Origin of the sequence: Streptomyces sp. NPDC002889, from assembly GCF_042888425.1 — a bacterium.
Taxonomy (GTDB): Bacteria; Actinomycetota; Actinomycetes; order Streptomycetales; family Streptomycetaceae; genus Streptomyces.
The window spans coordinates 168,115-223,555 of record NZ_JBIAPT010000010.1; the positions used below are offsets into that span (position 1 = coordinate 168,115).

The window sequence follows — 55,441 nt, forward strand, 5'->3', positions numbered from 1 at the left end:
CCTGGTCATGGGCCTGCTGGAGTCCGGTGGGCGGATCCATCTGGTCGCCGAAGGGCCCGAGGGTTCCTTCGTGCCGGGCACCCGCTACACGAGGGTCGACGAGCAGTACCCGATGAGCGAGGTGGTGCGTACCCTGACGCCGCGTTTCATCGAGTCCAAACGCGACTTCGCCGAGTCGTACCCGGTCCTGTGGCCGCACATCCGCGGACTCGGCATCTCCGCGGCGGCCTATCTGCCGCTGATCGCACAGGCCCGGCCCATCGGGGCGCTCGGCCTGCTCTACCGGGACAAGACCGGCTTCACCTCCGAGGAGCGCAATGTTCTGGTGGCGCTCGGCAGCAGCATCGCGCAGAGCCTGCAGCGAGCCGTGCTGTACGAGCAGGAGCACGATCTCGCCGAGGGCCTGCAGCAGGCGATGCTGCCCCGGCGTATCCCCGACGTGCCCGGCGCCCAGATCGCGGTGCGCTACCGCTCGGCCAGGCTGGGACGCGACATCGGCGGCGACTGGTACGACATCATCGCGTTGCCCGGCGGCCGGGTCGGCGCTGTCATCGGGGACGTGCAGGGCCACGACACGCATGCGGCCGCGGTGATGGGGCAGCTGCGCATCGTCCTGCGGGCGTACGCGGCCGAAGGCCACACGCCGGCGACGGTGATGGCCCGCGCGTCCGTCTTCCTCCATGAGCTCGACACCGAGCGATTCGCCACCTGCACCTATGCGGAGGCGGATCTGTCGACGGGCGTGGTGCAGGTGGTGCGGGCCGGCCATGTGGACCCGCTGATCAGGGACCAGGACGGCAGCTGCCGACGGCTGCCGGTGCCGGGCGGGCTGCCACTGGGCCTCTCCGCGGAGTTCGGCCGGCTCGAATACCCGGTCAGCACCCACGAACTGGACCCCGGCCAGACGCTGCTCCTGTACACGGACGGCCTGGTCGAAGAGCCGGGCGCCGACCTCGACGACGGCCTGAAGGTGCTCGCCGAGATGGTGCACCAGGGGCCGCGCGATCTGCAGCTGCTGGCCGACCGGCTGTGCGAGGTGGTGGACGAGCGGGGCGGGGACGACGATGTGGCGCTGCTGTTCCTGCGCCGCAAGGGCGCGTTCGCACCGCAGGCCGGGGGCCGGCTGCAGCAGCATGTGGCGCAGAACGACCCCGAGGCGCTGCGCTCGGCCCGGCACATGGTGCGTGCCGCGGTGCGGGCGTGGGGGGCGCGGGAGCGTGCGGACGAGATCGAGCTGGTCGCCGACGAGGTGATCACCAATGCGCTGATGCACACCGACGGCGGGGCTATCGTCACCGCCCGGGTGCTGTCCGGCGCGGAACGGCGGCTGCGGGTCGAGGTCGAGGACCGCTCCAGCGCGCTGCCGCGGCGGCGTGAGGCGGGGGAGTCGGGGGTCTCCGGCCGTGGGCTGCTGCTGGTGGACCGGCTGACCGAGGCCTGGGGTGTGGAGTCGCGCGGCAGTGGCAAGTGCGTCTGGTGCGAGTTCATCATCCCGGAAAGGTCCGCGGTCGGATGATCATGCGCTGTTAACTGTCCGTAAACTGATCGTACTTGACCGTAACCGATCGAAGGCGCTTGACTGCGCATCCCGGCTCCTAGGACATGAGGATCTCTTGAGCAGTGAGCTTCTCGCCCCCCTCGACCTGGCGTTCTGGCATCTCGAATCCAGCGGCCACCCGATGCATCTCGGCGCGCTCGCCTTCTTCGCTCCCGCCCCCCGTGCCGGGGACGATCAGGAGGCCGATGTCGAGCGCATCCTCCCGCTGCTGGCCTCCCGTGCGGCGGCGATCCCCCGGCTGCGGATGAGGGTGCGGGACGTCCTGCTGCCCGTGGGCGGTGCGGCATGGGCCGCCGACGCCGGCTTCGACGTACGGCGGCATGTGCGCCGGCTCCGCCTCCCGGACGGCGACTTCGCGACCGAGGCCGCCCATGCGGCCGGCGAGCTGATGGAACGGCCGCTCGAACGAGGCCTGCCGCCCTGGGAGATGTACCTCCTGTCCAGTGAGCGCCAGGCCGGCTTCGCCGTACTGGTCAAGCTCCATCACGCACTCGCCGACGGAATGCGCGCGGTGGCCATCGGGGCCGGCATCTTCGACGAGATCGCCGACGCCCGCAGGTCCGCCGCGCGCCGCACACGTACCGCGCCGCCCCGCACTTGGCTCGCCGGCCCGCACCGGATCGCGAGCTTCGCCCGGGGGCGTATCGAGGAGCTGGGCCAGGCCCTTGGCGTCGGGGCCTCCGTCGTACGGGCCAGCCGGCTCGACCCGCGCGGACTGCCCGCGCTCACGGCCGATGCCAGCGGGAAGCGCCGCATCGGTACCGCCGTGCTCGACGCGGAGGACGTGCACCGCGTCCGCAGGGTGGCGGGCGGGACGGCCAACGATGTGATGCTGGCCGTGGTGGCGGGGGCACTGCGGCGCTGGATGGGGGAGCGCGGTGAGCGGCTGCCGGCGGCCGGCCCACGGGCTCTCGTTCCGGTCTCCCGGCGCAGGCCCGGCGGTCTGCCCGGATCCGGCAACAGGCTCTCCGCGTATCTGGTGCAGCTGCCCGTCGCCGACCCCGACCCGTGCTCGCGACTGTCCGCTGTCCGTGTCGCGATGGACCGGAACAAGGCCGCGGGGCCGCTGCGCGGTGCCGGAGCCGTGGCCGTACTGGCCGACCAACTTCCACCGCTGGCACATCGGTTCGGTGCCCCGCTGGCCGGTGGTGCGGCCCGGCTGCTCTTCGACGTCCTGGTCACCAACGTGCCGCTGCCCCGCACGGCGCTCTCCCTCGGAGGGTGCCCGCTGCGCGAGCTCTACCCCCTGGCGCCGCTTGCCCGCGGGCAGTCCATGGCGATCGCCATGTCGACGTACGGCGGGCAGGTCCATGTCGGCCTGGTCGCCGACGGCGAGGCGCTGCCCGACCTCGACCGGCTGGCTCTCGCGGTGCGTGAGGAGATGGATGAACTGCTCGTCGCCTTCCGATAGATCTGACAGGTCAGGCCTGATGCAACGATTCGCCCGTTCGCGGGTGTTGACGGTTCTCAAGTGAACCGATGCCTCACCGACGGCATCCCCGTGGGAGCGGCCGACGGTGTTCGCCGCCCTCGCGGCGCACGTGCACGGCTGGTGATCGTTCTGCGGTGCCGACCCGTTCGGAGGGTGGGCGCCGACCTGTCCCGGGGGGCGATCGGCGCCCCCGTACGGCAGGGTGGAGGCATGCCCGAACTGCCCGAGGTCGAAGCGCTGCGAGAGTTTCTCGACGCCCACCTGGTGGGCCGGCGGATCGCGCGCGTGCTGCCCGTGGCCATCAGCGTGCTCAAGACCTACGACCCGCCGCTCACCGCCGTCGAGGGCGAGACGGTCACCGCCGTGGACCGGCACGGCAAATGGCTCGACATCACCGTGGGCGGCCTGCACCTGGTCACCCATCTCTCCCGCGCCGGCTGGCTCCAGTGGAAGGACGAGTTCCCGGCCGCGCCCCCCGGCCCGGCAAGGGCCCCCTCGCGCTGCGCACCGTGCTGGCCGAAGGCGGCGGCTTCGATCTGACCGAGGCGGGCACCACCAAGCGCCTCGCGGTGCATCTCGTACGCGACCCGGCCGAGGTGCCGGGAGTCGCACGGCTCGGCCCCGATCCGCTCGCGGACGGATTCGACCGGGCCGCGTTCGCCTCGCTCCTGGCCGGTGAACGGCGGCAGATCAAGGGCGCGCTGCGCGACCAGAGCCTGATCGCCGGCATCGGGAACGCGTACAGCGACGAGATCCTGCACGCCGCGAAGATGTCGCCGTTCAAGCCCGTACAGAATCTCGACGAGGCTGAGCTCGATGCCCTGTACGAGGCGCTGCGCAGCACCCTGGGCGAGGCCCTGGAGCGGTCGCGGGGCATCGCGGCCGGGCGGCTCAAGTCGGAGAAGAAGAGCGGGCTGCGGGTCCACGGCCGCACCGGCGAGGCATGTCCCGTCTGCGGGGACACCGTCCGCGAGGTGTCCTTCAGCGACTCGTCGCTGCAGTACTGCCCCACCTGCCAGACGGGCGGCAAGCCGCTCGCGGACAGACGGCTCTCCCGGCTGCTGAAGTAACCCGCCGCACGAGCACCGCTGCTCCCCGGCAAGCGCCGATACCGGCACACCGGACATGACGAGCCTGCCGCCCGGAGCGCCTCGCCCCTGCGTGGGCCGGCCACCGGCCGGTGCAGTGAGAGCGGGGGTGAAGTCAGGCGCCGTAGTGCCGCAGCATCTGCCCCATCGCGGCCGGCACGGAGGGCTCGACCCGGTAGTACACCCAGGTGCCCCGCCGCTCGGAGGTGAGCAGGCCGGCCTCCTTCAGCTTCTTCAGATGATGGGAGACGGTGGGCTGGGAGACGCCGACGTCGGAGATGTCGCAGACACAGGCTTCGCCGCCCTCGTGTGCGGCGACGAGGGAGAACAGGCGCAGCCGGACCGGATCGCCGAGCGCTCTGAACATCGCGGCCGTGCGCACGGCTTCTTCCGCCGTCAGCGCGCGTTCGGTCAGCGGCGGGCAGCAGGGCGCCACAGTCTCCGGCTCGAGCAGCGGCAGCTCCGTATTCGACATGTGTCTATGTTGACACATGTCGAACCAGGTGCCCAAGGGGTGCCGTACTGCCTATGGCCGGGCGAGATGTGCCGCCGACGGACGTATGCGACGTGGCGTCGCTGCCGGGACCCCGCAGGGAGGCGGAGGATGTCGAGCGCGCCGAGGCCGGAGAGGAAGCTCCAGCGGTCTTGTTTTGATGAATGTCTATGTTGACGTCCATCGAAGCAGGTGCCATGCTGGCAACAGAAGACATCGACAGATGTCGAAACAGAAGGGGGAGTCATCGTGACCGCGCCGACTGCGGAGGTACCCGCCACCGCCCTGCCCACCGTGGTGATCGGAGCCGGCCCGATCGGCCTGGCCGCCGCCTCCCACCTCGCCGAGCGTGGCCTTGAGCCCTTGGTCCTGGAGGCCGGAGGCAGTGCGGGCAGTGCCGTTCGGCAGTGGAGCCACGTACGCCTCTTCTCGACCTGGGCCGAGCTCGTCGACCCGGCGGCGGAGAAGCTGCTCGCCCCCACCGGCTGGGTGAAGCCCGACGGCGACACCTGCCCCACCGGCGGCGACTGGGCCGAGCAGTACCTCCAGCCACTGGCCGACGTGCTGGGTGACACGGTCCGCTTCGGTGCCCGCGTCACCGGCGTCTCCCGCCTCGGCCGTGACCGCGTCGTGGACGCCGACCGCGAGCGGCAGCCCCTCACCGTGCACCTCGTGAACGCCGACGGGACCGAGGAGCGGATCACCGCCCGTGCGGTCATCGATGCCTCCGGCACCTGGTCCACGCCCGGCCCCATCGGCGGCGACGGACTGCCCGCGCTCGGTGAGCGCGCCGCGTCCGACCGCATCTCCTACCGCGTCCCCGACCTCAAGGACCCGTCCGTCAGGGCGCGTTACGAGGGCAGGCGCACCGCCGTCATCGGATCCGGCGCCTCCGCCTTCACCGCCCTCGCCTACCTGGCCGACCTCGCCGAGGATGCCCCCGGCACCCGCGCGGTGTGGATCCTTCGGCGCGGCATCGGTGGCTCCACCTTCGGCGGCGGCGAAGCCGACCAGCTGCCCGCTCGCGGCGCACTCGGCCTCGCGGCCAAGGCAGCTGTCGACAACGGATATGCGGACGCCGTCACCGGCTTCCGCACGACCGCGGTCGACCAAAGCGGCGCGCAGCTGGTGCTGGTGGCCGAGGACGGCCGCCGTCTGGACCCGATCGACGAAGTCATCGTGCTCACCGGGTTCCGGCCCGACCTCTCGTTCCTCGAAGAGCTGCGCCTGGGCCTGGACGAGCGTCTGCAGGCACCGACCGAACTGGCCCCGCTGATCGACCCCAACGTCCATTCCTGCGGTACCGTCCACCCGCACGGCGCGAGGGAGCTCTCGCACCCCGAGAAGGACGTCTACCTCGTCGGCATGAAGTCCTACGGCCGCGCCCCCACGTTCCTCGCCATGACCGGGTACGAGCAGGTCCGCTCCGTCGCCGCCGCCCTCGCCGGCGACCAGGAGGCGGCCGAGCGCGTCGAACTCACCCTCCCGGAGACCGGTGTGTGCGGCGGCGCGGGCCTGTTCGACGAGTCCGACACCGGCAACGCGGACAGCAACGGCGGCGGATGCTGTGCCACTCCCACCGCCCTCCGGATCGGCGCCGGCGCCCCGGCCGCGTCCGGCGGCTGCTGACACCCCACCCACCCCTGCAGGAGGCTCGTCATGTCCCGCGTACAGCTCGCCCTTCGCGTCCCCGACCTCGACGCATCCATCGCTTTCTACACCAAGCTCTTCGGCACCGAGCCCGCCAAGCTCCGCGACGGCTACGCCAACTTCGCCGTCGCAGAGCCCCCGCTCAAGCTCGTCCTCATCGAAGGGGAACCGGGTGAGGACACCCGCATGGACCATCTCGGCGTCGAAGTCGACACCACCGACGCCGTCCATGCCGCGACCACCCGCCTCGGCGACGCGGGCCTGGCCACCGCCGAGGAGAACAACACCACGTGTTGCTACGCCCTCCAGGACAAGGTCTGGGTCCACGGCCCCGGACGGGAACCATGGGAGGTGTACGTGGTCAAGGCCGATGCCGACATCCTCACCCGACAACAGGACAGCACCTGCTGCGCCGGCCCGGACACCGCCGAGGCGGCCGAGCCCGTCGCCGCAGGCGGCTGCTGCTGATCCAACGATGACCGGCCTTCACACCCGCGAGGCCGCGACCGGAATCCGCGACCGGTCGCGGCCTCCTGCCGCCCTGTCCGCGCCGCTTCCGGGGCCGGATCATCAGCCGATCGACAGCAGCCGTTCGCCGCTGTCCGCGCGGACCTCCCACCGGCCGATTTCCGCAGTGTGCAGGCCCGTGCTCCCCGCGATGTCCAGAGGCCCCTCATGGCCCTCGCCCCCACCCATCCCGAAGCCGCCGGGCGGCACGGTCCAGCTGAGCACGGGATGCTCCACGCCGTCCTTGCCGATCGCAATCAGCCGACAGGTGCTCGGTCCGGCCAGACCGGCGAGCCGCATGGCGACCGATGTGCCCGAGCCCCCGTCCACGAGCGCCACCGAGGCGCTGACCCCGGTCGCCGGATCGCTCGCCGTGACCCGCTGCTCGGGCGGTGCCTCCGGGCCCGCACCGCCCGCGTCCGCCGTCAGAGCCACCGCACCGACGGGCAGCGTGACGATCAGGGCGGCCGCCGCCGCGACCAGCCGCATCCGCCGCCGCCGCTCGCGGCGGCGCTCCCACGCGATCGCGTCGGTCAGCCGCTCCAGCAACCGGGGTGTGGGGCGTACGTCGATCCGGCCGGGGCTCCCGAGCCGGGACAGGGCCGCCGCGAGCGAGGTGAAGTCGGACAGCTGCACCGCGCACATGACGCACGCGGAAAGATGCTCCTCAAACAGGTATGCGTCGGCGGGTTCCAGGATGCCCAGCGCATAGGCGGCGACGTCCTGGTGCCGCTGCTGCCGGTCCATGGGCGGTCCTCGATTCATCACGTTCGGACGGTCGCCCTGGAATACGGAACAGGTCCGCTTTGCACTCAACGCAGTGCGCTGCGAACGCAACGCAATACCAGGAGGTGGGAGCCGCGGACATGGCCGCGGCGCCGAGGCCCCGCCTACACTCCGCAGCATGCTGCGCGTACTGGCTGTCGACGACGAGAAACCGGCGCTCGAAGAACTGCTCTATCTCCTGCGCTCCGATGCACGTATCCGCAGCGCAGAGGGGGCGACGGACGCCACCGAGGCCCTTCGCCGCATCGGCCGTGCGCTGGACGCCGGCCCCGACGGCGAGGACGCCATCGACGTCGTCTTCCTCGACATACACATGGCCGGCCTCACCGGCCTCGACGTGGCCAGGCTGCTCGCCGGGTTCGCCCGCCCGCCGCTGATCGTCTTCGTCACCGCGCACGAGGGCTTCGCCGTGCAGGCCTTCGACCTGAAGGCCGTCGACTATGTGCTCAAGCCGGTGCGCAGGGAGCGGCTGGCGGAAGCGGTCCGCAGGGTCCGCGACCTGGCCCTCGTCGCGCGCGAGCCGCACCGGGCCGACTCTGCGGCAGCCGCGCCCGCTGCGGCGCCCGCCGGCTCAGGCACGGCTGGAGGCGCCGAGCAGATACCCGTCGAACTGGGCGGTGTCACCCGCTTCGTACCGATCGACGACATCACCTATGTAGAGGCCCAGGGCGACTACGCGAGGCTCCACACCGCGGACGGCAGCCATCTGGTGAGGATTCCGCTCTCCACACTGGAGGAACGCTGGGGGTCCCGCGGCTTCGTACGGATTCACCGCAGCCACCTGGTCGCCCTCGGCCGCATCGACGAACTGCGCCTGGACGCCGGGGCGACGACCGTCCGGGTCGGCGCGGCCGAACTCGCCGTCAGCCGCCGCCACGCCCGCCAACTCCGCGACCTGCTGATGCGCCACGCCCGCGGCTGACCCCAGGCGGGGCCCGACCCCTGCTCAGCAGTCGGCCTGTCCGGGCCGGCCCCGCACCGCGTCGGGCCGAGGTGGGCCGACCCCTCTTCATGGCCGAGGAGTCCTACGTCGAGCTGGAGATCGCCCTGAGCGACTGCGCCCAGCGCACCGGTGTGACCGCTCGACGGGCCCCGCGCGGCGCGCCGTGCGTCCGTGAGCGCACCGACGCAGCGCTCACGGCCGGTCTCTACCATCGGTAATCCCCCCTGCGTAGACTCCACAACTCCCGAGGTCGCCGACAGACGCTGGAGCGGACGCCGATGTCTGCAGAGCAACCCCCACGCCGCGTGGTGGTCACCGGAGTGCCGCGCGGCGCCCGGCGGCCCCCCGGACATGCGCCGGCCCGCTCGGAGATCAGTGAGCAGACCACACTCGGCGCCACCTATGTGCGCTCGCTGATGCGCAGTCAGCTGCGCGCCGCGCTGTACGCCCTCGGGTCGCTCGCTCTCGTCGTCGGTTCGCTGCCCCTGCTCTTCGCCCTTCCGGCCGCCCTCGGCGGCAGCCTCGCCTCGCCGGAGCCGTTCATCTGGGCCGCGCTCGGTGTCGGGGTCTACCCCGTGATGTGGCTGATCGCACGCTGGTACGTACGCCGGGCCGAGCGCAACGAACGCGACTTCACCAGGCTCCTCGAAGGACGCTGACCCGTGCCGCCGGGGGAGCCCACGTGAACCAGACCTACGCGGTGGCCGCCGTCACCGTCGTGGTGCTCGCCACTGTGCTCATAGGCGCCCTCGGCCTGCGTATATCGCGCACCACCTCCGACTTCTACGTGGCATCCCGCACGGTCAAGCCCGGCCTCAACGCCGCCGCGATCAGCGGTGAGTACCTGTCCGCCGCCTCCTTCCTGGGCATCGCCGGACTGGTGCTGCTCCAAGGTCCCGACCTGCTCTGGTACCCGGTCGGCTACACCGCCGGCCACCTCGTCCTGCTGGTGCTGGTCGCCGCCCCGTTGCGCCGCTCCGGGGCGTACACCCTCTCCGACTTCGCCGAGGCACGGCTGGAATCCGTGCCGGTGCGCAGGCTGGCGAGTCTGTTCGTGGTCGGCATCGGCTGGCTGTATCTGCTGCCGCAGCTGCAGGGCGCCGGTCTGACCCTGGAGATCCTCACCGGCGCACCGAACTGGCTCGGCTCTCTCGTCGTCGCCCTGGTCGTCACCGGCGCCGTCGCGGCGGGCGGCATGCGCAGCATCACCTTCGTCCAGGCATTCCAGTACTGGCTCAAGCTCACCGCCCTGTTGGTGCCCGCGCTCTTCCTCGTGGCGGCCTGGGCCGGCGACGACGCGCCGCGCGCCCGCTTCGACGCCCCCGCGGTCTTCCGCGAGCACACCGTCGTCCGTATCGGCGACACCGTCCGTGTGGAGATCGACGAGCCGCTGACGCTGACCGTCACGGGCAAGGTCGACGGGACCCGCCACCACGAGCACCGGCTCACCCTCGACAAGGGCATGCACCGTATCGACGCCGGCACCTCGCTCGCCTTCCCGCGGGGCGCCCGGGTGCCCGAGCGGGCCGCGTCGGGCACGAACACCTTCACCTGGTCCCAGCCGCTGTCCGACGGCCGGGACGGCTATCAGCTCTATGCGACGTACGGACTGATCCTCGCCACCTTCCTCGGCACGATGGGGCTGCCGCATGTGGCCGTCCGCTTCTACACCAGCCCCAACGGGCGCGCCGCACGCCGCACCACACTTGTCGTTCTGGGGCTGATCGGCACCTTCTATCTGCTGCCGCCCGTCTACGGCGCACTCGGCCGGATCTACGCACCCGACCTCGCGCTCACCGGGGCCACCGACGCCGCCGTCCTGGTGCTGCCCGAGCGGATCGTCGGCGGGCTCGCGGGCGAGCTGCTCGGGGCCCTGCTGGCCGGTGGCGCCTTCGCCGCCTTCCTGTCCACGGCGTCCGGACTGACCATGTCCGTGGCGGGGGTCCTCACCCAGGACGTGCTGCCCTCGCGCGGCGTTCGGCACTTCCGTCTGGCGACCCTGCTCGCCGTGGCCGTCCCGTTCGCGCTGAGCATTGTGGCGACCAAGGTGCCGGTGGCCGACGCGGTGGGACTCGCGTTCGCCGTCTCGGCGTCGTCGTTCTGCCCGCTGCTGGTCCTCGGCATCTGGTGGCGCGGACTCACCCCGCCCGGCGCGGCGGCGGGTCTGGTGGTGGGCGGCGGGGCGGCGCTGACCGCCGTGATGGCCACCCGCGCGGGGCTCGCTCCCGAGGGCTGGCCGCACACGCTGATGGCCTGGCCCGCCCTGTGGTCGGTACCGCTCGGCTTTCTGACCATGGTGGCCGTGTCCCTGGCCACCCCCCGGCACATACCTCCGGGCGCGGCAGCCATCCTCGCCCGGCTGCATCTGCCGGAAGACCTCGTCGGCAGGCCCCAGCAGGAAGGAGTACCGCGATGACCGGGACGGGAGTGGCCGCGCTCGCCGCGGCGGGGGCGGTACTGCTCGCGATCGGCATCGCCATCGGGCTCGTGGCCGGCCGCGTCACGGCGCGCCGTGACGCCGGAGGCGACCTCGGCACGCCCGTCGAACGGGCGACGTTCCACACCCTGCACACCGCCTCCCTCGCCGCGCCCCCGCTGCGGGCAGGGCTCACCGAGGACACGGCTCGCAAGGCCGCCCGGCGGCTGCGCTCGCTGCTGGGCACCGAGGCGCTCTGCCTCACCGACCGGGAATCCGTGCTCGCCTGGGACGGCCCGGGTGCCGACCATCACCGGCAGCAGGTGATGGTGCGTGTCGCCGAAATGCTGGAATCCGGGCGCAGCCAGAGCGTGCACTGCGAGTGCGCGGACCTCGAGTGCCCGCTGCGCTGGGTGGTCATCGCCCCGCTCACCGGCGAGGAAGGGGTGCTCGGCGCCCTCGTCGCCTACGGCTCCCGGGAGTCGGCCGTGCTGGTGCGGGCGGCGACCGAGGTGGCCCGGTGGGTCTCCGTACAGCTCGAGCTCGCCGAGCTCGACCGTTCCCGCACCCGGCTGATCGAGGCCGAGATCCGTGCGCTGCGCGCTCAGATCTCCCCGCACTTCATCTTCAACTCGCTCGCCGCCATCGCCTCGTTCGTCCGCACCGATCCCGAGCGTGCCCGTGAACTGCTTCTGGAATTCGCCGACTTCACGCGCTACTCGTTCCGGAGGCACGGCGAGTTCACGCATCTCGCCGACGAGCTGCGCTCCATCGAGCAGTATCTGGCCCTTGCGGGGGCCCGCTTCGGCGACCGGCTGAAGGTGACACTCCAGGTCGCGCCGGAAGTGCTGCCGGTGACCCTGCCGTTCCTGTGTCTGCAGCCGCTCGTGGAGAACGCGGTCAAGCACGGTCTCGAGGACTCCAGGAACGTCTGCCGCGTCACGATCATGGCGCAGGACGCGGGCGCGGAGGCGGTGGTGACCATCGAGGACGACGGCGTGGGCATGGACCCGGACGTACTGCGGGGAATCCTGGCGGGGGAGCGGACCCGGTCGTCGGGCATCGGCCTGTGCAATGTCGACGAACGGCTGCGCCAGGTCTACGGGGACGAGCACGGCCTGGTCATCGAGACGGCCGTCGGCGCCGGCATGAAGATCACGGTCCGGATACCCAAGTACCGCGCGGGGGTGCACTCGTCGGCGGTCCCGCGTTCGGGCCCCTGACACACGGGGCCCTTGACACACGGGGCCCCTGACACCCCACGGCTCAGTACAGGTGAACGGCCAGGTGGCCGAGCGGCAGCCCCAGCTGCCAGGCCGGCGTCCACACCTGCACGCCCTCGTCCACGCCCCGCTCCAGCGGCTGGTGCGCGGCCTGCCAGGGTTCGACGTCCCCGAGGTCGGCGGCGAGCAGTTCGGTCCCGCACAGCCACCGCCAGGCATCCGTGGCCAGAGCCTGATCCGGATCTGCCCCGCCGTCCGGGCAGCTTCCGCGCAGGGCCTCGCCGTGCGCGGCTCTCGCGGCCAGGCGCTCCTGCACCCACTCCTTCCAGGGGTGGCCGTAGGAGGTGAGCGCCAGCCACTCCTCTATCCGGGCGGCCGTGCCCTCGGCGGAGAACTCGTCCGCGCTGTCGCACAGATGGATGGTGAGCGCGAGCGTGTGCCGCCCCGCCCGGAACTCCAGAGAGCCGCTCTCCACCAGAGCGCTGGTGCGCAGCATCTCGTCGGCGATGTACTCGGCGCACAGCCACGCCATGGGCACGGCCAGCCCGCCACCGCTGGTGCCATTCGTACTCTCGGGCTGCACCCGCACTCACCCTCTCCCGTACGACTTCGTCCGCTTCGTCCGCGCCCCGACCACGAGCCTCCACCGTCTGACACGGCTGGGGACCCTACTTTTCTCAACTTGAACGTGACGTTTCGCATATGGCCACGTCTGCGACGTGGCCCGAGGGGGAGGGTTCGTCGGGCGGGGCGTCAGTGGCGGACGGGACGGCGCGCCCTGCTGTAGCCGGGCAGTCCGCGGGCGAGTGCCCGCAGAGCGTAGTGCGATCGCGATTTGACGGTTCCCGGCGGTATCCCGAGCGCTCGGGCGGCTTCGTTCACGCTCAGTCCGTGGAAGTAGATCTGCACCAGCACGGCGCGGTGCTCGGGGCTGAGCGACCCGACGGCGGCGCGGACATCGAGGGCGGCGACGGCGCTCTCGGTGATGTCGGCGGGATCGGCGGTGGCGGCGAGGACGCCGTCGCCGATCTCCGTGGGGCGGGCCATGCGCGAGCGGCGGGCGTCGATCGCGAGCCTGCGGCCGACCGTGAAGAGCCACGGCCGCATCGACTCGTACGGAGCGTCGAACGCCTCGGGGTGCTGCCATGCCTTGACGAACGTCTCCTGGAGCAGGTCCTCGGCGCGCTGCTGATCGCCGTAGGTCAGCCCCTGCAGAAAGCTCAGCAAAGCGGGGCCGTGCTCACGCTGCAGCTCCGCCATGGCCCGCTCGTCGGTCGTCGCGGTCGCCGTCGCCATTGCCAACACCCTTTCGCGCAGAGGTCGCTGCCACGTGGCGTATACGAACGCATCCGGGCGCCCAGGGACAGGCGGCGTACAGCGGTCGTCGGCGAACGGTCGCACCGAGCGACGAATGGTGCGGTGAACGGTCGACCGGCCTGATCGGGGCCCTGCCGAGCGCCCGCCCGGCCGCCTACGGCACGACGGTCACCGGCCAGTGGCCCGCCTTCACCAGCCGCACGGCGACCGAACCGACGATCCGGTGCCCGGCCGACTCCGAGGCCCCCACCACCACGGCGTCCGCCTTGAGCTCGTCGGCCGCGGTGACCAGTCCGCCGTACGGGTCACCGCGGAAGGTGTGGAACTCCCAGCGGACGTCCCAGATGCCCCTGACCCTCTCCGCGGCCGTGCGGATCTCCGTCACCAGGCCCTCGGCGATCTCCCCGGTGGTGTCCGCCACCGGCGCCCCCAGCGCAGCGCCCGCCGAGATCATCGGCTGCACGTACACGATGGCGAGCAGCGCGTTCTGCCGCCGGGCCAGGCCACTCGCGTACGCCGCGGCCCGCAGCGAGGAGTCGGATCCGTCCACGCCCACGAGGACGACCTTGGGGCCGTCCGTTCCGCGTTCGAACCGGTGAGGCGGGTGCTCGGTCACACGATCGAGGCTATCGGCTCCGACAGGCGGGCCGCCGAGGGGCTCCCTAGAGTGCCAATCATGAGTGTCACCGTGGCGGAGCAGCCCACTCCCGCCCGCGGCAGCCTGGCGGCCAAGGTGCCCGGCGCGTTCGCGATGTTCTTCGGTCTGCTCGGGACCCTCTGCGTCCTGCTCGCCCTCATCCCGCCTCTGCGCAGGCTGCTGCGGCCCGTCGTGCTGTTCCTGGACCGCGTCGCCGTCCCGGTCAGCGCCAACCTCGCCTACGCCGTCTTCCTGCTGCTGCTCGCCGCCGCCGTCGGAGCCCGCAAGAGGGCGGCATGGTGGCTCGTCGTCACCTATCTGGCGCTGCTGGTGCTCTCCGACGTCCTGCTGCTCGTGGCCGAACCGGACTGGATCTGGGTCCTCAATCTCGTGGTGTGCCTGCTCGCCCTGGCGGTGCTGGTCGTGGCCCGCGGCCAGTTCTACGCCCGCAGCCGACGCGGCGCCCTGCGCCGCGCCCTGGCCGTCCTGGTCCTGGGCCTGGCCGCCGGCGTACTGGTGGGCTGGGGCCTGGTCGAGCTGTTCCCCGGCGGGCTCCCGCAGGGGCAGCGCCTGCTCTGGGCCGCCAACCGCGTCTTCGGCGGGCTGGTCTCCGGTGACCAGTTCGACGGCCGGCCGCCCCGCGGCCTGTTCTTCCTGCTCGGCCTGTTCGGCGCCCTCGCCCTCCTCGCCGCGGCCTACACCCTGCTGCGCTCCCAGCGCCTGGAAGCCGCCCTGCACGGCGACGAGGAGCCCCGCATCCGCGCCCTGCTCGGCGCCTACGGTGCCCAGGACTCGCTCGGCTACTTCGCCACCCGGCGTGACAAGGCCGTCGTCTTCTCGCCCAGCGGGAAGGCCGCCGTCACCTACCGCGTCGAGGCCGGAGTCGCTCTGGCCAGCGGCGACCCGGTCGGCGAACGCGAAGCATGGACGCCCGCCATCGAGGCCTGGCTGGACGTCGCCCGGCGCTACGCCTGGGCCCCGGCGGTCATGGGCGCGTCCGAGGAAGGGGCCAGGGCCTTCGCACGCTCCGGCCTCGGGGCGATCCAGCTCGGTGACGAGGCGATCGTGAACGTCGCCCGCTTCGACCTGAACGGGCGGGACATGCGGGTGACCCGGCAGGCCGTGAACCGGGTGAAGCGGACCGGCGCCCACACCCGTATCCGCCGCCACCGCGCCCTCACCGACGAGGAGATGCGGCGCATCGTCGCAAAGGCCGACGCCTGGCGGGACACCGAGGCAGAACGCGGCTTCTCCATGGCCCTGGACCGGCTCGGCGACCCGGCCGACGGCGACTGCCTGCTCGTCGAGGCCTTCGACGGCGACGGCGAGCTGATCGCGCTGCTGTCGTTCGTGCCCTGGGGCGAGGACGGGATCTCCCTCGACCTGATGCGCCGCGACCCCAGAGCGCCCAACGGCATCATGGAGTTCATGGTCGCCGAGCTGTGCGCGCACGTCGGCAGAACCGGCGTCCGCCGTATCTCGCTCAACTTCGCGGTCTTCAGGTCGGTGTTCGAACAAGGGGCCCGGATCGGGGCCGGCCCCGTGCTGCGGCTGTGGCGCAGGCTGTTGCTGTTCCTCTCCAAGTGGTGGCAGCTCGAGGCCCTTTACCGGTCCAACGTCAAGTACCAGCCCGACTGGTACCCGCGCTTCCTCTGTTACGCGGACGCGGGCTCGCTGGCCCACGTCGGTCTCGCCTCCGGGATCGCCGAAGGCTTCGTGTCCGTACCGAGCCTGCGCACCATGTGGGGGAACGGGCGACACACCGGGCGGCCCCGGGGCGTTGTCGCACCCGTCACGACCGAGGGGCTGCCGGCCATCGACTCCCTCGGCCTTGCCGCGCCGCCCTCGGCCGCCGAGACGCGGGAGCAGCGGCTTCCCGAGCAGGTACGCGTCCGCCACACCAAGATGGAGCGGCTGCGCGCCGGCGGCGTCGACCCGTACCCCGTCGCCATCGCCCGGCGCACCCGTACCCTCGCCGAGATCCGCGCCGCGCACCCCGTCGCCGCCCCTGGCACCCGCAACGGCGAACGGGAGACGGTCGCCGGACGAGTGATGGTCGTACGCGACCTCGGCGGCGTCGTGTTCGCCGTCCTGCGCGACTGGTCCGGCGACCTCCAGCTCGCCCTCACCCGCGACGGCTGTGGCCCGGGCGTGCTGGACGGCTTCACCTCCACCGTCGACTTCGGCGATCACATCACCGCCACCGGCGAGGTCGGCGTCAGCGACCGGGGAGAACTCTCCCTCTTCGTCACCGACTGGCAGCTGACCGGCAAATGCCTGCGCCCGCTGCCCGACAAGCGGCACGGACTCGCCGACCCCGAGGCCCGGGTGCGCCGGCGCTATCTGGATCTTGTCGCGAGCCCCGACGCCCGCGATGTCGTACGTCGGCGGTCCACCGCGGTCCAGGCGCTGCGCCAGGGACTGCTGGACCGCGGCTACCTCGAGGTCGAGACCCCGATGCTCCAGCAGATCCACGGCGGTGCCAACGCCCGGCCCTTCACCACCCACATCAACGCCTACGACCTCGACCTGTATCTGCGCATCGCCCCCGAGCTGTACCTCAAACGGCTGTGCGTGGGCGGCCTGGAGAAGGTGTTCGAGATGGGCCGCACCTTCCGCAACGAAGGCGTCTCCTACAAGCACAACCCCGAGTTCACGATGCTCGAGGCCTATCAGGCCTTCGCCGACTACGACGAGATGCTCGCGCTGACCCGCGAACTGATCCAGGGCGCCGCGACCGCCGCCTTCGGTTCCCCGGTCGCCCACAAGGCCGGCCCGGACGGCACGCTCGTCGCCCATGACATCTCGGGCCTCTGGCCGGTGAAGACCGTGTACGGGGCGATCTCCGAGGCGCTCGGGGAGGAGGTGGACGCCGACACCGACGAGCAGACGCTGCGCACCCTGTGCGACCGGGCGGGCGTCCCGCACATCCCCGACGACACCCGCGGCGACGTGGTCCTGGAGATGTACGAGCGACTGGTCGAGGAACGCACGAAACTGCCCACCTTCTACAAGGACTTCCCGACCGATGTCTCCCCGCTCACCCGCCAGCACCGCCGCGATCCGCGGCTGGCCGAACGCTGGGACCTGGTCGCCTTCGGTACGGAGCTGGGCACCGCCTACTCGGAGTTGACCGATCCGGTGGAGCAGCGGCGCCGGCTCACCGCGCAGTCGCTGCTCGCGGCAGGCGGCGACCCGGAAGCCATGGAGATCGACGAGGACTTCCTCGCCGCGCTGGAGTACGCCATGCCGCCGACCGGCGGCCTGGGTATCGGCGTCGACCGGCTCGTCATGTTTCTCACCGGACTGACCATCCGCGAGACGCTGCCCTTCCCCCTGGTCCGCCGTACCTGACGTACCCCCCTGCCACGCCGCACTGCTTCCATCGGGTGGTTTCCTCCGCACGCCCGGTGTGGAGGAGCGGCCTGCGGCGCCTGCCGTGCAAGCAGTTGGTCATGAAAAAGGATCAGCTGAATTTCGACCGTCGCTCGGTCCTCCGTATCGTGGCATGCCTGGGGGTCGCCGGCGCCGCCGGACTCTTCGCCTCCGAGCGGCTGCGGACCCCGGGACCGACGCCGGCCACCACGCCGCCCGCCCGCCCACCGGCAGGTGGTCCGCCACCCGGTGGGCGGCCGGGCCCGACCCGGCCGCTCAACGCCTCCGGCTACCGGCTCCAGCCCATGACGGGATACGCCACGCCGGTCCTGCGCCGGACAACTCCGCCGGTGCGCACACGACCCTTTCTCGAGGTGTCGGACATCGGCCGGGCCATGGTGCTCACCTTCGACGACGGACCCGACCCGCGCTACACGCCCGACATCGTGCGCACGCTGCGCAAGTACGACGTGCGGGCGATGTTCTTCGTGTGTGGCGAGATGGTCCCCGCCAACCGCGACCTGCTGCGCGAGATGGCCGACGACGGGCATGTGATCGGCAATCACACCTGGTCGCACCCGCTGATCCCCGCCCTGGCGCCGTCCAGGATCCGCGATGAGCTGGGCCGTACCAGCGAGGTGGTCGAAAAGGTGCTGGGCGAGGCGCCGCTGTGGTACCGCGCCCCCTACGGCGCCTGGAACAGGCACTCGTTCGAGATCGGCGCCGAGCTCGGCATGGAGCCGCTCGCCTGGACCGTGGACACACTCGACTGGACGGAGCCCGGCACCGAAGTGATCGTGCGGCGGGTACGGGAGGGCGCAGGACCCGGGGTCGTGGTGCTGTCGCACGACGCGGGCGGCGAGCGGTCACAGAGTGTCGCGGCGCTGCGCAGCTATCTGCCGGAACTGCTGAACGGCGGATACCGCATCACCGTCCCGCACCGCTGAGCGGAACGGGACGGAACGGTGATGCGGGGGCCGGACGCCGAGCGGCGGTGGCGCGGGGAGGCGGTGATCAGCGCGAGGCCGCGATGGTCTTCACCATCCGTGCGAACACGACGACGTTGCCGTCGTAACCGCTCGCCTGCGAGTAGCCGCCGCCGCAGGTGATCACCCGCAGTTCCGGCTGGCCCGTGTCGCTGTACACCCGCACGCCCGGGAAGTCGTGCTTGGAGAAGACCTCGATGCCGTAGATCTCGAAGACCGCGACGCGTCCGTCGACCCGGGGCACTTCGATCTGCTGTCCCTGCTGGAGCGAGCCGAGCCCGTAGAAGACGGCGGGGCCGGCCTGGTTGTCGACGTGCCCCACGATCACGGCGGTGCCACGCTGGCCGGGGGAGATCCCGTTCTGGTACCAGCCCGCGAGGTTGGTGTTCTCCGGGGGCGGGGCCTCCACCCAGCCGTCCTGATCCAGGCCCACGTCCACGATCGGGGCGTCCACCTTGAGCGACGGGATCCTCACCCGTGCCGGTGGGGCGTACGACATCGGCTCGAGTGGTACGGGCAGGAACGTCTCCCCCTGGGAGCGGCCGTTCTGCGCCGCGGCATGCGCAGGCTGGGGCGGCCCCAGGCCTACGTCCACTCCGTTCTTCATCAGAGCGATCCCGCTGAGCATGACGAGAGCCAGTACGCCCCAGGGCGAGCGCTTCCTCGACTCCGAGCCGCCTGCTTTCTGGCCCATGGTTCTCCCTTCCTACGCCTATGGGCACGCTAAGCGCGTGCTGGGAGGGCTGCGAGGAGGGAAGGGCGAACGGGTGGCGGGGACCGAACGTGATGACCCATCCGAGTAATGAGCAGATAAAACTTCTGACGGTCTGTGACCTGCGGCTCCGTCAGACCGGTCGGCGTGTCGGCTCACCGGGGCGGACCAATACCGAAATGCGACGAATCAACCCCCCAGTGAGGGTTCGTCATGGAAGGCGTACTCGTCGAATATCCCGGAGCCCGGCTTTGGGGCGTCTTCCGTAGGAGGTTCAACGATGCGTGCTGCACGCGCTCTAGCGTTGTCCGCGACCGCATTCGCGGCCGTCGGGCTCTGCGCTCCACTGGCCGCCGCAGGCGGCGGGCCGAACAACTCCGGTCCAAGAAACGTCCAGGTCAGTCCTCGCAATGTCTTCCAGGGAGGCCTCCTGACCATCAGGGTCGACGGCTGCGACCGCGGTGGCGTGGTCAGGTCGAACGCCTTCCCGGACGCACAGCTGTCCAGGGACAGGGACAGGGACAGGGACAGGGACAGGGACTTCGACAGGGACAGGGACCTCGATCGTCGCTTGGACTTCGACGACCGCTTGGACCCGGACGGTTTCGGTCTCGGGGACTTTGACGACCGCTTGGGCTTCGACGACCGTCTCGACGGTCGCGGCGGGGACTTCGACGACCGCTTGGGCGGCCGCTCGGACGGCCGTGCCGTGGCCGTCGCGAGGGTGAGGAACAACGCGATTCCCGGGCGCTACAACCTGTCCGTGCGTTGCGTCGGCAGCCAGAACGCGGCGCGAGCCCAGTTCAGGGTGCTCTCCGGCCGGGGTGCGGCAGGTGGTCTGGGTGGGTCGATCGGCCCCTCCTCGACCGAGATGGCGGTCGGCGCCGGCCTGGTCGCGACCGCGGCCGTCGGTGGCAGCCTGTTCATCGCCCGCCGTCGCCGGTTCGGCGGACAGGCCTGACCGGCCGAACCTCCCGCACGTCGCCCCGAGTCCCGGCCAGGACTCGGGGCGACGTGCGGTTCAGTGCTGACGGCTCGCATTACGCCTGCGGACGGCGATGACGGTCCCGGCGGCCGCGGCGAGGACGAGGGCGGAGCCCGCGGTGATCTCGCCGGCGTTCAGACGGTCGATGCTGCCGCCCAGGCCGCCGCGGACGCCCAGGGCCGGCGCCCCGGTCGAGCTGACGGTCGGACGGGCCGTTCCGCCGGCGATGGTGAGGTCGATGGTCCCGATGCGGCCGATGCAGTTGAACTGCACCGAGTACACGGCGCCGGGCCTCGCGTCGGCATCGACGGTCGCCGTGGTGGACCCGTTCTGGGGGATGGTGACGGTGTCGAAGACACCAGAGGTCACGGTGGTCGTGCTGGGGCAGCCACCCGCGGTCAGGGCGACGCGTCCGCCCGGCGCGACGGTCGAGGGGGTGACGCGGAAGTCGTACGGAGTGGTGTTGATGTCAGTGGCAGCGATGGCTGTGGGAGCGGTCAGTCCGAATGCGGCCACTCCCAGCAGAGCGGCGGATGCGGCACGTATCGCGCGCATGGTCAGTCCTCCGGGTCTCCGAGGAGCAGTTGCGGAACGGTTCCACAAGGGGCGTTAAGTGCACCTCGATCACCGAAACGCTAAAAGCGGGATGAATCGACCGCGATCGGTATCGGGCATTCGGGGCACAGGCGTCCCCCAGGTGGCGGTAGCGAGGGCGTGTCGCCGTGTCAGTTCCGGCCGGGGATGAGATGGGGGGCCGCGTCGGCGATCCGGCGGCGCATGGGCCGCCGCCGCAGGGCCTCGAGCGCTTCGCCGATCAGCTCGCTCAGCGGGAAGGACAGCTCGGCCTCGAAGGCGGTGGCGGCCGCCGTGGTCGCCTCCCATTCGGCGTCCAGCGCGGGGAGCAGGGACTCGGCCTTCGGCGTCAGGGATGTGATGCGCTGCCGGCCGTCCCGGCCGGGGCCGACGACGGTCAGGCCGTCCTTGACCAGGTGGGCCACCGTCTGGCTGGCGGCCGAGTGCGTCACGCCGACGGCGGCGGCCAGGTCCTGGATGGAGCTGGGTCCGCGGCGGGCCAGCGTGCGCAGCACCGGCGTGTAGCGCGGGCGCACTTCGGCCAGGCCGAGATCGCTGTAGACCGCGGCGACATCGGCCTCCAGAAGGCCGAGCAGCAGGCGCAGCCGGGTGCCGAGCAGTTCCGGGCCGGGGGCGGGGGAGTCCATGGGGTTAATATAACAGCGCTGTTATATCTCCCGGGAGGGGCGTCGCGCCATGGCAGAGCTGCATCCGCCGATCGAGCCGTACGAGCAGGGGATGCTCGATGTCGGCGACGGCCACCTCATGCACTGGGAGGTGTGCGGCAACCCCGACGGCAAGCCCGCTCTCGTCGTCCACGGCGGTCCGGGCTCGGGCTGCACTCCCGGTATGCGCCGCTACTTCGACCCGGAGCTCTACCGCGTCGTCCTGTTCGACCAGCGCGGCTGCGGACGAAGCACACCGCACGCCAGTGACCCGGCCGCCGACCTACGGCACAACACCACCGGCCATCTGATCGCCGACATGGAACGCCTGCGCGAACACCTCGGTATCGAGCGCTGGCTGCTGCACGGCGGCTCGTGGGGTTCGACCCTGATCCTCGCCTACGCCGAGCGGCACCCCGCGCGGGTGTCACAGATCGTGATCAACGGAGTCACCATGACCCGCCGGTCGGAGATCGACTGGCTCTACCGCGGGGTGGCGCGCTTCTTCCCCGAACAGTGGGACAGCTTCCGGGCCGGCGCTCGCGAGGCGGAGGGGGACGGCGACCTCGTGGCCGCGTACGCCCGCCTGATGGAACACCCCGATGCGGTGGTGCGGGAGAAGGCGGCGGCCGACTGGTGCCGCTGGGAGGACGCCGTACTGTCGCTGGAGCCGCACGGTTCGCCCGCCCCCTACAGCGACCGGCCTTCCGCGGCTCGGCTCGCCCTTGTGCGGATAGCCTCCCGCTATTTCGCCCATGGCGCCTGGCTCGAGGAGGGCGCGCTGCTGCGCGACGCGGGACGGCTGAACGGAATTGAGGGCGTGCTCTTCCATGGCCGGCTCGACCTCAGCGGTCCGCTCGGCACCGCCTGGGAACTGACGCGCGTCTGGACGGATGCGGAACTGGTGGTCCTGGACGACGCGGGACACAAGGGCAGCGTGTCGATGCAGGTACGGGTCGCCGGAGCGCTCGATCGCTTTGCGCGCTGTGACTGATGGGCCCGATGATGCAGTTGAGATCCAGCCATTCCCTCGCGGGGCGAATTCCCCTGGAGACAGCCGGAATTCAACCCTTCGTTCCCGCACGGGGGGAACGCCGGGAAAGATTTTTTCCAGAACGTTGAACACAGGCCGACCGTCCGTCCGTACCTAGGGCCATGAACGGCGCACCCGAGCGCCGGAACGGGTTCGATGGACTTAACGGGAGTGGACATGAACACCTGGCGTAACGCCTCCCTCGCGGTGACTGCGGCGGCCGTACTCGCGCTGACGACGGCGTGCGGTCAGGAGAAGGGAACCGAGACCCCCAACGGGCAGGCGGTCGGCGCGGCCAACCCCGCGGATGCCGGCTACGGCTCCGACGGATACGGGTCGGCCGGCGCCGGCGCCGGAGCCGCGGCGGCGGCCGCCAAGCCCGCCGGCCAGCTCGCGGTCTGGGAGAGCAAAGACCTCGGCAAGGTCGTCACCGACAGCGCGGGCTTCACGCTCTACCGCTTCGACAAGGACACGGCCAAGCCGCCGAAGTCGAACTGCGAGGGCGACTGCGCGAAGGCATGGCCCGTCGTGGCGGCCGGCGGCGCGTCCGCGGCACCCGGCACCGACGCCGATCTGATCGGCGAGGTCACCAGGGCGGACGGCTCCAAGCAACTCACCATCGACGGATGGCCGATGTACCGCTACGCCAAGGACACCAAGCCCGGTGACGTCAAGGGCCAGGGCGTCGGCGGCACCTGGTACGCGGCGTCTCCCGACGGCAAGAAGGCCGCTCCGGGCGCCGGTGGTGGCGAGGGAGCCGAGGGCGAGGGAGGCGAGCCGGCCGACCTCGCGGGCCTGTCCGTCAAGAAGGACCCCAAGCTCGGCGAGATCGTCGTCGACAAGAACGGTATGACCGTCTACCGCTTCACGAAGGACTCGGCCTGGCCGATGAAGACGGCCTGCACCGGCGCGTGCCTCGACAAGTGGCCGGTCGTCGAGCCCGTGGACAAGAACGACACCGAGGGAATCCTCAAGAAGGGCTTCGTCACCTTCGACCGGCCCGACGGAATCAAGCAGCAGACCATCGACTGCTGGCCGATCTACACCTTCGCGGGCGACAAGAAGCCGGGTGACACCAACGGCCAGGGCGTCGGCGGCACTTGGTTCGCCGTCTCGCCCGAGGGCAAGCCGGTCGGAGCGCCCAAGTAGTCCCCACGCTGCGCCTCCGGCAGGGCCGGCCCGCCTCACGCTCCCCGCGTGACGGCGGGCCGGTTGCATGTGCCGCTCGCGTGTGACCAAGAACGGACCGCTAATTTCCGTTTGGGCTCGCCCTCTTGGCGGGCGATCAGTAGCCTCGGCTCGAACGCTGGCCATGGACATGGCCGAACTCCCCGTGGCGACTTGTTGGAGACTTCGATGGAGCGTCCCGCCTGGGCCCCGCAGGGCATCGACATATCGGTGCCGAGCGTGTCCCGCATTTACGACTACTACCTGGGCGGCTCGCACAACTTCGAGGTCGACCGTGAAGCGGCGCGCAGGGCAATGGAGTTCATGCCGGGCCTCCCCAAGATCATGCAGGCGAACCGTGCGTTCATGCGCCGAGCCGTGCATTACGCGGTGGGCGAAGGCATCACGCAGTTCCTCGACATCGGCTCCGGCATCCCGACCTTCGGCAACGTCCATGAAGTCGCCCGCAAAGCGACCCCCGACGCACGCGTCGTCTATGTCGACCACGATCCGGTGGCCGTCGCCCACAGCCGGGCCGTACTCGAAGGCGACGAGCAGTCCGCGATCGTCGCCGCCGATCTGCGCAAGCCCCGCCAGATCCTCGACAGCCCCGAAGTCGGCGGCCTGCTCGACCTGGAGCGCCCCGTGGCGCTGCTGCTCGTCGCCGTCCTGCACTTCATCGAGGACGAGGACGACCCGCAGGCGGCCGTGGCCGAACTGCGGGACGAGCTGGCCCCCGGCAGCCTGATCGTCCTGACACACGCCTCCTACGAAGGCGTGCCCGTGTCGCAGGACGAGGCGGGCGGTGCCGTCGATGTCTACCGCGCCATCCGCAACCCCCTGATCATGCGCTCGCGCGACGAGATAGCCGGGTTCTTCCAGGGATACGGGATGGTCGAGCCCGGACTGGTCTCCATGCCGCACTGGCGGCCCGAGATGCCCCCCGAGCAGGAGGATCCGTATGCCTTCTCGGGCTTCGCCGGGGTGGGGCACAAGGCGTGAAGACTGCGTCGAAGCCGACGGGTGCCGCAGGGGACCCGGACGGCCCGGAGGACAGGCTGCGGCGGTTCGCGACGATCTGGAGCCGGGCCATCTTCCCCGCGACGGCCACATCGCTGACCCGACCGGAGCTGGAACAGCATCTGCTGCCGCTCGCCCGGCAGTTGGCCAAGGCGCTGCACGAACGGCCGTTCAGCCCCCAGGCCGCGCAGCAGGTGGGCGAAGCGCTCGTCGGCGCCCACTGCACGGACCCCGACGTCCTCAGCCGCACCCTCGGCGTCATCGACTCCTATCTCGTCCTGTACTGCGGGGCGGGTGACGGCGAGCAGCAGACCGCCGAGGACAGCAGAGCCCGCTGCGCACGGCTGCAGCACACGCTGGCGGCCGGCTTCGCCCAGGCCCTGCGCGAGCGCACCCTCGCCGAGCAGGAGGCCATCGCGCGCTCCTCCCTTCTGGCGCGCAGCGATGCCCTTGAGGCCATGCACGCCACGGAGGTCCGCTTCCGCGCAGTGTTCGACAAAGCGGCGATCGGCATAGCGATCGCCGACCTCGAGGGCAACGTCCTGGAGGTCAACGACACCCTCACCCAGATGTTCGGCGGACTCGAGCACCATGTGCGCAGCCGCAAGGTCACCGAGTGGGCGCACCCCGAGGACCGGCCCCAGATGTGGGAGCTGTACCGGGACCTGGTGTGCGGCGAACGCGACCACTACCGGATAGAAAAGCCTTTCTACCGTAACGACGGCACCGTGCTGTGGACCAACCTGACGGTCTCCCTGCTGCGCGACGCCGAAGGCCGGCCCCAGTACCAGCTGGCGCTGATGGAGGACACCACGGAGCGCCGGCTGCTCAATCTGCGGCTGCGCTACGAGGCCACCCATGACGCGCTGACCGGGCTGCCCAACCGCACCCTGTTCTTCGAACGGCTGGAGAAGGCCGTCACCGCGCGCGACGGCGCACGCTTCGGGCTGTGCTATCTCGACCTCGACGGCTTCAAAGCCATCAACGACAGCCTCGGCCATGCCACCGGTGACCGGCTGCTGGTGGAGGTCGCGGACCGGTTGCAGAGCTGCGCCACCGCACCCAGCGAGATGGTGGCCAGGCTCGGCGGCGACGAGTTCGTGGCACTGACCACCGGCCCCGACACCCAGCGCGCCGTCGACGATCTGGCCGGGCGAATCCTCGGTGTGCTCGCCGCCCCCGTCAACGTCGACGGCCGGGAGTTCACGGTGCGCGGCAGCATCGGCATCGTAGAGGGGCCGGCGGGTGAGCGCACCAGCGCCGAGGTCCTGCGCAGCGCCGACATCACCATGTACCGGGCCAAGTCGGCGGGCGGCAATCGTTTCGAGCTCGCCGACCCCGAGGCGGACGCCCGCGCCATCACCCGCCACGGGCTGACCAACGCCCTGCCCGCGGCGCTCGAGCGGGGCGAGTTCTTCATCGAGTACCAGCCGCTCGTGCACCTGGGCGACGGGAGTGTGCACGGTGCGGAAGCGCTGGTGCGGTGGTGCCATCCGCAGCACGGCGTACTGGGACCCGACCACTTCATCCCGCTCGCCGAACGCACCGGGCTGATCGTGCCGCTCGGCCGCTGGGTGCTCCAGGAGGCCGTACGGCAGGCCAGGTTCTGGAGCAGACGCCACTCCGACGGCGGTCCGCTGCGAATCAACGTCAATCTCTCGCCGACCCAGCTCCAGCACCCCGGGCTGGTCGCCGACACCGTCGATGTCCTCGAACGCTCCGGCCTCGAACCGGGCGCGCTGTGCCTCGAGGTCACCGAGTCGGCGCTGATCGGCGCGAACGAGGATCTGCTGAAGCCGCTGCGTCAACTCGCCGAGATGGGCGTCGACATCGCGCTCGACGACTTCGGCACCGGCTACTCCAACCTCGCCAATCTGCGCAGGCTGCCGGTGAGCGTGCTCAAGCTGGACCGTTCGTTCACCCAGGGGATGCAGCGCCAGCCGGCCGATCCCGTCGATCTGAAGATCGTGGAGGGCATCGTCTCGCTGGCACACAGCCTGGAGCTGGCCGTGACCGTGGAGGGCGTGGAGACCGGGGCGCAGGCGGAGCGGCTGCGGGAGCTGGGCTGCGACACCGCGCAGGGCTGGTACTACGCGAGACCCGGGGCGCCGGACCGGATCCACTCGCTGGCCCTGGTCGACGCGATTTAGGGAACGCAGCGAAGAAGTGCGCGCGCCCGGCAGGGCGAAGGCCACGCGGGACGCCTTGCACGGGGCCAGGAAGCATGGTCTGCGCGGTGTCCGATGGGCGCCGGTCCTCAGCCCCGCTGAGGACGTCCGGCGGCCCGCGAGTCGAGCAGCACCCGCTGCAACTCGCGGGCGGCCCGCGGCGGGGCCACATCGCTGCGGTGCGCGAGCGCGATCGTGCGGCGCAGCCCGGGGCGCGCGAGCCGGGTCACACGCAGGCCGCCGCCCGCCCGCTCGGCGACCATGCTCGGCACGACCGCGAGGCCGAGTCCGGCGCGCACGAAGCCGAGTACGGCGTCCATCTCGCCGCCCTCCACGGTGAAGGACGGATCGAAGCCCTCGGCGCGACAGGCGGCGACGGTCAGCTCGCGCAGGTCGTAGCCGTGCCGGAACATCACCAGCGGCTCGCCCTGCAGATCGGCGATCCGCACCGGGCGGCGGGGCGCTTTGGAGGTGGCCGACGAGACGACGACCAGGTCCTCCTGGAGCAGTTCGATCGTGGTGAGCGCGGGCGACGGGCTGGGCAGAGGCAGGACGACCAGAGCCAGATCGAGCGAGCCGCGCGCCAGTTCCCGTACCAGGTCGTGGGACCCGCTCTCCTCGATCAGCAGCTGGATGCCCGGGTGCAGATCGTGGAACGTCCGCAGCGCTTCCGGCAGCAGACCCGTGCACAGACTCGGGGTCGCCCCCAGCCTCACCCGTCCGCGGCGCAGCTGCGCCAGCTCCTGCACCTCATGGCGCGCCGTGTCGGCGTCGGCCAGGATGCGGCGCGCCAGCGGGAGCAGCGCCTCGCCCGCGTCGGTGAGGGCGACATTGCCCCGGGCCCGGCCGAACAGGTCCGCTCCCAGCTCCTTCTCCAGCCCCCGGATCTGCTGCGAGAGCGACGGTTGGGAGACATGGACGCGCTCGGCGGCGCGGGTGAAGTGACGTGTCTCGGCGACCGCCACGAAGTAGAGAAGCTGCTGCAGCTGCATACGTCCACGATAGGCATCGGCTATCGATATGAGCCAGATCATGTCTTGGACCTCTGGCCCTGCCCGGCCGTAGCGTCGACGGCATGGCTCTGGCACCGCGGACGGAACGAAAACCGTCCATGACGCGCACGTTCTGGGGATCGACCGTCGGCAAGAAGACGGTCATGGCCGTCAGCGGCCTGATCATGCTCGGCTATCTGGTCGCCCATATGTTCGGCAACCTCAAGATCTTCTTCGGCGCGGGCGAGTTCAACGCGTACGGCCACTGGCTGCGCACCATGGGCGGGCCCGTTCTGCACCACGGGTGGGCGCTCTGGCTGGTGAGGGTGGTGCTGCTCGCCGCCGTGACCGGCCATGCGGTCTGCGCGTACCAGCTCAGCCGCCGCGACATCCGAGCACGGCCCGGCGGCTATGTGCACAAGCGGCCCCACGCGAGCTATGCCACCCGCACCATGCGCTGGGGCGGGATCATCCTTGCGCTGTTCATCGTCTGGCATCTGCTGGATCTGACCACCGGCACGGTCCACGCGGGCGAATTCCAGGAGGGACGCCCCTACCAGAACGTGGTGGACACCTTCTCCACCTGGTACGGCAACGCCATCTACATCGTCGCGATGCTCGCCGTCGGACTCCACATCCGGCACGGCTTCTGGAGCGCCGCCCAGACCCTCGGCGTCGGCAACGCCGCCCGCGACCGCATCCTCAAGGGCGCCGCCAACGGGCTGGCGCTGCTGCTGACCGCGGGATTCATCTCCGTACCCGTCGCGGTCATGACCAAAGTAGTGAGCTGATATGCACTTCCTGGACTACGCGACCGGCGATCCGGTCGCCGACACCAAGGCGCCCCAAGGACCCATCGCCGAACGCTGGGACCGCCGCCGCTTCGAGGCCAAGCTGGTCAACCCGGCCAACCGGCGCAGGCACACCGTCATCGTCGTCGGCACGGGCCTGGCCGGCGGCGCGGCCGGTGCCACACTCGCCGAACAGGGCTACCACGTCGTCCAGTTCTGCTACCAGGACTCCCCGCGCCGGGCCCACTCCATCGCCGCCCAGGGCGGCATCAACGCGGCCAAGAACTACCGCAACGACGGCGACTCCATCCACCGCCTCTTCTACGACACCGTCAAGGGCGGCGACTTCCGTGCCCGTGAGTCGGGTGTCCACCGCCTGGCACAGATCTCGGTCGCGATCATCGACCAGTGCGTCGCGCAGGGAGTCCCCTTCGCCCGCGAGTACGGAGGACTGCTCGACACCCGCTCCTTCGGCGGCGTCCAGGTCTCCCGCACATTCTACGCCCGCGGCCAGACGGGCCAGCAACTGCTCCTCGGCGCCTACCAGGCGCTGTCCCGGCAGATCGCCGCCGGCAATGTCGAGATGCACGCGCGTACGGAGATGCTCGACCTGATCGTCGTCGACGGCCGGGCACGCGGCATCGTCGCGCGCGACCTGATCACCGGGAAGATCGACACCTACCTCGCCGACGCGGTGGTGCTGGCTTCCGGCGGCTACGGCAACGTCTTCTATCTGTCGACGAACGCCATGAACTCCAATGCCACGGCCGTGTGGCGCGCCCACCGGCGCGGTGCGTACTTCGCCAACCCCTGCTACACCCAGATCCATCCCACCTGCATCCCACGCACCGGCGAGCACCAGTCGAAGCTGACGCTGATGAGCGAGTCGCTGCGCAACGACGGCCGGATCTGGGTTCCCAAGGCGCGCGGTGACGTGCGCCCGCCGGGAGAGATCCCCGAGGAAGAGCGCGACTACTACCTCGAGCGGATCTACCCGTCCTTCGGCAACCTCGTCCCACGCGACATCGCCTCGCGCGCGGCGAAGAACGTGTGCGACGAGGGGCGCGGCGTCGGCCCGGGCGGCCAGGGCGTCTACCTCGACTTCGCCGACGCCATCACGCGGATGGGGCGGGCGAAGGTCGAGGAGAAGTACGGCAACCTCTTCGACATGTACGAGCGGATCACGGCGGAGAACCCGTACGAGGTCCCGATGCGGATCTACCCCGCCGTGCACTACACGATGGGGGGACTGTGGGTCGACTACGACCTGCAGACCACCGTTCCCGGTCTCTTCGCCATCGGCGAGGCCAACTTCTCCGACCACGGGGCCAACCGGCTCGGCGCGTCCGCGCTGATGCAGGGTCTCGCCGACGGCTACTTCGTACTGCCGTCCACGATCAACGACTACCTCGCCCGCAACCCCCTCGACCTCGCTGTGGGCCCCGACCACCCCGCGGTGGCCGAGGCGGTCGCCGAAACCGAGGACCGGCTGAGCCGGCTGCTGGCCGTCGACGGCGACCGGACCCCGGACTCCTTCCACCGCGAGATCGGTGAACTCATGTGGGAGTTCTGCGGGATGGCCCGCACCGACGAGGGTCTGCGCAAGGCGCTGGAGCGGATCCCCCGGATCCGCGAGGAGTTCTGGCGCCGTATCAAGGTGCCCGGCACCGACGAGGAGTTCAACCAGTCGCTGGAGAAGGCCAACCGCGTCGTCGACTACCTGGAGCTCGCCGAGCTGATGTGTCTCGACGCACTGCACCGCACCGAGTCCTGCGGCGGCCACTTCCGCGAGGAGTCGCAGACGCCGGACGGCGAAGCCGCCCGCAAGGACGAGGACTTCTCGTACGCGGCCGCCTGGGAGTTCACGGCGACCGGCACCGCGCCCGTCCTGCACAAGGAAGACCTCGTCTTCGAGTACGTCCACCCGACCCAGCGGAGCTACGCATGAAGCTCACCCTGCGCGTCTGGCGCCAGAAGAACGCCGACGCACCCGGTGCCATGGCCACCTACGAGGTGGAGGGGATCTCCTCCGACATGTCGTTCCTGGAGATGCTCGACGCACTCAACGAGGAACTCATCCTGCGGGGCGAGGACCCGGTCGCCTTCGACCACGACTGCCGCGAAGGGATCTGCGGCGCGTGCTCGCTGGTCATCAACGGCGACGCCCATGGGCCCGAGCGCACCACCACCTGCCAGCTCCATATGCGGTCCTTCCGGGACGGCGACACCATCGACATCGAGCCGTGGCGGGCCGCCGCCTTCCCGGTCGTCAAGGACCTGGTCGTCGACCGCTCGGCCTTCGACCGCATCATCCAGGCGGGCGGCTACGTCAGCGCGCCCACCGGCTCCGCACCCGAGGCCCACGCCACGCCGGTGCCCAAGCCCGACGCCGACTTCGCCTTCGAGCACGCCGAGTGCATCGGCTGCGGCGCCTGTGTCGCGGCCTGCCCCAACGGCTCGGCGATGCTGTTCACCTCGGCGAAGATCAACCACCTCAATGTGCTCCCCCAGGGCGCTCCCGAACGCGAGACCCGGGTGCTCGACATGGTCGCCACCATGGACGACGAGGGCTTCGGCGGCTGCACCCTCGCCGGAGAGTGTGCCACCGCCTGCCCCAAGGGCATTCCGCTGCCCTCGATCGCGGCCATGAACAAGGAGTGGCTGCGGGCTACAAGAAGGGTGCGCCGTCGATAGCTGACGTACCGTCAATACGGCTGTCGGGTGGCGGCATGGTCCGGTGCGCACCCCGCGGGGCAAGCCGTCCCGCCCCTTGTCGCGTCGTCCGAACCGGCTGGCGGTGGCGGCCGGGTGCCGGCCGGCCCGGCAGGTCGGACACAGGGCGACGAGGCCCCGGCGGGCAGCATGTCGGCTCCGTAGAGCGTCCGGCAGTCGGGGACGACCACTCTCGACGAGGGGCTGACCCGGCGGATTCCGGCGACGAATGCGTCCAGCTCCATCGCGGGATCACGTTGCGGCGGTGCGCTCAGCGGCTCCTCGAAGTCGTCCCAGCGCACTGGGCGACGGTGCCGGGTGCCCAGTGTGCTCAGCAGCCGCGGAAGGCCGGATCGGCGGCAGCAGCCCGACCTGCGCGCACCGGAGTGCACCCCACGCCACCGCGGCGGCATTGGGCGCGTTGCCCGCCGAGTGCGGGGTCCTCGGTGGCCTTCGACCAGGGCCCGGTGGTCCGCAGAGAGCCGAGGGTGGCCTTGCGGCCTGGCCGGTGGACCCTCGCTCAGCGGATCTGCGCCGTCCGGCCCCGCCGGTCCCGCACGCGGCGGCTGAGGAGTTCACGCGCGTCGCGGCGGACGTGCCGTCCCATGACCGGACGCCGGCTGTGCGCAGCACGGGTCGCGAGGACCGTATTCGCCCTGGTCCGTGGTGTTCGGCCGACGCGTGCCGGGCCGGGTCCGGCATATGTTTCGGACATGTTTCCTGTGTGAGGACGGGCACAACTGCGCACCTCTGACAGGAGATTCTTCACAAGAATGTCATGTCTGCCGCGGAATATTCGCTTCATGCGTCACGCGGACGGCGCCGGGAGCAAGATCAACTTGGTTCAACTCTGCACATCGTATGGGGACATGTCCGTATCGCGGCCAACCGGGCCCCGTCGACTTCGGCCCGCCGCGGGCCTCCCTGTAGGCATGGCAGCGGCGGCGTCGACCACACCGCCGACCGACCACAGCCACACCCTGGGGGGTTCTTCCATGTCCCGACTCACCCGCCGCCAGGCCCTGGGCGCCGTAGCCGGCGCCGCCGCAGGCCTCGCGGTCGCCGGCGCGGCGCCGGGCCTGCCGGCATCGGACGCGTCCGCCGCACCGCACACCGCGGACGCGTCCGCCGCGCCGGCTCCGCCCGCAGCCTTCGACGAGGTCTACAAGGGGCGCCGAATACAAGGCGGCCCGAAGCACGGGGGCGGTCATCACGACCACCACGGAGGTGGGTACACCGTGCGCGTCGACGGCAAGGAACTGCATGTGATGCGCAACGCCGACGGAACCTGGATCAGCGTCGTCAACCACTACGAGACGTTCGCCACGCCGCGTGCCGTGGCCCGTGCCGCCGTCGTGGAACTCCAGGGTGCCGCACTCGTACCCCTCGACCTCTCCTGATCCCGGAGCATCCAGCGCCATGACCGTACGCAAGAACCAGGCACAGCTGACCGCCACCGAGAAGCGCAGCTTCGTCGACGCACTCCTCGAACTCAAGCGCAGCGGCCGGTACGACTCCTTCGTCACCACCCACAACGCCTTCATCATGAGCGACACGGACAACGGGGACCGTGTCGGCCACCGGTCGCCGTCCTTCCTGCCCTGGCACCGCCGCTTCCTCATCCAGTTCGAGCAGGCCCTGCAGTCCGTCGACGCGTCGGTGGCGCTGCCGTACTGGGACTGGACCGCCGACCGAACCACCGCCTCCTCCCTGTGGGCGGCTGACTTCCTCGGCGGCACCGGCCGCGCCAGGGACGGCCAGGTGATGGACGGGCCGTTCGCCGGCGCCCGAGGCGTCTGGCCCATCAACGTCCGTGTGGACGGCCGCAGCTATCTGCGCCGCGACCTCGGATCCGGCGGCCGGCAGCTGCCCACCCGTGCCGAGGTCGACTCCGTCCTGGCCATGGCAACGTACGACGCGCCGCCGTGGAACAGCGCCTCCGACGGCTTCCGCAACCATCTCGAGGGCTGGCGCGGCGTCAATCTGCACAACCGGGTCCATGTCTGGGTCGGCGGCCAGATGGGCACCGGCGTCTCCCCGAACGACCCGGTGTTCTGGATGCACCACTGCTTCATAGACAAGCTGTGGACGCAGTGGCAGGCCCGCCACCCCGGCTCCACGTATCTGCCCGCGGCCGGCACCGCGAACGTCGTCGACCTGCGCGACACCATGCGCCCGTGGAACGACGTGACCCCCGCGGACATGCTGGACCACACCCCGCACTACACGTACGACACAGCCGCCTGACCCGGGCCTCCAACCGGGCGCGACACGGCGCGGTGCGGCTGCCCGCCGCCCGCGCCACCTCGGCCGGGGGACCGGTGGTGCGGTGGCCGGACCGGACCCGGTGGGGGCCGTCCGACGGTGCGCCGGGCCGTCGTGGACCACGGTCCACGGCGGCCGGTCCCCCGGCCGAGGCGGAGCCGGCCGTGACCGTCGCGATCACTCCATCGGCGGTCAGGGGTGTGCGGAACGGACGGTTCCCGACGCTCCTGAAGGTCGGTCCAGCGCCGTGCCGTGCGGCGCCAGCTGCGCGACGCCGGCCAGCCGCCGGAAGGAGTCCAGCAGCGCCTCGCGGTCGTAGGTGCTGGTCGTGACCATCACCTCGTCGGCAGCAGTGTCCTTGATCACCGCCGAGAGCGCGTCGGCCACCTGCTCCTCGGTCCCCGCGACATGCCCCTCCAGCCCGGCCTCGTAGAAGGCGCGCTCCCGGGCCGTCATGGGCATCGACCCGATCCGCTCCGGCGGCACGAGCGGTGGGAAGGCGCCGTGCGTACGGGAGTGCGCCAGCGACCAGGCCTCCGGTCGCAGCAGCCGGCGCGCATCCTGCTCGGTGCCGGCGACCACGACCGTTCCCGCGATGACGACATACGGCTCCTGGGCCCACAGCGAGGGACGGAACCGGCCCCGGTAGTCCTCGACGGCCCTCAGCATCGTGTCGCGGCTTCGCAGATCCCCGATGACCAGTGGCAGACCCGCACGGGCCGCGATCACTGCTCCCTCGCCGGTGGCCAGCAGATACGGCGGGACGCGCAGGCCCTCCGCGGGGCGGGCGTGCACCTGCGGATGGGCGCTCTGCTCCCCGGTGAACCAGCCGAGGAGCTCCTCCAGCCGGGCCGCGAAGTCGTCCGCGTCACTCCTGTCCCGGCCCAGCGCCCGCCGGATGCCGTCGGTGAAGCCCACCGAACGGCCGATCCCCATGTCGATACGGCCCGGGAACAGTGACTCGAGCACCCCGAACTGCTCGGCGACGACGAGAGGTTGGTGGTTGGGGAGCATCACCCCGCCCGAGCCGACCCGGATCGTCGATGTCGCCGCGGCCACGGCGGCCGCCAGCACGGTCGGTGCGGAGCCCGCGACACCCGGCACGCTGTGGTGCTCGGAGACCCAGAAGCGGTGGTAGCCGAGGGATTCGAGGTCCTGGGCGAGACGCACGGTGTCGCGCAGCGCCGCGGGCCCGTCGTGACCCTCGCGGATGCGGGAGCGGTCGAGTACGGACAGCCGGGTGGATGCGATCACTGAGCTCACACCCGGTTCAACGCATCCCCCTGGCCACGATTCCCGTGGCGTTCCCTAAGGTGGTCGACGTGACAGGCAGCAGCAGGCCTCTGGCCGTATTCGATCTCGACGGGACGCTCTCGGACTCGGGCCACCGCCAGCACTTCCTGGAGCGCCGCCCGCGCGCCTGGGATGCCTTCTTCGCGGCCGCGCCCCAGGACCAACCCCTCGACGAGGGCGTGGCGTTGTGTCTGGCGGCCACGGCGGAGTCCGAGGTCGTCTACCTCACAGGTCGGCCCGAGCGGTGCCGGAAGGACACCCTCGACTGGCTCGAGGCGCAGGGCCTGCCCGAGGGGCGCGTTTTCATGCGGCGCAACGACGACCGGCGGCCGGCCCGCAGGACCAAGCTGGAGATCCTGCGCAGGCTCGGCCGCGACCGGGAGATCCGGATGCTGGTGGACGACGACGAGTTGGTGTGCGACGACGTCGAGCGGGCGGGTTTCCGGGTCGTAAGGGCCCGATGGGCCGGCGGTGCGACCGCCGCGATGCGGGACGCTCAGGAGCGCAAGGGCCGCACCTGACCTGCCCTGTGCCCTTGTGCGCGCCATGCCGCCGGGCCGCGCCGGCCGGGACCGTATCCGCCGGGACGCGCCGACGGGGGCCGTACCCGCCGGGTGACCCGTACCGGACCGGTCAGACGCCGTCCTCGAGCCGGAAGCCGACCTTCAGGCCGACCTGGAAGTGCTCGATCTGCCCGTCCACCATATGGCCGCGGATCTGGGTGACCTCGAACCAGTCGAGTTCCCGCAGTGTCTGGGACGCCCGGGCGATGCCGTTGCGAATGGCCTGGTCGAGGCCCTCCTGCGAGCTGCCCACGATCTCGGTGACCCGGTAGGTGTGATTCGACATGTGCGTCGCGCTCCTCTCATGCGTTCACTCCACCGTGCCCCACCCCGGGGCGGCGCGCGAGGCGGACCAGGTTCTCACTCCGTAGCAGGCCGGCTCACGCGCGCCGCCCCCCGGGCTACCGGGCCGGCCTTCGAGGACACCGCCCCCGTGACCCCATGACGGACCGACAGGGGCCGGCACAGCGATCGCCTCGGCACCGCGGCGGGCTCTCGGCCTCCCTGCGCGGTCTTGACCGACCCTTTGGTCCATACCAAAATCCAGCCCACACACCCTGGCGAGCGCGCGCGCTTCCCCCCACGTCGGGTCCATCCTCCTTGCCCACGCAGAAGGTGACCTCTGGTGCTGAACCGCTCGCTCGCTCTGCCCGCCGCACTCGTGTGCGCCGCCACGCTCGGCGGCTGCGGGCTCGTTCCGGGTACCGGTTCCGACACGCACACCGTGCGGATCTGGCTGATGCAGGACAGCGTTTCCGAGGAATTTCTCGAGCGCTTCACCACCGCGTACGAGAAGGATCATCCGTCCGTCGATCTGGAGGTCACCTTCCAGGAGTGGACGGGCATCGGTAAGAAGATCACCACCGTGCTCGGGAGCGACAGCGCCCCGGACGTCATCGAGGTCGGCAACACCCAGGTCGCCCAGTACGCGCAGAGCGACGGTCTGCTCGACCTCACCCTCGAATCGGTACGCGACCTCGGCAACGAGGAGTGGCTGCCCGGCCTCGCGGAACCGGGCAGCATCGACGGCTCGCAGTACGGTATCCCCTGGTATGCCGCCAATCGCGTCGTCATCTATAACAAGGACCTGTTCGCCGAAGCGGGCATCAAAGTGCCCCCGAAGACCCGCACCGAGTGGCTGGAGGTCTCCGAGAGACTCGACGTCGGCGGCAACCAGGGCATCTATCTCTCGGGCCAGGACTGGTACACCCTGGCGGGCTTCATCTGGGACGAGGGCGGCGAGCTGGCCGTCGAGCGCGGCAGCGGCTGGGAGGGGACGCTTCACACCCCGGCGGCGCTGCGCGGCATGGAGTTCTACAAGAAGCTCCAGTCGCACGGCAACGGGCCCAGGAACGCCGACGAGATGACACCGCCACAGGCCGACGTCTTCGCCGAGGGCACGGTCGCCCAGATGATCGCGATACCGGGCGCGGCGACCGTCATCGAGAAGGCGAACCCGGCGCTCAAGGGGAAGCTCGGCTACTTCCCGGTACCGGGCAAGACGTCGTCCGTGCCCGGCTCGGTGTTCACCGGCGGTTCGGATCTGATCGTGCCCGAGAACGCGCGGGAGCGGGCCGCGGGCGTGGAGGTCGTCAAGGCGCTGGCGAGCGAACAGTGGCAGAGGGACCTGGCCAGGACCATGAACTACGTTCCCAACAAGACCACCCTCGCCGATGTCATCGAGGGGGAGGAGAGCACGGCGGCGATGGCCGCGGGCGCGGCGCAGGGCAGAGCCACCCCGAACTCACCGCAGTGGGCCGATGTCGAGGCCGACAATCCGATCAAGCCGTACATGACGGCCGTGCTCCAGGGCGCGGACCCCGCCCGCGCGGCCCGTGCCGCCTCCAAGCGCATCACCTTGGGGCTGTTGCCCTGACGCCGCCAATGCCCGGCATTCAGCGTTCGCACATCCGCTCTCCGCCGGGCGGTCATGTCGAATCCAGTCGGCCACGGAAGAAGTAAGGAGCCGGGCCGCCGCACCCGCGGTCCGCCCCCTTCGTCCGGCACAGGAGCCCGCCATGCCCGCATCCCCCCTCGTCGTTCCCGCCCCGCTGCCCGCCCAGGCGACCGCGCCCGCGCCGGCCGTCGTTCCCGTCCCCGTCCCCGAGAACGGCGAGCCACGCTACGTCGTCTCGCTCGCCCGCGACCAGGAGGGGGTACGGGCCGCACAGCGGCTGCGCCACCAGGTGTTCGCCGGGGAGATGGGTGCCCGGCTGGACGGTCCGGAGCCAGGCCTCGACATCGATGCCTTCGACGCGTACTGCGACCATCTGCTGGTACGGGAGGCCGACACCGGGGATGTGGTCGGCACCTACCGGCTGCTGCCGCCCGAGCGTGCCCGCGTCGCCGGACGGATCTACTCGGAGACCGAGTTCGACCTCTCCCGGCTCGACCCCATCCGTCACGACCTCGTCGAGGTCGGCCGCTCCTGCGTGCACCCCCTGCACCGCAACGGCGCCGTCATCGCGCTGATCTGGGCGGGCCTGGCGCGCTACATGACCCGCAGCGGGCACAACTGGCTGGCCGGCTGCTGCTCCGTCCCGCTCGCGGACGGCGGCACGCTCGCGGCAGCCACCTGGGACACGGTGAAGGCCAAACACCTCGCACCCGAGGAGTACTGGGTCACCCCGCACAAGCTGTGGAGCCCCGACGCCGTCGCCCGGCCCGAAGGGCGCACCGAGCTCCCCCCGCTGCTGCGCGGCTATCTGCGGCTCGGCGCCTGGGTGTGCGGGGCACCGGCCCACGACCCGGACTTCGGCGTCGCCGACCTGTACGTCCTGCTCTCCCTGCACCGCACCAACCCCCGTTACCTGCGGCACTTCCTCTCCCTTGCTCCTGTGCGATGAGCGCCTGGCTGCCCACTGCCCCCTGCACGCCGCAGGGCTGCGCCACCCATCACGGCCCGGCGGCCGGCCGGATCGCCGCCGGTGCCCGGCTGCTGGCCGGCACCTCGGCCGTCGCCGCCGGTGTGCTGCTCGCGCCGCTCGCCCTGCTTCTCGGCGCCGGTTTCCGTGACCGGCTGACCCGCTGCTGGGCGCGTGCGGTGCTGCGCGCCTTCGGGGTACGCATACGGATCGTCGGACGCGCGCAGCCGCGGCGGGCGTCCCTCGTGGTCGCCAACCACATCTCCTGGCTGGACATCCCGCTGGTCGCGGCGATACTCCCCGGGCGGATGGTCGCCAAGAGCGAGATCCGCCGCTGGCCGGTCCTCGGGCCGATCGCAGCCCGCGGCGGCACGGTGTTCCTGGAACGGGACCGGCTGCGCACGCTGCCGGCGACCGTGGCGTCCATGGCGGCGGTCATGCGCGGCGGCGCCAGGCTGGTCGTCTTCCCCGAGGGTTCCACCTGGTGCGGCCGTGACCAGGGAAGATTCCGGCCGGCCGCCTTCCAGGCCGCCCTGGACGCGGGCGTCGCCGTCCAGCCCGTACACATCAGCTACTCGCCCACCGGCGCGGCCGCGTTCGTCGGCGAGGACCCGCTGACCGCGTCGCTGTGGCGGGTGGTGGCGGCCGGCGGGCTCACCGCGGAGATACGGCTGCTGCCGCCGATCCTCCCGGGAGCCTGTGCCGACCGCCGCTCACTGGCCGCGGCCGCCCAGCGGGTCGTCACTGGGCGGGACGTCGCACAGCGGAACGTCCCTCAGCGCGACGCCGTCCGGCCCACTCTCGCTCAACGCGGCATCGGCCGGCGCGACACCGTGTCGCCCGACGTCGCGAGACTGAGCGCGAACCTGCCCTCCTCGTCCGTCCACCAATGCGTCAACTCCATACCCGCATCGGCGAGTTCCTTGCGCACGCCCTCCTGACGGAACTTCGCGGACACCTCCGTGCGCAGCTCCTCGCCTGCCTCGAACGGCACCACCAGATCCAGCTCGGGGATCTTCACCGTCAGTGCCGAGCGCGCCCGCAGCCGCATCTCGATCCACTCGTTCTCGCTGTCCCACCGGGCGACATGGTCGAAGTCGGCCGGGTCGACGTCGGCGCCCAGCTCCCGGGCGATGACCGCCAGCACGTTCTTGTTGAACTCCGCCGTCACCCCGGCCGCGTCGTCGTAGGCCTGTACGAGCACGCCCTCGTCCTTCACCAGGTCCGTGCCCAGCAGCAGACTGTCCCCGGGTGCCAGCAGCGAGCGCACCGAGCGCAGGAACACCGCCCGCTCGGCGGGCAGCAGGTTGCCGATCGTGCCGCCGAGGAAGGCGACCAGACGCGGCCCCGGGGTCCCGGGCAGCGCAAGCCCCCGGGTGAAGTCGGCGATCAGCGCATGCACGTTCAGCGCGGGCCGCTCGGCGAGCAGCGCCTGCGCCGCGCCGGTGAGCGCGCTCTCGCTGACATCGACGGGCACATAGCTGTCCAGGCCGGGCAGTGCGTCCAGCAGATAACGGGTCTTCTCCGACGACCCGGATCCCAGCTCCACCAGGGTGCGTGCGCCGCTCGCCGCGGCGATCTCGGTGGCACGGGCGGCCAGGATCTCCCGTTCCGCCCGGCTGGGGTAGTACTCGGGCAGTCGGGTGATCTCCTCGAACAGCTCACTGCCACGTGCGTCGTAGAACCACTTGGGCGGCAGCTCCTTGGGGGTACGGGTCAGGCCGTGCAGCACGTCGGACCGCAGTGCGGCGTCCGTCGCGTCCTCGGGCAGGGTGCGGGTGAGCAGGAACGGGCTCATCGATTGGGCTCCTTGAGCTCGGTCAGCAGGACGTCGGTGCGGGTCGCGATGAGCAAGGTGCGATCGGGCGCCTCCTGCCACAGTGGATCGTCGTCGTACGGCTCGGAGGCCACGACCGTGCGTCGGCCGGGCTCGGTCAGGTACCACAAGGTGTCGCCCCACGCGGTTGCGGCGATCTCCCGGCCGTCGGTGAGCAGCAGATTGAGCCGGGATCCCGGCGCGGCCTCCGCCGTCTCGCGGACGGTGTCGGCGAGTGCCTGGCCGAGGCCGTCGCCCGCGCGCAGCCGGTGCAGCACCAGCGCCCACAGCAGCGCCGCGTCGCAGCGGGCCTCCAGCGAGAGGAGGTCCGCCGCGGGCAGCGTCGCGGCGAGCGGCGCCAGCGAGGCGGGCCAGCCCGCCACCGCGCCGTTGTGGCTGAACAGCCACCGTCCGGCGGCGTACGGGGCGGCTGCCGCCTCGCCGTCCGCGCCCGCCTCGGTCGCGTCGCGCACCGCGGCCAGTACCGCTGTGCTGCTCACGACCCGGGCGAGATCGGCGAACGAGAGATCGGCCCAGATCGGCACGGCACGCCGGTAACGGGCGGCCACTGGGTCACCCTCGGCGTACCAGCCGACTCCGAAGCCGTCCGCGTTGACCGTGCCGTACCGCTGGCGGCGCGGCGCCCAGGACTGGCGCAGCAGGGCGTGCGGGGGGTCGACGAGGAGTGCGCCGAGCGGCTGCGGCGGTCCGAGAAAAGCAATATGACGGCACATCAGGCCTGAGCCCCCGCATGCACATCCGCACTCCGCGCCGTACGGAAGCCCGAGAAGATCTGCCGCCGCACGGGCAGGTCCCAGTTGCGGAAGGTGCCCCGGCAGGCCACCGGGTCCACGGCGAACGAGCCGCCGCGCAGCACCTTGTGCTCACTGCCGAAGAAGACCTCGGAGTACTCGCGGTAGGGGAACGCGGCGAAGCCTGGATAGGCCAGGAAGTCGCTCGAGGTCCACTCCCACACATCTCCGATCAGCTGTCGCACACCCAGCGGGGAGGCGCCGCCCGGATAGCTGCCGGCCGCGGCGGGCCGCAGATGACGCTGGCCCAGGTTGGCGTGCGTGGGCGTCGGATCCTCGTCGCCCCACGGGTAGCGTCGTACCCGGCCGGAGGCGGGGTCGTGCCGGGCGGCCTTCTCCCACTCGGCCTCGGTGGGCAGCCGTCGCCCGGCCCAGCGGGCGTACGCGTCGGCCTCGTACCAGCTCACGTGCAGCACCGGCTCGTCGGGCGGCACCTCCTCCACCCTCCCGAAGCGGCGGCGCAGCCACACCCCGCCCTCACTCCGCCAGAACAGCGGCGCGCCGATGCCGTGCTGCCGGATCTGGTCCCAGCCCTCGTCCGCCCACCAGCGGCGCTCGGTGTATCCGCCGTCCTCTATGAACGCCTGGTACGCGCCACAGGTCACCGGCACCGTGTCGATGTAGTACGCGGGCACCAGGCGCTCGTGCGCCGGCCGCTCGTTGTCCAGTGCCCAGGGTTCCGTGGAGGTGCCCATGGTGAACGGGCCACCGGGGACGAGGACTTCGCGCGGCAGGGACCCGTCGCCGTCGGCGGGGGGTTCGGGCGCGGTCAGTGCGGCCGGCCCCTTCCTGAGCTGATGGGTGATCAGCATGGTCTCGTCGTGCTGCTGTTCGTGCTGGGCGATCATCCCGAACGCGAACCCGGCGTCCACCAGCGGGCTGCCCTCCAGCGGCATGCGCTCCAGAATGTCCAGCACACGCCCGCGGACGTCGGAGGCGTAGATACGTGCCTCGGCCGGGGCGAGCAGCGGCAGCGTGGGCCGCAGCGCACGCGGATGCTCGAAGGCGTCGTAGATCGAGTCGATCTCGGGCCGCAGCGCGTCCCGCCCGCCGACGGTACGGAGCAGCCACTGCTCCTCCTGGTTGCCGATGTGCGCCAGGTCCCACACCAGGGGGGACATCAACGGCGAGTGCTGGGTGGTCAGTTCGTCGTCGTCCACGCACGAGGTGAGGGTCGCGGTACGGGTACGGGCGGTGGTGAGCGCCTCCAGGGCGCGCCCGCGCAGATCGTCGGTCATGGGCCAAGTTCCTTAACCAGGGAGGGAAGGCGCAGATCGTCGGCGGGGCAGCGCCCCGGCAGGACATGGCGCTCATGGAATGCGGCGACCGCACCGGACACGGCCGCGGATACGCCGAGGCGCTCCAGCGCCTCCAGCGCGGCGGTGAAGCAGACAATGGCGGTGGCGTGCAGCTCGGGGTCGGCCAGACCGTGGCGCGCGGCCTGTACCCACAGGGGGTTGAGCGGTGCGGGCAGCGAATTGGCCGTCTCGGCAAGGGGTTTGACGGCGCGGTACACCGTCTCGGCCGCCTCGGGATCGTCGAACAGGGCCGCGGTGACGGCGATCGGCACCATCCAGCCGTGCTCGCCCGGCTGGGCGTCGATCATCCGCAACTCCAGGTGGCCGCGCGGGCGCACCGGAGGAAAGAGCGTGGTCAGGTGGTATTCGAGATCGTCTCTGGTGGGTGGGCGGGGTGCGCCCGAGCGTATCCACTGCCGGAAACTGAGCCCACGGGGCATGTCCCAGGGGCCCTCGTCGTGGCGCACACACATCACCGGTGCGTCCAGCGCGTGCGCGGCCCAGGCCGAGCGCGGCTCCGCGTGCAGAGGCGGCGCGACCGGCCGTACGGGGTCGAGGGCCGCCCATACCGCCTGCCGCGTCGACCGCCAGCCGGTGTAGCGCCCTGCGCGGGCCGGGGAATTGGCGAACGCGGCCAGCAGCACCGCGCCCAGCAGATGGGCCAGCTGCCAGCGTCTGCCGTGGCCGAGCGGGCCGGGCTCCGCCTCACCCGCGTCCACACAGACCTGGATGGCGGCCGAGCTGCACATCATGGCCCGCCCCGCCGGACCCGACCGGTCCAGATACGCCTCCATGGCGTCGTAACGGGGCTCGTGCAGCAGTCGGCGCGGCGGATTGCAGGGATCGAGTCCGAGTCCGATGAGAGTGAGGCCTGCCGGGGCGAGTGCCGTGCGGACGGACTCCAGATCGGCGGCGAGCGAGTCGATGCACTCCATCAGGGTGGCGGCAGGTCGCGAGCTGAGCTCCAGCTGGCCGCCGGGTTCGAAGGTGAGAGCGGAATCGAGCGGTAGTGCACGTACCTGGGCGTAAGCAGCGGCGAGGCGGTCTGCGGCGACCCGGCGCTCCGGCCGTCCGCGCTCCTGGACCAGCCATTCGAGCTCCGCCCCCACGGTGCGGGGCGGGCCGTTCTTGAAGCAGATACATCGGAGCAGGTCCTCGGCCTCGTCCTCGGATATCCGACGGCCGCGGTCGTCGGCATCGGGTGGCGGCATGATCGACTCCTCCTTCGAAGGCACTCTGCCAACCTAAGGCCACGGCCACAGGTTCGCACAAGGGTGCCCCTGAGGAGCCGAAATATGTTTGCCGTACCCGCCGCTGGTCACGGACGATGTCCGCCATGAGTGCACGACTGCGGGGGATCGCACGGCAGACCGAGGAGATCGTCGAGGCGGGCGGCTACCGCCTGCCGGACGGGAGCGAGGTGGTGATGTCGAAGGAGTTCGCCGCCGCGCTGGCGGGCACACGGATGTACGGGCCGGGAGCCGTACCGGTGACACCGGACACCGACCGCACCACGACCTTCGAGGTCACGGGCGAGAGCAGCACGGAAGCGGCCCGCCGGATGACCGGGGCCGGACCGGGCGCCGTCGCCGTCCTCAACTTCGCCTCCGCGCGCAATCCCGGAGGCGGCTATCTCAATGGCGCGCAGGCCCAGGAAGAGGCGCTGTGCCGTGCGTCGGCCCTGTACGCGACGCTGCTGCGGGCTCCCGAGTTCTACGCCCACCACCGGGCCGAGCGCAGCCCGTTCTACACCGACCGCGTCATCCACTCACCCGGCGTGCCGGTCTTCCGCGACGAGCGCGGACGCCTGCTGGAGCGGCCCTGCACGGTCGGCTTCCTGACCTCGCCCGCCCCCAACGCGGGCGTGATCACCAGCCGTACGCCCGGCGAGGCGCACCGCATCCCTGCCGCTCTCGCCGCCCGGGCGGAGCGGGTCCTGGAGACGGCCGCCGAGTGCGGCTACCGCAGACTGGTGCTCGGCGCATGGGGCTGCGGAGTCTTCCGCAACGACCCGGCGGCGGTCGCCGGGGCCTTCCACGCCCTGCTCGGTCCGGGGGGCCGATTCGCCGGGCACTTCGACGAGATCGTCTTCGCGGTGCTGGACCGTACGGCCGGACGGGCGACGCTCGGCGCCTTCAGGCGCACATTCGCCGCTCAGCTCCAGCCGTAGCGCTCGCGCAGCCGCCGCACGACCGTGTCGAACCGCGGCCGGTCCAGGGCGCACGCCTCACGGCGCATCCCGTCCTCGTGCACCCGCAGCACCCGGTCGATGTCCACCCACGACGGCCGCCGTGCGCTGTCCCAGGGCCCTTCGCCGATCGCCACCCACTCGCGGTCGTCGTCGTGCGGCTTGCTGGACAGCTGCACGGCGAGCAGGGTGCCGGCCGGCTCCCTGGCCACCACCAGCACCGGCCGGTCCTTGCCCCGGCCGTCGTTCTCCTCGTACGGCACCCACGTCCACACGACCTCGCCGGGGTCGGGATCGCCGTCGCGGTCCGGGGCGTAGGAGGTGCGGACCGGACCTACCTGCGAGGGGTCGGCCTCGGTCGTCGCCCCGGGGCCGCCGCGGCCGGGCAGGCCGGCGGGGTCGTCAGGGCTGTTCGGGTGGCCGGGGCCGTTCGGGCGGGTGGAACGGGAGAAGATCGTCACCGGTTCACCGTAGGACCTCGAGGCCATTCGGATCCAGCCATACCGCTCGTCGCCGACCTCAAGGCAGCCGGGCCGGGGCGCAGTTGGACCCGGCGATAGCCACGGACGTTTCCGGCCACACCTCGGATCCCGCCCCCACACGGGTCTGGAAGTATGCCGAGGGCGATGAGCCAGACACCCGAACAGCCGTTGGAACGCTCCGTCCCCACCAGTGCCGACGTCGCCCGGCTGGCCGGAGTCTCACGGGCCACCGTCTCCTACGTGCTCAACAACACCGCCGCCGTACGGATCAGCGAGCCCACCCGCCGCCGCGTGCGGGAAGCCGCCGAGGAACTGGGATACGTACCCCATGCCGCCGCCCGCAGCCTGCGCGCGGGACACACCCGTATGGTGCTGCTGCCCGGAACGCACATACCGGTCGGGCCGCTCTACAGCCGCTTCCTGGGTGAATTCCAGTCCGCCCTGCGCCGCCTCGACTACACCGTCGTCCAGTACGGAGGCATCGGGCTCGACGGCGACGAGGCCGCCCGCGCCTGGGCCGAACTGCGCCCCGTCGCCGTCGTCTCGCTCGGTGAGGTGACACTCACCCCTCACGGCGTGGACGTGCTCAAACGCTCCGGCGCGCGGGCGGTGATAACGCTCGGACCGCGGCGCGTCGAGGGCGCGCACTCGCTCGTGATGGACCAGCGCGAGGTGGGCGGCTGCGCCGTCACGCATCTGATCGGGCGGGGCAGGCGGTCGATCGGCGTCGTCATGCCCGAGGAGCACGGGCTGCGGATGTTCTGCGAACCCCGTTTCGAGGGCGCCCGGAACGCCGCGGCCTGCAAGGGCGCGCGCATCGAGCCCCTGCCCATGGCGTACGAGGTGGAATCGGCCCAGGCACTCGCCGCCCGCTGGCGCTCACTTCGGCTCGATGCCGTGTTCGCCTACAACGACGAGTACGCGATGCTGCTGATGCGTGCCCTGCAGGACGAGGGCATCGACGTGCCGCGCGAGAGTGCCGTGGTCGGCGCGGACGATCTGCTCCTCGGCAGGCTGCTGCGCCCGCGCCTGAGCACCGTAGCGATCGACCTGGTCGCGGGCCGCAGACTGGCGGAGCTCGTGGACCGCGTCGTGCGTGATCCGGGCAGCGAGCCCGAACACCATGACCTGATGACGGCGCGCCCGGTGCACCGAGAGTCCAGCTGACCCGCAGCCCTGCCCCCACGCGCCGGTGACGACATGCGCCCCGGGCGACGGGTGTCTAGCGTCGCTGGCATGAGCACTCATCCGCAGCGCTTCGAGATCCTGGTGGTGCCCGAGCACATCGAAGGCGATGACGCCGCCCACCTGGCCGAACACGCCATCCGATCGGCTGTCGTGGAGGCGACCGGGCAGCTCGGCCGCTCCGGCTACCCGCGCTATGTCGGCGACGGCGTGGAGGCCGACATCGACCCGGCCACCCTTACGGTCGAGGCACTGCTGGTGGACGGCGCGGAACTGGACTACGGCCTCTCGGTCCGTGTCATCGAGTCGAAAGAGACCTGAGACTGCGGGAGGCACGTCCCGCCCGCCTCAGCGGCCGGCGTACGCGTCGGGCGGCGGCGACGGCCGGTGCAGGGCGGCGGGGCCGGGCCGACGGCGGTCCCCGGGCGCGGAACACCTCTTTCGGATCTTGCCGAACCTCGCGTGCCCCGGCAGGCACTGCCCACAGCCGTCGGACGGAAACCGCCCCCGCACGCTGCGTGCCGCGAACGCCCCGTATCCCTTCGAGCACGGATGCCGGCCCCGCATCGGCTCCTGCCTGGCCATCCGCGCGCACCGGAATCCCGCTCGCGAGGACCCGCGAGGAGCAGGGCTGCCAGGCACGCGCCGGCCTCTTCTCCCGTCCGGCCCACGATGCCGTTCAGGCCTCGGAGCCCGGCCCGAGGGGCGGCGCAGCGCCCGCGCCCACGCTTCCCAGCGCCCTCAGCTCCGTCTCGATACGCCTCGCCGTCTCCCGCAGCGCGGGCAGCAGCGCCGCGCTCATCCCTTCCGCCGTGTCCCGGCCGGCATGCTGGGCGACGTTCAGCGCGGCCACCACCCGGCCCGCGCCGTCCCGCACCGGAACGGCCAGTGATCGCAGGCCCTCCTCGAGTTCCTGGTCGACCAGAGCGTGGCCGGATGCCGCGACCTCGTCGAGCAGGGCGCCCAGCCGGGCCGGTGAGGTCACGGTGTGGCCGGTCAGGGCCGGGAGCTCGGGCGGCAGGGGCGGTCGCCCGCCGGGCGGGAGCCCGGCCAGCAGCACGCGCCCCATCGCGGTCGCGTACGCCGGGAAACGGGTGCCGACCGTGATGTCGATACTCATGATGCGTACCGTCCCCACCCGCGCCGCGTAGCGGATCTCGTTGCCGTCGAGTACCGCGAGCGACGCCGACTCCTGTACCTGGCGCACCAGGTCCGCCAGATGCGGCTGCGCGACGTCGGTCATACCCAGCGCGCCAAGCCGCGCACAGCCCAGTTCGAGCACCCGTGGCCGCAGCGCGAACCGCCCGTCCGCCAGGCGCACCAGACCGAGCCCCTCCAGAGTCAGCAGCGCCCGTCCGGCGGTTGCCCTCGGCTGCCCGGCCGCCGCCGCCACCGCTGTCAGCGGCATACCCTCGCCCGTGTCCCCGCCCAGCGCCCGGAGCACGTCGAGCCCCCGGGCCAGGGACTGCAGATAGCCGGGACCGATCTCGCGCTTGACCTCGAGGGACGCCTCGGGGGCGGACGCCGCGGTGTCCGGCGCCGGTCGCGGCGCGGCGAGCGCGGACTCCAGAGGGCCGCGCAGTTCCCGCAGGCGCGGGAGTACGGCCCGGGACAGAGACTCCACGGTGTGCCGGTTCGCATGGCTCGCGACGCTGACCGCGCACACGACGCGGCCGAGGGGGTCGCGCAGCGGCACCGAGACCGCCACCAGTCCGGGCTCGATCAGCTGGTCGTCGCCCGCCCATTCCAGCGCGTCGTCCCGGAACAGCGCGCCCGGCGCACAGCGCTCGGCCGGCAGCGCATCTCCCACCCGGAAGTTGAGGTTCATGGTGCGCCTGCGCGACGCCCGCAGCACGATCCGCACCAGGTCCCCGTCCGGGACCGCCACCGAGACCGACGCGTCGAACTCGTCCGCGAGCTTGTCCACCTCGGTCCCCAGCGCCGCCGGGATCCCGCTCGCGCGCAGATACGCCCCGCTCAGCTCCAGCAGCCGGGGCGCGAGCGCCACCTCACGCCCGTCACCGCGCACGAGACGGAGCCGGGCGAGCGTGGACAGGGCCCGGTCGACGGTCGAGCGGGCCAGCCCGGTGGCACGTGCGAGGTCGCTGTGGCGCATGCGGTCGTCCGCGCCCGGCGCGGACAGCGCGCGCAGGACGGCGAGCCCACGCGCCAGCGGTCCGACCATGGCGGACGAGTCGATGGGCATACGACGTGCTCCTTCGGCCGTTGACAGCGGGCAGCGCCGGGCAGAGACTCGGGCGCGGATCAATTGTGAACCAAAGTTCACCAGGCGAACAGACGCAGGCGAACAACGCCCACCCCGAACGCCCCAGCCCCGGGAGAGACCGATGAGCATCCGCGACGTCTACATCGTCGACGCCGTCCGCACGCCGATCGGCAGGTTCGGGGGCGCCCTCGCCTCCGTACGCCCCGACGACCTGGCCGCGCACGTGGTCAAGGCGCTCGTGGACCGCTCGCCGGAGCTCGACCCTTCCCGTATCGACGATGTCGTCTTCGGCGACGCCAACGGCGCGGGCGAGGACAATCGCGACGTCGCCCGGATGGCGGTTCTACTGGCGGGTCTGCCGGTCTCGGTCCCCGGTGTCACCGTCAACCGCCTGTGCGGCTCGGGAATGGAAGCCGTCATCCAGGCCGCGCGTGCGATCGCGTTGGGCGATGCGTCGGTCGCCGTCGCGGGCGGCGTCGAGTCGATGTCCCGCGCCCCCTGGGTGCTGCAGAAGCCCGAACGGGCCTACCCCGCAGGCCATCAGCAGCTCCACTCGACCACGCTCGGCTGGCGCATGGTCAACCCGAGGATGCCCGCCGAGTGGACCGTGGCGCTCGGTGAGGGTGCCGAGCTCGTGGCCGACAAGCACGGCATCACCCGCGAGCAGCAGGACGCCTTCGCGCTGGCGAGCCACCGCAAGGCCGCCGAAGCATGGGCGAAGGGACTGTACGACGGCGAGGTGGTCGCGTACGAGGGCGTTGACCTGCCCCGCGACGAGTGCATCCGCGACTCCACGTCCATGGAGGCACTCGCCAAGCTCAAGCCCTCGTTCCGCACGGACGGCACGGTGACGGCAGGCAGCTCGTCCCCGCTCAACGACGGCGCCGCGGCGCTGCTGCTGGTCGACGAGGAAGGACTGCGGGCGACCGGGCGGGAGCCTCTCGCCCGGATCCGCGCCTCGGCAGTCACCGGGATCGAGCCGCAGCTGTTCGGCCTCGGCCCGGTCGAGGCGGTCGGGCGGGCGCTCGCCAAGGCCGGCCGGACCTTCGCCGATCTGACCACCTTCGAGCTCAACGAGGCCTTCGCCGCCCAGTCCCTCGGTTGTCTGGCCGAATGGCCCGAACTGGACCCCGCGCTGGTCAACGCCCGCGGTGGCGCCATCGCCATCGGTCATCCGCTCGGCGCGTCGGGGGCCCGGCTGGCCGGCTCGGTCGCCCACCAGCTGGCCGCCGCGGGCTCCGGCACCGGCGTCGCGGCCCTGTGCATCGGCGTGGGCCAGGGCATCGCGCTCGTCCTCGAGCGCTGACGATGTCACCGGACCACGGGACACCCGCCCGGCACACCGAGGGGCCGCGACCGCATCGATGCGGTTGCGGCCCCTGCCGCGTACGGACGCCCCCGCGGGCGCGCCGTCGTCAGCCCTCAGCGGCGCCGCTCCTGGCGTCCTCGATCGACTTGCGGACCTCGTCCATGTCCAGCGCACGCGCCTGACCGATCACGTCCTCCAGCATCGTCTCGGGCAGTGCACCGGGCTGCGAGAAGACAGCGACACTGTCACGGACGATCATCAGCGTGGGAATCGAGCGGATCTCGAACGCGGCGGCGAGCTCCTGCTGGGCCTCGGTGTCGACCTTGGCGAAGACCAGGTCCGGGTGGCGCTCGGAAGCACTCTCGAAGACCGGGGCGAACTGCCGGCAAGGACCACACCACGAAGCCCAGAAATCGATCAGGATGAACTCGTTGTCGGACACGACCTGATCGAAGTTCTCCTTGGTGAGCTCAACAGTGCTCATGACGCGCTACCTCTTCCTGACGCTGTTGACGTCCGGCGGACTCGCCCCGGACAACGGTGCCCGGGGCTCCGCTATTCCTGCCCCTGCCCATGTGGCCAAGGGGCACACCCGGGATCAGACTGGTCCCTATGACCCAAGCTGTGGAGTACGACGTCGTGGTGCTGGGCGGGGGCCCTGTCGGGGAGAATGTGGTGGATCGCACCAGGGCGGCGGGCCTGAGCACCGCGCTCGTGGAAAGCGAACTGATCGGCGGCGAATGCTCGTACTGGGCCTGTATCCCGAGCAAGACGCTGCTGCGCCCCGTGCTGGCCCGCGCCGACGCACGCCGTCTGCCCGGTCTGAGCGCTTCGGTGCAGGGGTCGCTGGACACCGAGTCCGTGCTGGCCAGGCGCGATGCGATGGTCTCGCACTGGAAGGACGACGGCCAGGTCGCCTGGCTGGACTCGATCGGGGTCCGCATCTACCGCGGCCAAGGAAAACTGCACGGTCCGAAGTCGGTGGTCGTGGAAGGCCCGGAGAGGGAGCGCCACTGCCTGACCGCCCGGCACGCCGTCGTGGTGTGCACCGGCAGCCGCGCCGTCCTGCCCGACATCCCCGGCCTGCTGGGCGCGAAGGCATGGACGAGCCGTGAGGCCACCAGCGCCCGGCGGGCGCCCGGGCGGCTCGCGATCGTCGGCGGCGGCGTGGTCGGGACCGAGATGGCCACCGCGTGGCAGGGGCTGGGTTCGCAGGTCACGCTGCTGGTGCGTGGCGGCGGGCTGCTGCCGCGCATGGAGCCGTTCGTCGGCGAGTACATCGTCGAGGCGCTCACCGAGGCCGGCGCCGATGTCCGGCTGAGCGCCTCCGTGGCAGCCGTCGAACGCCCGGGCGGGACCGGTCCGGTCACGCTGGTCCTGGAGGGCGGCGACCGCGTCGAGGCCGACGAGGTGCTCTTCGCCACCGGGCGCGCGCCGCGCACGGACGGCATCGGCCTGGAGTCGGTCGGCCTGGAACCCGGCTCCTGGCTGTCGGTCGACGACACCTGCCGGGTGGAAGGCAGTGATTGGCTGTACGCCGCCGGCGATGTGAACCGCCGTGCCCTGTTGACCCATCAGGGCAAGTACCAGGCCCGGATCGCGGGAGCCGTCATCGCGGCCAGGGCGCAGCATGTGCCGCTGCTGGAGACCGACCGCTGGGGTGCGCACAGCGCGACCGCCGACCACGCGGCCGTACCGCAGGTGGTTTTCAGCGACCCGGAGGCCGCGGCGGTCGGGCTTTCGCTGGCCGAGGCCGAGAAGGCGGGCCACCGGGTCCGCGCCGTCGACTACGACCTGGGCGCGGTGTCGGGCGCCGGTCTGTACGCCGACGGCTACCGCGGCCGCGCCAGGATGGTGGTCGACCTGGACCGCGAGATCCTGCTCGGCGTCACGTTCGTCGGGCCCGGTGTCGGCGAGCTGCTGCATTCGGCCACCGTCGCGGTCGTGGGTGAGGTGCCGATCGAGCGGTTGTGGCACGCGGTTCCCGCCTTTCCGACGACCAGCGAGGTCTGGCTGAGGCTGCTGGAGTCGTACCGCATCGACTGACCGCCGGGCAGGGGCCGGCCCGGGACAGCGTCCGGCACCGCGCACAGTTGTGTTCAAAACCTTGACGACCACTTCCCCGGGCCTGATTCTGAGAGCGCTCTCAGTCGACTGACGAGGAGGTGGAGCGTGCTTGCCATGCGAAAGTTGCCGGCGTTACTGATCGCCGTGCTGCTGTGCGCGGCGGGGTTCACGACGGCAGGGCCCACGGCGCGGGCCGAGGCCGCGGTGCCCGCGACCATTCCACTGAAATTCACCAACAACTCGGGCCGCAGTGAGCCCATCTACCTGTACAACCTCGGCACTTTGCTCAGTACCGGCCAGCAGGGCTGGGCCGATGCCAACGGCACCTTCCATCCCTGGCCGGTCGGCGGCAATCCGCCCACCCCCGCGCCCGACGCGTCGATCGCCGGACCGCCGGCCGGCCAGTCCAGGACGATCCGGATGCCGAAGTTCTCCGGCCGGATCTACTTTTCCTACGGCCAGAAGCTGGCGTTCAAGCTGACCACCGGCGGTCTGGTGCAGCCTGCCGTGCAGAATCCGAGCGACCCGAACAGGAACATCCTCTTCAACTGGTCGGAGTACACGCTCAACGACTCCGGTCTGTGGATCAACAGCACCCAGGTCGACATGTTCTCCGCGCCGTACGCGGTCGGCGTCAAGGCGGGCAACGGGACCGTCAGGAACACCGGTCATCTGAAGCCGGGCGGCTACAACGGCTTCTACAACGCCCTGCGGGGACAGCCGGGCGGCTGGGCCGACCTGATTCAGACCCGCTCCGACGGCACCGTGCTGCGGGCTCTCGCGCCCGGCCACGGCATCGAGGCCGGCGCCCTGCCGGCGGGCGTCATGGACGACTACATCAACCGGGTGTGGAGCAAGTACGCAGGCTCGACGCTGACGGTGACCCCGTTCGCCGACCAGCCGAACATCAAGTACTACGGCCGTGTGTCGGGCGGCGTCATGAATTTCACCAACGGCGCGGGCGCCGTCGTCACTTCGTTCCAGAAGCCCGACTCGGACAGCGTCTTCGGCTGCTACAAGCGGCTCGACGCTCCCAACGACCAGGTGCGCGGCCCGATCTCGCGGACGCTGTGCGCCGGGTTCAACCGCTCCACCCTGCTGGTCAACCCCAACCAGCCCGACACGAGCAACCTGAACTTCTACCAGGACGTGGTGACCAACCACTACGCCCGCAAGATCCATGCGCAGATGGCCGACGGCAAGGCGTACGCCTTCGCCTTCGACGACGTCGGCGGCCACGAGTCGCTGGTGCACGACGGCAATCCGCTGGAGGCGTACGTCACGCTGGACCCCTTCAGCTGAGACGCGTGACCTCCTGTGGCCGCCCCCCGGCACACCACCCGGGGGGCGGCCCTTGTTCCTTGACCCGGGGGTCGCGCGCGGTCCCACTGTCCAGGAGGAGCGCTGTTGCTGGCCGCACGGCCGCTCGCGTGCCCCCTTCGGGCAGCGGGTCGCCGGACATCGCCGCGGCCATCGGCAGATGCGCTGCCGCGCCCCGCGGCCGACCCTGACGCTCCAGCGTGCTTCCCGGCATGAGCCGCGCACAGTGCTCCATCGGGTCGCGCTCCAGTGCGGCCCGCAACTCCGCCTCCGCCCCGCGCAGCTGCGCGGAGTGAGCAGCAGTCGGGGAGTGACCTGTTCCGGGGCCTCGTCGACCAGTCCGCCGAGGATGCGAGCTGCCGTCGCATACTCCTTGGCGTCGAAGAACATCCGCGCCCGGTCCCGTCGGTCTCGGCGGCGGTCCCGAACTCGTAGTAGCTCTGGTTCACTTGCTCGCCTTCCCCGCCCTCCGTTGCCCTGCGCCTCACGGGCGTCTCAACCGGGGGATCATTGAATGTTCAAATATAGTTTCGGCGTGGGGGCCGACCTCACGCCCCCGTACGGGATTAGGTTGAGCGGCATGAGCAATCTCGATCGTCAGGCCGCCCTGTCCGTCTGTGGCGGTCGGGGATTCGTCGTCGCCGAACCCGTCCGTGAACTCCTCAGTCCCCGCCGCGTCCAGCTCGGAGAGTCCACCGAGGTCCGCCGGCTGCTGCCCAACCTCGGCCGTCGCATGGTCGGCGCCTGGGCATTCGTCGACCACTACGGGCCCGACGACATCGCGGACGAGGCCGGCATGCAGGTGCCGCCGCATCCGCACATGGGACTGCAGACCGTCAGCTGGCTCCATGAAGGTGAAGTGTTGCACCGCGACAGCACTGGTGTGACGGCCACCGTCCGCCCCCGCGAACTGGGGCTGATGACCTCCGGTCGGGCGATCAGCCACTCCGAGCAGAGCCCCACGTCCCACGCGCGCTTTCTGCACGGCGCGCAGCTGTGGGTGGCGCTCCCCGACGCCCGCCGTGACGTCGAGCCGCACTTCCAGCACCACGCCGACCTGCCCCAGGTCACCGCGCCCGGCCTGACCGCCACCGTCATCCTCGGCGCACTCGACGGCGCGGCCTCGCCCGGCACGACGTACAGCCCCATCGTCGGCGCGGATCTCGCCCTGGCCAGCGGCACCGAAGCGATGCTGCCGCTCGATCCCGACTTCGAGTACGCCGTGCTCGCGATGTCCGGCGAGGTCCGTGTCGACGACGTGCCGGTGCTGCCCGGATCGATGCTCTATCTGGGCTGCGGTCGCACCGAACTGCCTCTGCGCGCCGAGTCCGACGCCGGACTGATGCTGTTGGGCGGTGAGCCGTTCGAGGAGGAAATCGTCATGTGGTGGAACTTCATCGGGCGGTCGCATGAGGAAATTGATGAGGCTCGGAAGGCATGGATGGAGGGGGCCCGGTTCGGCGAGGTGAAGGGGTACGACGGTGCTCCCCTGCCGGCTCCCGAACTCCCGCCGGTGCCCCTGAAACCGCGCGGACGAGTACGTTGACCCTGGGGTTATGGGCACTGGTGTACCGAGGAGTCGGGCACGGTGGAGTGCTTGGGCCATCAGTCCGGCGAGTGAGGTAGGCGTGGCGCGGTCATCGGCAGTGAAAACGTAGGGGTGGCCGTATTCGAGCACACAGCAACCGATGGGACGGTGGACCGCCTTCATGGATGAGGTCGGAACGATCAGCGTGTAACGAATGGTCCGTTCCCCCGGTCAGAGCCCCTGCCGCACGGCGGTCGAAGGGGGCCGACACCGGCACCTCGCGCCATCGCGACCACGCACCGGCTCGCCCATGGTCTGCGGGCCTGCCTGCTTCCCCACACCCACCACGGCGCTGACCTGCCACTGCCTCATGGCGGTCACGATCTCTTTGAACTGGGCGTCCAGACCTACGGCGACAACGGTGGAGGTCATCACCTCGTTCACGGTGTGAGGCGATCGAGCGTCATGGCTGCATCCCTTCGGATGTGCGGCAGCCCGCGGGGCGGCGGATCAGCCCTGGCAGCGGCCGTTACGCACTGTGCGGAACTACGGCCACGGGGCATGCGGCGTGGTGCAGCACGGCGTGTCCGACCCGGCCCAGCTGCATGCCGAACTGGCCTTCGCGCCGCCGCGCCCCGACGAGCAGCAGATCGGCTGCCGCGGAACGGTCGATCACACCTTGCGTGCCGGGCCCTCGACCGGGGTGAGCCGCAGGCCGACGTTCGGTTGTCGCGTGCGGCTGCCAACGACCGGCTGTTGTGCCTGCGGGCGAAGTACGAGCCCTTGCCACCTCGTCTCGCGGACCTCAGCGGTGAACCCGTCGGCCTGTCGCCCGGATGGAAGGAGCATCCCTGCGTGCCTGGGCCGCGCTGCACCTGTTGGCGGCTGGCCGGGCTGGCGGTGGCGTTCGCATTGCTCGCCGACGGGATCTCGCGCCCTGACGACTCAGGCACGGCCGCCGGTGTCGCGCGGGGGTGGTCCGGTGAGCTCGCACC

The 55,441-nt window shown here is 71.2% G+C and carries 49 protein-coding genes and 4 pseudogenes (1 of these 53 cut by a window edge); 33 read left to right on the top strand and 20 right to left on the bottom strand.

Going from position 1 to position 55,441, the window contains the following annotated elements; all coding sequences use genetic code 11:
• The 3 genes and pseudogenes from ACFYWI_RS17205 to ACFYWI_RS17215 all read left to right on the top strand — a co-directional run.
• Nucleotides 1-1,516 carry the 3' portion of a SpoIIE family protein phosphatase gene (locus ACFYWI_RS17205; RefSeq protein WP_389232244.1) on the top strand. Its footprint begins 563 nt before the window's first position, so 1,516 of the gene's 2,079 nt are visible here — the last part of the coding sequence; its start codon lies off the left edge, out of view; it ends in the stop codon at nucleotides 1,514-1,516.
• Nucleotides 1,517-1,613: 97 nt separating this feature from the next.
• Complete coding sequence (locus tag ACFYWI_RS17210; RefSeq protein WP_389232248.1) at nucleotides 1,614-2,969, top strand: wax ester/triacylglycerol synthase family O-acyltransferase; 1,356 nt, start codon at nucleotides 1,614-1,616, stop codon at nucleotides 2,967-2,969.
• A 231-nt stretch (nucleotides 2,970-3,200) separates the two neighbouring features.
• Nucleotides 3,201-4,060 (top strand): annotated as a pseudogene (locus tag ACFYWI_RS17215) (Fpg/Nei family DNA glycosylase).
• A 133-nt stretch (nucleotides 4,061-4,193) separates the two neighbouring features.
• On the opposite strand, the gene ACFYWI_RS17220 reads toward ACFYWI_RS17215, so the two are convergent.
• A complete protein-coding gene (locus ACFYWI_RS17220) occupies nucleotides 4,194-4,553 on the bottom strand; it encodes an ArsR/SmtB family transcription factor (protein ID WP_389232252.1) in 360 nt (119 codons plus the stop codon).
• Nucleotides 4,554-4,820: 267 nt separating this feature from the next.
• Here ACFYWI_RS17220 and ACFYWI_RS17225 point away from each other — a divergent pair, with 267 nt between their 5' ends.
• Nucleotides 4,821-6,200 carry an NAD(P)-binding domain-containing protein gene (locus ACFYWI_RS17225; protein WP_389232255.1) on the top strand — a complete coding sequence of 460 codons (1,380 nt, stop codon included), beginning with the start codon at nucleotides 4,821-4,823 and terminating at the stop codon, nucleotides 6,198-6,200.
• A gap of 30 nt (nucleotides 6,201-6,230) precedes the next feature.
• The gene (locus tag ACFYWI_RS17230; RefSeq protein WP_389232259.1) at nucleotides 6,231-6,689 is read left to right on the top strand and encodes an ArsI/CadI family heavy metal resistance metalloenzyme; all 459 of its coding nucleotides are present in this window, start codon (nucleotides 6,231-6,233) and stop codon (nucleotides 6,687-6,689) included.
• A 102-nt stretch (nucleotides 6,690-6,791) separates the two neighbouring features.
• Here ACFYWI_RS17230 and ACFYWI_RS17235 read toward each other — a convergent pair whose 3' ends face one another.
• A complete protein-coding gene (locus ACFYWI_RS17235) occupies nucleotides 6,792-7,475 on the bottom strand; it encodes an anti-sigma factor family protein (protein ID WP_389232262.1) in 684 nt (227 codons plus the stop codon).
• Between the two features lie 157 nt (nucleotides 7,476-7,632).
• Here ACFYWI_RS17235 and ACFYWI_RS17240 point away from each other — a divergent pair, with 157 nt between their 5' ends.
• From ACFYWI_RS17240 to ACFYWI_RS17260, 5 genes are all read left to right on the top strand, one after another.
• Nucleotides 7,633-8,436: a LytR/AlgR family response regulator transcription factor gene (locus ACFYWI_RS17240; RefSeq protein WP_389232265.1), complete on the top strand. Its 804-nt coding sequence runs from the start codon at nucleotides 7,633-7,635 to the stop codon at nucleotides 8,434-8,436.
• A gap of 89 nt (nucleotides 8,437-8,525) precedes the next feature.
• Nucleotides 8,526-8,675, top strand: coding sequence for a hypothetical protein (locus tag ACFYWI_RS17245; protein WP_389232268.1), 150 nt, complete (start codon nucleotides 8,526-8,528; stop codon nucleotides 8,673-8,675).
• Nucleotides 8,676-8,735: 60 nt separating this feature from the next.
• Nucleotides 8,736-9,116 carry a hypothetical protein gene (locus ACFYWI_RS17250; protein WP_389232271.1) on the top strand — a complete coding sequence of 127 codons (381 nt, stop codon included), beginning with the start codon at nucleotides 8,736-8,738 and terminating at the stop codon, nucleotides 9,114-9,116.
• Nucleotides 9,117-9,139: 23 nt separating this feature from the next.
• Entirely contained in the window at nucleotides 9,140-10,873 is a 1,734-nt protein-coding gene (locus ACFYWI_RS17255) for a cation acetate symporter (protein WP_389232274.1), read from the top strand.
• Complete coding sequence (locus tag ACFYWI_RS17260; RefSeq protein ID WP_389232278.1) at nucleotides 10,870-12,096, top strand: sensor histidine kinase; 1,227 nt, start codon at nucleotides 10,870-10,872, stop codon at nucleotides 12,094-12,096. The genes ACFYWI_RS17255 and ACFYWI_RS17260 overlap by 4 nt, the downstream gene beginning before the upstream one ends.
• A 43-nt stretch (nucleotides 12,097-12,139) precedes the next feature.
• On the opposite strand, the gene ACFYWI_RS17265 is transcribed toward ACFYWI_RS17260, so the two are convergent.
• The 3 genes from ACFYWI_RS17265 to ACFYWI_RS17275 form a co-directional block, all read right to left on the bottom strand.
• Nucleotides 12,140-12,679 carry a hypothetical protein gene (locus ACFYWI_RS17265; protein ID WP_389232281.1) on the bottom strand — a complete coding sequence of 180 codons (540 nt, stop codon included), beginning with the start codon at nucleotides 12,677-12,679 and terminating at the stop codon, nucleotides 12,140-12,142.
• Nucleotides 12,680-12,849: 170 nt separating this feature from the next.
• A complete protein-coding gene (locus tag ACFYWI_RS17270; protein WP_389232284.1) occupies nucleotides 12,850-13,392 on the bottom strand; it encodes a sigma-70 family RNA polymerase sigma factor in 543 nt (180 codons plus the stop codon).
• Between the two features lie 175 nt (nucleotides 13,393-13,567).
• Nucleotides 13,568-14,029 carry a universal stress protein gene (locus tag ACFYWI_RS17275; RefSeq protein ID WP_389232287.1) on the bottom strand — a complete coding sequence of 154 codons (462 nt, stop codon included), beginning with the start codon at nucleotides 14,027-14,029 and terminating at the stop codon, nucleotides 13,568-13,570.
• 60 nt (nucleotides 14,030-14,089) lie between these two features.
• Between ACFYWI_RS17275 and lysX the strand changes: the two genes are divergently transcribed.
• Together lysX and ACFYWI_RS17285 are read left to right on the top strand one after the other, a co-directional pair.
• Nucleotides 14,090-17,404 (top strand): bifunctional lysylphosphatidylglycerol synthetase/lysine--tRNA ligase LysX, encoded by a 3,315-nt coding sequence (lysX, locus tag ACFYWI_RS17280; RefSeq protein ID WP_389232290.1) that lies wholly within the window; start codon nucleotides 14,090-14,092, stop codon nucleotides 17,402-17,404.
• 101 nt (nucleotides 17,405-17,505) lie between these two features.
• Nucleotides 17,506-18,372 (top strand): polysaccharide deacetylase family protein, encoded by an 867-nt coding sequence (locus ACFYWI_RS17285; protein WP_389232293.1) that lies wholly within the window; start codon nucleotides 17,506-17,508, stop codon nucleotides 18,370-18,372.
• A gap of 67 nt (nucleotides 18,373-18,439) precedes the next feature.
• Here the strand turns inward: ACFYWI_RS17285 and ACFYWI_RS17290 are convergent, their stop codons facing one another.
• Nucleotides 18,440-19,105, bottom strand: a complete 666-nt coding sequence (locus ACFYWI_RS17290; RefSeq protein ID WP_389232296.1) for a class F sortase — start codon at nucleotides 19,103-19,105, stop codon at nucleotides 18,440-18,442.
• A gap of 298 nt (nucleotides 19,106-19,403) precedes the next feature.
• Between ACFYWI_RS17290 and ACFYWI_RS17295 the strand changes: the two genes are divergently transcribed.
• Nucleotides 19,404-20,084: a hypothetical protein gene (locus tag ACFYWI_RS17295; RefSeq protein ID WP_389232299.1), complete on the top strand. Its 681-nt coding sequence runs from the start codon at nucleotides 19,404-19,406 to the stop codon at nucleotides 20,082-20,084.
• Nucleotides 20,085-20,144: 60 nt separating this feature from the next.
• Here ACFYWI_RS17295 and ACFYWI_RS17300 read toward each other — a convergent pair whose 3' ends face one another.
• Both ACFYWI_RS17300 and ACFYWI_RS17305 read right to left on the bottom strand, forming a co-directional pair.
• Nucleotides 20,145-20,663 (bottom strand): hypothetical protein, encoded by a 519-nt coding sequence (locus ACFYWI_RS17300; protein WP_389232302.1) that lies wholly within the window; start codon nucleotides 20,661-20,663, stop codon nucleotides 20,145-20,147.
• A gap of 170 nt (nucleotides 20,664-20,833) precedes the next feature.
• Nucleotides 20,834-21,328 carry a MarR family winged helix-turn-helix transcriptional regulator gene (locus ACFYWI_RS17305; RefSeq protein ID WP_389232305.1) on the bottom strand — a complete coding sequence of 165 codons (495 nt, stop codon included), beginning with the start codon at nucleotides 21,326-21,328 and terminating at the stop codon, nucleotides 20,834-20,836.
• 49 nt (nucleotides 21,329-21,377) lie between these two features.
• Between ACFYWI_RS17305 and pip the strand changes: the two genes are divergently transcribed.
• The 4 genes from pip (at nucleotide 21,378) to ACFYWI_RS17325 (ending at nucleotide 26,716) form a co-directional block, all read left to right on the top strand.
• Nucleotides 21,378-22,340: a prolyl aminopeptidase gene (gene pip / locus ACFYWI_RS17310; protein WP_389232308.1), complete on the top strand. Its 963-nt coding sequence runs from the start codon at nucleotides 21,378-21,380 to the stop codon at nucleotides 22,338-22,340.
• Between the two features lie 216 nt (nucleotides 22,341-22,556).
• Nucleotides 22,557-23,528 (top strand): SCO0930 family lipoprotein, encoded by a 972-nt coding sequence (locus ACFYWI_RS17315; RefSeq protein ID WP_389232311.1) that lies wholly within the window; start codon nucleotides 22,557-22,559, stop codon nucleotides 23,526-23,528.
• A 207-nt stretch (nucleotides 23,529-23,735) separates the two neighbouring features.
• Nucleotides 23,736-24,548, top strand: a complete 813-nt coding sequence (locus ACFYWI_RS17320) for an SAM-dependent methyltransferase (RefSeq protein WP_389232314.1) — start codon at nucleotides 23,736-23,738, stop codon at nucleotides 24,546-24,548.
• Nucleotides 24,545-26,716, top strand: coding sequence for a putative bifunctional diguanylate cyclase/phosphodiesterase (locus ACFYWI_RS17325; protein WP_389232317.1), 2,172 nt, complete (start codon nucleotides 24,545-24,547; stop codon nucleotides 26,714-26,716). Before ACFYWI_RS17320 ends, ACFYWI_RS17325 begins: the two co-directional genes overlap by 4 nt.
• Before the next feature lie 107 nt (nucleotides 26,717-26,823).
• On the opposite strand, the gene ACFYWI_RS17330 is transcribed toward ACFYWI_RS17325, so the two are convergent.
• Nucleotides 26,824-27,726 (bottom strand): LysR family transcriptional regulator, encoded by a 903-nt coding sequence (locus ACFYWI_RS17330; RefSeq protein WP_389232320.1) that lies wholly within the window; start codon nucleotides 27,724-27,726, stop codon nucleotides 26,824-26,826.
• An 83-nt stretch (nucleotides 27,727-27,809) separates the two neighbouring features.
• Here ACFYWI_RS17330 and ACFYWI_RS17335 point away from each other — a divergent pair, with 83 nt between their 5' ends.
• The 5 genes from ACFYWI_RS17335 to ACFYWI_RS17355 all read left to right on the top strand — a co-directional run bounded on the left by ACFYWI_RS17335 (nucleotide 27,810) and on the right by ACFYWI_RS17355 (nucleotide 33,476).
• Nucleotides 27,810-28,517, top strand: a complete 708-nt coding sequence (locus ACFYWI_RS17335) for a succinate dehydrogenase (RefSeq protein WP_389232324.1) — start codon at nucleotides 27,810-27,812, stop codon at nucleotides 28,515-28,517.
• A gap of 1 nt (nucleotide 28,518) precedes the next feature.
• Entirely contained in the window at nucleotides 28,519-30,465 is a 1,947-nt protein-coding gene (locus ACFYWI_RS17340; RefSeq protein WP_389232328.1) for a fumarate reductase/succinate dehydrogenase flavoprotein subunit, read from the top strand.
• On the top strand, nucleotides 30,462-31,211 hold the full coding sequence (locus ACFYWI_RS17345) for a succinate dehydrogenase/fumarate reductase iron-sulfur subunit (protein ID WP_389232331.1): 750 nt from the start codon (nucleotides 30,462-30,464) through the stop codon (nucleotides 31,209-31,211). Before ACFYWI_RS17340 ends, ACFYWI_RS17345 begins: the two co-directional genes overlap by 4 nt.
• 1,013 nt (nucleotides 31,212-32,224) lie before the next feature.
• A complete protein-coding gene (locus ACFYWI_RS17350) occupies nucleotides 32,225-32,629 on the top strand; it encodes a tyrosinase cofactor (protein ID WP_389232334.1) in 405 nt (134 codons plus the stop codon).
• A gap of 19 nt (nucleotides 32,630-32,648) precedes the next feature.
• Nucleotides 32,649-33,476 carry a tyrosinase family protein gene (locus ACFYWI_RS17355; protein WP_389232337.1) on the top strand — a complete coding sequence of 276 codons (828 nt, stop codon included), beginning with the start codon at nucleotides 32,649-32,651 and terminating at the stop codon, nucleotides 33,474-33,476.
• A gap of 210 nt (nucleotides 33,477-33,686) precedes the next feature.
• On the opposite strand, the gene ACFYWI_RS17360 is transcribed toward ACFYWI_RS17355, so the two are convergent.
• Nucleotides 33,687-34,757, bottom strand: a complete 1,071-nt coding sequence (locus ACFYWI_RS17360; RefSeq protein WP_389232340.1) for an LLM class flavin-dependent oxidoreductase — start codon at nucleotides 34,755-34,757, stop codon at nucleotides 33,687-33,689.
• Between the two features lie 59 nt (nucleotides 34,758-34,816).
• Between ACFYWI_RS17360 and ACFYWI_RS17365 the strand changes: the two genes are divergently transcribed.
• Nucleotides 34,817-35,308, top strand: coding sequence for a hypothetical protein (locus ACFYWI_RS17365; protein ID WP_389232343.1), 492 nt, complete (start codon nucleotides 34,817-34,819; stop codon nucleotides 35,306-35,308).
• A 112-nt stretch (nucleotides 35,309-35,420) separates the two neighbouring features.
• Here the strand turns inward: ACFYWI_RS17365 and ACFYWI_RS17370 are convergent, their stop codons facing one another.
• Nucleotides 35,421-35,636: a dodecin gene (locus ACFYWI_RS17370; RefSeq protein WP_389232347.1), complete on the bottom strand. Its 216-nt coding sequence runs from the start codon at nucleotides 35,634-35,636 to the stop codon at nucleotides 35,421-35,423.
• Nucleotides 35,637-35,975: 339 nt separating this feature from the next.
• On the opposite strand from ACFYWI_RS17370, the gene ACFYWI_RS17375 reads away from it, so the two are divergent.
• The 3 genes and pseudogenes from ACFYWI_RS17375 to ACFYWI_RS17385 all read left to right on the top strand — a co-directional run.
• Nucleotides 35,976-37,226: an extracellular solute-binding protein gene (locus ACFYWI_RS17375; protein WP_389232350.1), complete on the top strand. Its 1,251-nt coding sequence runs from the start codon at nucleotides 35,976-35,978 to the stop codon at nucleotides 37,224-37,226.
• Between the two features lie 142 nt (nucleotides 37,227-37,368).
• Nucleotides 37,369-38,196, top strand: a complete 828-nt coding sequence (locus tag ACFYWI_RS17380) for a GNAT family N-acetyltransferase (protein WP_389232353.1) — start codon at nucleotides 37,369-37,371, stop codon at nucleotides 38,194-38,196.
• Nucleotides 38,193-38,726 (top strand): annotated as a pseudogene (locus ACFYWI_RS17385) (lysophospholipid acyltransferase family protein); the annotation flags it as partial. The gene ACFYWI_RS17380 and the pseudogene ACFYWI_RS17385, both read left to right, overlap by 4 nt.
• A gap of 293 nt (nucleotides 38,727-39,019) precedes the next feature.
• On the opposite strand, the gene egtD reads toward ACFYWI_RS17385, so the two are convergent.
• From egtD to egtA, 4 genes are read right to left on the bottom strand one after another with little or no spacing between them, the layout of a single operon-like run.
• On the bottom strand, nucleotides 39,020-40,012 hold the full coding sequence (gene egtD, locus ACFYWI_RS17390) for an L-histidine N(alpha)-methyltransferase (RefSeq protein ID WP_389232356.1): 993 nt from the start codon (nucleotides 40,010-40,012) through the stop codon (nucleotides 39,020-39,022).
• Nucleotides 40,009-40,764 carry an ergothioneine biosynthesis protein EgtC gene (egtC, locus tag ACFYWI_RS17395; RefSeq protein WP_389232359.1) on the bottom strand — a complete coding sequence of 252 codons (756 nt, stop codon included), beginning with the start codon at nucleotides 40,762-40,764 and terminating at the stop codon, nucleotides 40,009-40,011. The genes egtD and egtC overlap by 4 nt, the downstream gene beginning before the upstream one ends.
• A complete protein-coding gene (gene egtB, locus ACFYWI_RS17400) occupies nucleotides 40,764-42,080 on the bottom strand; it encodes an ergothioneine biosynthesis protein EgtB (protein WP_389232362.1) in 1,317 nt (438 codons plus the stop codon). The genes egtC and egtB overlap by 1 nt, the downstream gene beginning before the upstream one ends.
• Nucleotides 42,077-43,351 (bottom strand): ergothioneine biosynthesis glutamate--cysteine ligase EgtA, encoded by a 1,275-nt coding sequence (gene egtA, locus ACFYWI_RS17405; protein ID WP_389232365.1) that lies wholly within the window; start codon nucleotides 43,349-43,351, stop codon nucleotides 42,077-42,079. The genes egtB and egtA overlap by 4 nt, the downstream gene beginning before the upstream one ends.
• Before the next feature lie 125 nt (nucleotides 43,352-43,476).
• On the opposite strand from egtA, the gene ACFYWI_RS17410 reads away from it, so the two are divergent.
• The gene (locus ACFYWI_RS17410) at nucleotides 43,477-44,310 is read left to right on the top strand and encodes a TIGR02452 family protein (protein WP_389232368.1); all 834 of its coding nucleotides are present in this window, start codon (nucleotides 43,477-43,479) and stop codon (nucleotides 44,308-44,310) included.
• Here the strand turns inward: ACFYWI_RS17410 and ACFYWI_RS17415 are convergent.
• Entirely contained in the window at nucleotides 44,295-44,789 is a 495-nt protein-coding gene (locus tag ACFYWI_RS17415) for a type II toxin-antitoxin system PemK/MazF family toxin (protein ID WP_389232371.1), read from the bottom strand. The genes ACFYWI_RS17410 and ACFYWI_RS17415 overlap by 16 nt on opposite strands.
• A gap of 165 nt (nucleotides 44,790-44,954) precedes the next feature.
• On the opposite strand from ACFYWI_RS17415, the gene ACFYWI_RS17420 reads away from it, so the two are divergent.
• Both ACFYWI_RS17420 and ACFYWI_RS17425 read left to right on the top strand, forming a co-directional pair.
• Nucleotides 44,955-45,977 carry a LacI family DNA-binding transcriptional regulator gene (locus ACFYWI_RS17420; protein ID WP_389232374.1) on the top strand — a complete coding sequence of 341 codons (1,023 nt, stop codon included), beginning with the start codon at nucleotides 44,955-44,957 and terminating at the stop codon, nucleotides 45,975-45,977.
• A gap of 69 nt (nucleotides 45,978-46,046) precedes the next feature.
• Complete coding sequence (locus tag ACFYWI_RS17425; protein ID WP_389232377.1) at nucleotides 46,047-46,316, top strand: hypothetical protein; 270 nt, start codon at nucleotides 46,047-46,049, stop codon at nucleotides 46,314-46,316.
• Between the two features lie 358 nt (nucleotides 46,317-46,674).
• Here the strand turns inward: ACFYWI_RS17425 and ACFYWI_RS17430 are convergent, their stop codons facing one another.
• Nucleotides 46,675-48,201, bottom strand: a complete 1,527-nt coding sequence (locus tag ACFYWI_RS17430; RefSeq protein WP_389232380.1) for an IclR family transcriptional regulator C-terminal domain-containing protein — start codon at nucleotides 48,199-48,201, stop codon at nucleotides 46,675-46,677.
• Between the two features lie 142 nt (nucleotides 48,202-48,343).
• On the opposite strand from ACFYWI_RS17430, the gene ACFYWI_RS17435 reads away from it, so the two are divergent.
• Nucleotides 48,344-49,528: a thiolase family protein gene (locus ACFYWI_RS17435; protein WP_389232384.1), complete on the top strand. Its 1,185-nt coding sequence runs from the start codon at nucleotides 48,344-48,346 to the stop codon at nucleotides 49,526-49,528.
• A gap of 109 nt (nucleotides 49,529-49,637) precedes the next feature.
• On the opposite strand, the gene trxA is transcribed toward ACFYWI_RS17435, so the two are convergent.
• Nucleotides 49,638-50,015: a thioredoxin gene (gene trxA, locus ACFYWI_RS17440; RefSeq protein ID WP_389232387.1), complete on the bottom strand. Its 378-nt coding sequence runs from the start codon at nucleotides 50,013-50,015 to the stop codon at nucleotides 49,638-49,640.
• Nucleotides 50,016-50,143: 128 nt separating this feature from the next.
• Between trxA and ACFYWI_RS17445 the strand changes: the two genes are divergently transcribed.
• Entirely contained in the window at nucleotides 50,144-51,577 is a 1,434-nt protein-coding gene (locus tag ACFYWI_RS17445; protein WP_389232390.1) for a dihydrolipoyl dehydrogenase family protein, read from the top strand.
• Nucleotides 51,578-51,712: 135 nt separating this feature from the next.
• The gene (locus ACFYWI_RS17450) at nucleotides 51,713-52,900 is read left to right on the top strand and encodes a glycoside hydrolase family 64 protein (protein WP_389232393.1); all 1,188 of its coding nucleotides are present in this window, start codon (nucleotides 51,713-51,715) and stop codon (nucleotides 52,898-52,900) included.
• Between the two features lie 148 nt (nucleotides 52,901-53,048).
• On the opposite strand, the pseudogene ACFYWI_RS17455 reads toward ACFYWI_RS17450, so the two are convergent.
• Nucleotides 53,049-53,367 (bottom strand): annotated as a pseudogene (locus ACFYWI_RS17455) (tetratricopeptide repeat protein); the annotation flags it as partial.
• 131 nt (nucleotides 53,368-53,498) lie between these two features.
• Between ACFYWI_RS17455 and ACFYWI_RS17460 the strand changes: the two are divergent.
• The gene (locus ACFYWI_RS17460) at nucleotides 53,499-54,464 is read left to right on the top strand and encodes a pirin family protein (RefSeq protein ID WP_389232396.1); all 966 of its coding nucleotides are present in this window, start codon (nucleotides 53,499-53,501) and stop codon (nucleotides 54,462-54,464) included.
• Nucleotides 54,465-54,975: 511 nt separating this feature from the next.
• On the opposite strand, the pseudogene ACFYWI_RS17465 reads toward ACFYWI_RS17460, so the two are convergent.
• Nucleotides 54,976-55,151 (bottom strand): annotated as a pseudogene (locus tag ACFYWI_RS17465) (universal stress protein); the annotation flags it as partial.
• Nucleotides 55,152-55,441 lie beyond the last annotated feature (290 nt).

Bases quoted from the DNA above. Each gene is read 5' to 3' on its own strand.
- ACFYWI_RS17220 (WP_389232252.1), bottom strand. From the start codon at position 4,553: ATGTCGAATACGGAGCTGCCGCTGCTCGAGCCGGAGACTGTGGCGCCC.
- ACFYWI_RS17230 (WP_389232259.1), top strand. From the start codon at position 6,231: ATGTCCCGCGTACAGCTCGCCCTTCGCGTCCCCGACCTCGACGCATCC.
- ACFYWI_RS17235 (WP_389232262.1), bottom strand. From the start codon at position 7,475: ATGGACCGGCAGCAGCGGCACCAGGACGTCGCCGCCTATGCGCTGGGC.
- ACFYWI_RS17240 (WP_389232265.1), top strand. From the start codon at position 7,633: ATGCTGCGCGTACTGGCTGTCGACGACGAGAAACCGGCGCTCGAAGAA.
- ACFYWI_RS17245 (WP_389232268.1), top strand. From the start codon at position 8,526: ATGGCCGAGGAGTCCTACGTCGAGCTGGAGATCGCCCTGAGCGACTGC.
- ACFYWI_RS17250 (WP_389232271.1), top strand. From the start codon at position 8,736: ATGTCTGCAGAGCAACCCCCACGCCGCGTGGTGGTCACCGGAGTGCCG.
- ACFYWI_RS17260 (WP_389232278.1), top strand. From the start codon at position 10,870: ATGACCGGGACGGGAGTGGCCGCGCTCGCCGCGGCGGGGGCGGTACTG.
- ACFYWI_RS17270 (WP_389232284.1), bottom strand. From the start codon at position 13,392: ATGGCGACGGCGACCGCGACGACCGACGAGCGGGCCATGGCGGAGCTG.
- lysX (WP_389232290.1), top strand. From the start codon at position 14,090: ATGAGTGTCACCGTGGCGGAGCAGCCCACTCCCGCCCGCGGCAGCCTG.
- ACFYWI_RS17285 (WP_389232293.1), top strand. From the start codon at position 17,506: ATGAAAAAGGATCAGCTGAATTTCGACCGTCGCTCGGTCCTCCGTATC.
- ACFYWI_RS17290 (WP_389232296.1), bottom strand. From the start codon at position 19,105: ATGGGCCAGAAAGCAGGCGGCTCGGAGTCGAGGAAGCGCTCGCCCTGG.
- ACFYWI_RS17295 (WP_389232299.1), top strand. From the start codon at position 19,404: ATGCGTGCTGCACGCGCTCTAGCGTTGTCCGCGACCGCATTCGCGGCC.
- ACFYWI_RS17300 (WP_389232302.1), bottom strand. From the start codon at position 20,663: ATGCGCGCGATACGTGCCGCATCCGCCGCTCTGCTGGGAGTGGCCGCA.
- ACFYWI_RS17305 (WP_389232305.1), bottom strand. From the start codon at position 21,328: ATGGACTCCCCCGCCCCCGGCCCGGAACTGCTCGGCACCCGGCTGCGC.
- pip (WP_389232308.1), top strand. From the start codon at position 21,378: ATGGCAGAGCTGCATCCGCCGATCGAGCCGTACGAGCAGGGGATGCTC.
- ACFYWI_RS17315 (WP_389232311.1), top strand. From the start codon at position 22,557: ATGAACACCTGGCGTAACGCCTCCCTCGCGGTGACTGCGGCGGCCGTA.
- ACFYWI_RS17320 (WP_389232314.1), top strand. From the start codon at position 23,736: ATGGAGCGTCCCGCCTGGGCCCCGCAGGGCATCGACATATCGGTGCCG.
- ACFYWI_RS17330 (WP_389232320.1), bottom strand. From the start codon at position 27,726: ATGCAGCTGCAGCAGCTTCTCTACTTCGTGGCGGTCGCCGAGACACGT.
- ACFYWI_RS17335 (WP_389232324.1), top strand. From the start codon at position 27,810: ATGGCTCTGGCACCGCGGACGGAACGAAAACCGTCCATGACGCGCACG.
- ACFYWI_RS17340 (WP_389232328.1), top strand. From the start codon at position 28,519: ATGCACTTCCTGGACTACGCGACCGGCGATCCGGTCGCCGACACCAAG.
- ACFYWI_RS17345 (WP_389232331.1), top strand. From the start codon at position 30,462: ATGAAGCTCACCCTGCGCGTCTGGCGCCAGAAGAACGCCGACGCACCC.
- ACFYWI_RS17350 (WP_389232334.1), top strand. From the start codon at position 32,225: ATGTCCCGACTCACCCGCCGCCAGGCCCTGGGCGCCGTAGCCGGCGCC.
- ACFYWI_RS17355 (WP_389232337.1), top strand. From the start codon at position 32,649: ATGACCGTACGCAAGAACCAGGCACAGCTGACCGCCACCGAGAAGCGC.
- ACFYWI_RS17370 (WP_389232347.1), bottom strand. From the start codon at position 35,636: ATGTCGAATCACACCTACCGGGTCACCGAGATCGTGGGCAGCTCGCAG.
- ACFYWI_RS17380 (WP_389232353.1), top strand. From the start codon at position 37,369: ATGCCCGCATCCCCCCTCGTCGTTCCCGCCCCGCTGCCCGCCCAGGCG.
- egtD (WP_389232356.1), bottom strand. From the start codon at position 40,012: ATGAGCCCGTTCCTGCTCACCCGCACCCTGCCCGAGGACGCGACGGAC.
- egtC (WP_389232359.1), bottom strand. From the start codon at position 40,764: ATGTGCCGTCATATTGCTTTTCTCGGACCGCCGCAGCCGCTCGGCGCA.
- egtB (WP_389232362.1), bottom strand. From the start codon at position 42,080: ATGACCGACGATCTGCGCGGGCGCGCCCTGGAGGCGCTCACCACCGCC.
- egtA (WP_389232365.1), bottom strand. From the start codon at position 43,351: ATGCCGCCACCCGATGCCGACGACCGCGGCCGTCGGATATCCGAGGAC.
- ACFYWI_RS17410 (WP_389232368.1), top strand. From the start codon at position 43,477: ATGAGTGCACGACTGCGGGGGATCGCACGGCAGACCGAGGAGATCGTC.
- ACFYWI_RS17420 (WP_389232374.1), top strand. From the start codon at position 44,955: ATGAGCCAGACACCCGAACAGCCGTTGGAACGCTCCGTCCCCACCAGT.
- ACFYWI_RS17425 (WP_389232377.1), top strand. From the start codon at position 46,047: ATGAGCACTCATCCGCAGCGCTTCGAGATCCTGGTGGTGCCCGAGCAC.
- ACFYWI_RS17430 (WP_389232380.1), bottom strand. From the start codon at position 48,201: ATGCCCATCGACTCGTCCGCCATGGTCGGACCGCTGGCGCGTGGGCTC.
- ACFYWI_RS17435 (WP_389232384.1), top strand. From the start codon at position 48,344: ATGAGCATCCGCGACGTCTACATCGTCGACGCCGTCCGCACGCCGATC.
- trxA (WP_389232387.1), bottom strand. From the start codon at position 50,015: ATGAGCACTGTTGAGCTCACCAAGGAGAACTTCGATCAGGTCGTGTCC.
- ACFYWI_RS17445 (WP_389232390.1), top strand. From the start codon at position 50,144: ATGACCCAAGCTGTGGAGTACGACGTCGTGGTGCTGGGCGGGGGCCCT.
- ACFYWI_RS17450 (WP_389232393.1), top strand. From the start codon at position 51,713: ATGCGAAAGTTGCCGGCGTTACTGATCGCCGTGCTGCTGTGCGCGGCG.
- ACFYWI_RS17460 (WP_389232396.1), top strand. From the start codon at position 53,499: ATGAGCAATCTCGATCGTCAGGCCGCCCTGTCCGTCTGTGGCGGTCGG.